Raw genomic sequence first — 57,671 nt, 5'->3', positions numbered from 1 at the left:
GCCTTAGGCGTTCCCGCTAATAACGTCGAACGGGTATGAACCACATCATGTGTTTGCGAAAAAATACGGCGTAAATCGTTACCTAATACCTGCAACGTATCTAAATTCGGCCCATAGATGCGAATTTCAATGGGGGCGTTAAAGGGAGGCCCTTGCTCTAACTTTCGCACCAATATCTGTGCTTCGGGAAACTCATCATCTAATTGTCGCTGTAACTGTGGGATCAAGCGGTTTGCCGCTTTGAAATCCGCAGCGGTTATCATCGCCTGGGCGTAGTTTTGCATCCCATCTTTGGCGGCAATCAAGTTGTAATAAAATGCTGGCGCACTTTTCCCGACAAACCAGCGAATATCATTGATAGCCTGATGTTGTTCTAAAGAAGCGGAAATTTCTTCGGTTAACGCTTGAGTCGCATAAATGCTGTTTTGTGGCGGCAAAAATACTTCGATATGGAACATGTCTCGATCCGATGGAGGAAAGAACTGCTCAGCAAGGCTGCCGGCAGCTATAAAACCGGCAATGGGCAAGGTAAAAACCAGGGCGATAACTGTTTTCGGGTATTTGAGGGTCAGTGTTAAACTTTTGGTAAAACGCTTTTCCAGGGCAGGTAAGCCAAGTCCCTGATTATACCAGTGGTTGGATTGTTTGCCTTTGACAAAGCGGCCAGATAATCCAGAGACTATGGTGTGAGATATCAAATAAGAACCAATTAATGAGAAGATCACACTCAGGGCAATGCCACCGATAAATTCGCCGGCATCACCGGGCATCAAGACAATTGGCATAAAGGCCAGTATTGTGGTTAATGTCGAACCTAACAGCGGCAACCATAAATGCCGTACTGATTGCAGAACCGCCTGCAGACCGTTGATGCCACGTTGTTTACGTTGCTGAATGCTATCGGTCATGACAATGGCGTTATCCACCATAATACCTAACGCTACCACCAGGCCGGTCACTGACATTTGATGAATGGGTAAGCCATAAAAATTCATTACCGTTAAGGTAAACAGTACGGTTAGCGGCAGTGATACAACTACGATAATCGCCGAGCGCCAGCCTAATGTAATAAACAACACCACGGCAATGATAATGAAACCCAGAAGAATGTTATCGACCAGGTCACTTAATCTTGCTTCGGTGTAAGTATTCTGGTCGAACAGAACTTCCAGTGACATGCTGGCAGGGAGTATATTTTTGAATACGCCCATTTGCTCGTCAACCCTTGCACTCCATTGATCGACGCGAATACCGCGGATCATCCGCGTCGCTACAACCAGTGCTGGTTTGCCGTTAACGATAGCAATTTCTGATAAGGGTTGTTTCAGTTGGCGAGAAACCGACGCCACGTCACCGACGCGGAGAATTTGATTATTGTCACTGCGAAGCGGAATGTTTCTCACCCGTTGCAAATTATCCAGGGCGCCAACGACCTCAATCTGTAATTGGTTATGGTCATTGAACAGTTTTCCTGCAGGTATTTTTACGTCGGCGGCCATGATGGCCTGTGCTACCTGCTGTGCGGAAATATTAGCAAGGGCGGCTTTTTGCTGATCCAGTTCCACCAATACTTCTTCATCATTAATACCATGGATATCGACAATGTCCGTTCCGGAAACTAATCGTAACTGGCTTTGCAATTCTTTAGCATAGCGACCCAAGGTGATTAAATCCGGCTTGGCATCTATATCCTCGACCTGCCAATTTAACGCCAATAAGCGGGTATAGGCGAAGCTTCGCTCTTCATCAAAGCGCGGCGGCATGCTTTCTGCGGGCAGTTGCGGTTCAATATCGGCAAGTAAATCGCGTATGCGTGAGAATACTTGAGTAGAATCGTTCACATAACCTTCGAGTTTTACCTGAATGACGGATATTTCAGGGCGGGAAGTCGATGCCAGATATTCAATCTCGGACAACGTCTGTAGCTTTTGTTCAATTTTTTCCGTCACTAACGCTTCGACCCGTTCAGCGCTGGCACCGGGGAATTTGGTGATAACCAGGCCAAAGCGGTTTTCCATGGCGGGATCTTCGGAGCGGGGCAATGCCGATAATGAGGCAAGGCCAGCAACAATTAATAGAATAATAAGTAAGGCCATCAAGCGGCCATTGCGAACAAACATCTCTATCATGGCGCTTGTACCGAATCATCAACGCGAACAACCTGACCACTCACCAGGCGCTGCAGGCCGCTTTTTACTATATTGGTATTTGCAGGAAGACTGGAACGAATAAACGCACCATCGTTATTTACATAGAGAATTTCGACGGTGTGGGTTTGCAGGGTGAATAACAGGGTTTGCTCGGTAGGCTCTAGCGTATAAATATTCCAGACGCCACGCACACCATCGGTGATCGCCGAAAGGGGCACCCAATATCCTGCGGATTCGATATATTGTTGGTAATCGAGATAGCCCAATTGATTGTTATAAACATTGACGTTTTCAGGGAGCTGAAATCGTAGTTGTACGGTGCGGCTAAGCGGACTGATATCACTGTTAACGGAAACCTTGTCAACTTCGACGAACTTGTCATTAATGATTAATTGGTGTTGCGAATTTGACTCGATTTCCCGAGCAAGATGCTGTGGTACGCCCACTTTTAATTCATTTTGCGCCACTTGTTGCAATTCAAATGCCATGACCTGAGAAGAAACCAGCTCGCCTTTATTGATTAACCGTTTATTGATAGTACCGGCAAATGGTGCGGTGATGGCTGTACGCTTTAATTGGTAATGCTTAGCGTCGATGTTCGCCTGAATTTGTTGTTGATTGGCATTAAGTACCTGTTGTTGCGCCAGCAGTTCGTCCTTGCTTTGATCTGACGTGTAACCTTGTTCAATCAGGGCATTGATTCGTCGCAGATTTGCCTCGACCAGTACCTGCTGCGCGTGAATTTGCGCTTGTTGAGCAATCAATTGCTTTAATTCGATATTCAGTAACTCTTGATCGAGAGTCGCCAGAATTTGTCCTTGGGTCACCTTATCGCCCTCAAAAGCGAAAACCTGCTCGACTCTGCCTGACACTTCAAACATGAGTTTGGCCGATTGTCTGGAGCGTACTGTACCGGCGAAGTTTCGTTCGACGTGATAGCCAGCTTGCGGTTGCAATGCCACCGTATCTACCTTGTGATGATAATCCTGCCCAGACGCCTTAGCGCTGACATTTTCCAGCTCATTACAACCAGTCAATGCGAATAAAAAAGGCATCATGGTTAGGGCAAGGAACAGACGGTAGCTGTTTTTCCAGGAAAGATTATGGGTTTGGGTTAATGCATTTAATAACGGCATAAAGCGATTCAAAACTCTGTAAGTTACATATAATATACTGGACGGTTTAGTCTAGTTTAGATATTTTAAACTAGACTGTCTAGTTTGATTTGTTACAATCTATATTAAATTAATTACCAAATGATAATAATTGATCACATTTGCCTTAATACTCAGGTTATTTACAATCTGAACTTTGGCAGTGGCAACGGCGACAATCATTGCCGTTGTTGTATAGACAATTAATAGGCTAAGTATTAGAGTTTGTTGGCAGGTTATGAATACCCCGGAGAGAGTAGTGGCAATTCCCAAAGTCAGAAGCAAAAGTGAAGAAAAGCGTCAGCAGATATACGATGCGGCAACGCAGTTGTTTTGTGATAACGGCTTTGCCGCGACCAGTATGGATTTAGTGGCAAAAAACGCCGGGGTGTCGAAACAAACGGTTTACAGTCACTTTGGTAGTAAGGATGAATTGTTTGTCGCAACGATTACCGCGCGCTGTGAACAGTTTCTGTCAACATCAACAACCAGTCCTAAAGACAGCGACCCATATACGACCTTGTGTCAGTACGCGGAGCATTTTCTGGCGTTATTATTATCAAAAGAAGCGTTAGCTATCCATCGAATTTGTATCAATGAGTCGATGAGTCACCCCTTGGTTTCCCGGCTTTTCTTCAAAGCGGGTCCTGAGCGCGTTATCGCTGAAATGCGTACCATTCTTGATGAATATAAACAGCAGAATATCCTTGCCATTGACGATGTTCACATCGCCGCAATTCAGTTCTTATCGGTCATAAAGGGCGAGATTTGGATGCACAAAGAATACAACATTGAAAAACCGATTAGCGGTGATCAGGTGAAAGTGTATATTCAAAGCACCGTCCAACATTTCCTGGCCGGATATGGTTATCAGGTTAGCTGATTCGCACGCTATTGCTGTGTAATTGCTTTGAATGAACTGCTTAAGCGGCATGAACGTGTGCTGTTTATATGTTAGGTACGCTTGCAGTCTTAGAGCTTTGCTTTCGAGGTTGAATCCCTGACCAGCAACGTCGGTGTAAACTGCCGGCAGATATCCGGTGATTTTTGCTTGCGGATTTCATTAATAAGCAAGGTCGTCGCATTCTGCGCTATGGTCTGGTTCGGCTGATCTGCGGTGGTGATTTTTGGCCAGGTCTGGCGTGAAAACGGACTGTTCTCGAAACCTACAATAGATAACTCCTCTGGAATGGCGACATTTGCCAGGCGAGACGCAAATAATGCACCCGCTGCTATCTCATCGTTACAGGAAAATATTGCCGTAGGCTTTTGTGGATGATTAAGCAACTCACTTGCTCCGTTTACTCCAGAATCGAACGAGTATTCACCGTCGATGATCAGACTGTCATCGACATTAATTCCTCTTTCGGTGAGTGCCAATTTATATCCTTCGATTCGTTCAAACGTTGATTTATGCTCTTTACCACCACTGATAAAGCCAATATTTTTATGGCCTAATTCAATTAAATGCTCGGTAATGGCAAAAGCAGCATCAAAGTCATTCACCATGATGCAGGGGGAGATCCCGTCAGGGCGATCGTGACCAGAGAATATACGGACAAAATTAACGCCTAATTCATTGAGTCGACCAATAACCTCAGGCATTTCTGAAAATGGCGGGGTTAATACGACGCCGGAAATTCGCGAGTGACGGATCATATTAGAGATCTCGTCGAGAATATCATCCGCTTTTGAATTACAGGGGTGAATGACCAACTCAAAATTCTGTTTACGACACTCCTGTAAAATACCGTTTTGCATATCGATGACATAATAAGCATTTGGATTGTCGTAAATAAACGCAATACTGAAGGATTTGCTGCCGGCGAGATTACGCGCTGCGGCATTGGGCTGATAATGTAATTCCTTAACCGCTGCTTCTACTTTCTCTTTGGTTGCGGCTCGAACAGATGATTCTTTGTTGATCACCCGCGATACCGTTTTTATGGAAACTCCGGCATGGCGAGCAACATCGTTAATGGTCACCGACATGGTAAATCTGTCCTTTTATATTTCAATAGATCATTCAATGAATTCAGCCGAAAGTCTTTTTTGTTGTTCGCTGAGCTGTTTCGCGCTTTGTGCTGCTTAGTCGAGTTGTTGTTATGTTGCAGCATCGCTCTTTATCTTACTGTCAGCCATTGAAATTTACGTTTATGTGTTCATCACTAAACCGCTTGATAGCAATTACGCAACGACTTTAAGCCTAATTTTCCAAGATTAACAGAATTTTGTGTGCGATAGGTTATTTTATTTTTAGCCATTATATAGCAAATATTCTCAGATATGAAAACTGCGAACTGGCTGATATGGGCTAAGGGAAATTATTTTGTTGCCGATTTTTCAGGCTTTGCTGACTTGTTGGATTTTCATTATATTTTAGCGAGTTAGTTGGTGTACTAGAAAACTGTTAGTGAATGATCTCAGCCAGTTCTGGAAATGATTTTTTGAGCTTTTAGACCTGTCGACAAAATAAAAGATCCTCTATTTAATTGTTTATCCCAATATAATATTTTCGGTTACTGGTGTGCGTTTTTTTTTGAGTTGCTGCCATGTGTTAAAAAAACTTTTCAAAATCAAAATTTCCGTGTAAGGTTTTATAATGCTTTATGACAGCGTTGTCATCTGTTCGGGCCAAACCGTGAGAATCGGAGTGAACTGTGGCGACTGGATTTAATGCCAGTATCTAAAGGGAAGAAGAGAAAAGACAACAAGATCAAGAAGGTGTCGTCATTTTAATTCCCCAAGCGCTTGGTACTGTTTAACTATCTTAGCGACGGACGCAAAGGTGTGATTGGATAGGTGCTGAAGCTTGGAAGGACGCATCTGGCAACTTGACCTTAGTTGATCTTTATCTGCTAGCGATACGATCAAAAAAGGGAGTAAATTTCCCTTTTTTAATAAAAACATTATTTTTAACTTGAATTGATTTGCACACTAGGTTTAGTCTACGGTTTCGATAAAAAAGGTTCCCATGTTTGGAGAAGTAGAATGAGCCAGCAAAACGTACAGCCGTTAAATAAAAACGTACACGGCAAAACAAAAATTAAAGCACAAAAGAATTTCGAACAGGTTGAATCACAGCATTTAGTTCCATTGGTTGTTCATGAGTTTTCAAGAGCAAGTGCCGAATTCCCGGTCGTGTTTGTGAAAAACGCTGAAAATGGCACTTTTCAGCCCGTTGCCTTATTTGGTCTTAAGCCAGGTGAAAACCTGTATACGAAAGGTGAAAGTTGGGGTGGAACATACGTACCAGCGTGTGTTACCCATTTCCCGATGGCGCTAGTGCCTGAGTCAAAAGACTCAGACAATTATATGGTTATTATCGCAACCGATAATGACGTAGTAAATGAAGAAGAAGGTCAGTCATTATTTGAAGAAAATGGTGACGAAACTGAGTATTTAGCCAAGCGCAAAGAAGCGATGGCGTCATATTTAGAACATTCGCATATGACTCGCATGTTCACCAAGGAATTAGCCGATAAAGACTTGCTTATCCAGCAAAATCTTGAAATCGATTTAAATGGCGAAAAAATCGCGATTAACGGTATCTATCTGGTTAATGAAAAGAAACTGAATGAATTAAGCGATGAAGATTATCTGGAACTTCGCAAGCGTGGATTCTTAGGGCCAATTTTCGCCCACTTAAACTCCATGCATCAGGTACATCGTCTGGTTCAAAAGAAAGCACAGCAAGCTGCTTAATTCAGTTTGGTGAGCTTTTAAGCTAAGCTCACCGCTTGAATGATTATACATAGTCTCAATGCGATTTTTCGCCCATTGGACTTAACTTCAAAGCCACCGCGTAAGGTGGCTTAATATCTTTCCTCGCGCCCGCTTAGTAAACCCATAAACAATGTTTTGACTGTCATACCAAAGTCGAAAATTAAAGTTTTCTAATTTCAATAAATATTACTAGAAGTTGCGCAAGGATAATAAAGATGATCAAAAAAACTTTGCTATTAAGTTTAAGCCTGAGTGCTCTGTTAGGCTGTCAACCTCAGTCTGAAACACATGCAACGAATGAGACCGAGCAATTCGTTCATTCAAACCAACTAACGCAAGCAAAGCTCGACAATTTTGCCCAATCCTTAAAGGTCGAATTTGAATTGGTCACCAATGTTGCCGATGACCAATGCGATAAGGCTAAGCATGACGGTCTTTGCTTTCAAGGGCGATTGAACTTTTCCGCCAAACAAGACTTTCCCTATAAAGACTGGGCGATTTACTTCTCACTCATTAACCCCGTGCAAACCCAGTTGCCTGGAGAATTTACCATTACTCATGTGAATGGTGATCTGCATAAAATCGCCTTGTCTGAGCGCTTTAAAGGTTTTAAAGCCGGGGAGACGAAATCCTTGGATTTTCGTGCGGATTTTTGGAGCTTATCGGAAACCGATCTTATTCCCAATTATATTTTGACCGTTGATGAAACCAGTACCATGGCCGCAAAAGGTGAATGGCAGGCGCGGGTGATTGACAGTACCCGAACGACGATAGATGCCGACACCGGCCTGGAAATTTCGCCATTTGTCAAAGAGTACACCCGTGAGCGTGAGCAATTTAAGCGTACGGATACCGATCAAACGCAATGGGCGACGGCCACCGTGTTATTTGAACGCAATGCCAAGCAACGTCCAAGCAGCAATAATCTTGCGACTTCATTGATCCCAACACCCAAATCAATGACGGTTGATGAAACCGCAATGGCATTGGATCTGAGTGCAGGTATTCAGGTGAACTTTAACCAGGTGCAGCCTGCTTTGGTGACAACCGCGCTTGCACGACTTGAAACATTGGGCGTTAAGCAATCCGATACAGGCGTACCTGTGAGCCTGGAGCTAAACAGCGCGTCTGACAGCCAATCGGTTAAATCTGCAGGTAATCACAGTGGTGCTTACATTCTAAAAATTGAACAAGACCAAATCACTGTACGCGGCGACGATGCCACTGGGGTGTTTTACGGATTGCAATCCCTCGCCGGTTTAATTCGTATTGATGACCTGAAACTACAACCGCTGACCATTAGTGATGAGCCGCATTATGATTTTCGCGGTATGTTTGTCGATGTGTCCCGTAATTTTCACTCACAGCAATTTTTATTCGATTTAATCGATCAGATGGCCGCTTATAAACTGAATAAGCTGCATTTGCATCTGGCCGATGACGAAGGCTGGCGTCTGCAGATACCAGGCCTAGAGGAACTCACTGACATCGGATCTAAACGCTGTTTTGATTTAAGCGAACAAACCTGTTTATTGCCTCAACTTGGCGCTGGTGTGGATAGTAACAGTGAAGTAAATGGCTATTTCACCGTTGCTCAGTATCAGGAGATCCTTAAATATGCTGGTGAACGTCATATTCAGGTTATTCCTTCTTTGGATATGCCCGGGCATTCTCGAGCAGCCATCGTTTCCATGAAGCGTCGCTATGACAAATACATGCAGGCGGGTGAACAAGCCAAAGCCGAGCAATATATGCTGCATGATCCAAACGATACCACCGTCTATTCTTCGGTGCAGTACTACAATGACAACACAATTAACGCCTGCATGGATTCTTCCTATGATTTTATTGCCAAGGTAATGGACGAAGTAAAAGCCATGCATAGAGAAGCTGGCTATCCACTGACTCGTTATCACATTGGTGCCGATGAAACGGCGGGCGCTTGGGTGGAGTCGCCCAAATGTCAGGCATTTATCGCTACTAATGACACACTTGAACAACCGGAAGGTTTGGTTGGATATTTTATCGAGCGAGTGGGGCATATTCTGGCAGAGCGTGATATTGAAGTGGCCGGATGGAGTGACGGAATGAGTCACACTAAGCTTGAGAACATGCCTGAGGTCGTTCAGGCGAACGCTTGGGGCGTATTGTTCTGGCAAGGTCATCAAGCCGCGCACAAACTGGTAAATCAAGGTTGGGAAGTTGTCGTTTCCAATCCCGATGTTATGTATTTTGATTTTCCCTATGAAGCCGATCCTAAAGAACACGGTTATTATTGGGCATCACGTCATATCAATACCGAAAAAATCTTTAGCTTTATGCCGGATAATTTGCCCGCTCACGCGGAATATTGGCTCGACCGTGAAGATCAGCCGTATCAAGCGGATGATTCTCTGAGCAAAGACGAGCAGGGTAATGTTCTGCGCGGACCAATGGAAAAAGGCAAAGGATTCGTCGGTATTCAGGGCCAGTTATGGAGTGAGAACACTCGCAATGATGATTTAACGGAATACAAAATATTTCCGAGATTGTTAGCTTTGGCTGAACGCGCCTGGCATTCACCTCAGTGGGCACTCCCATATAAGCATAATGGTCAGGTTTATGATCGCGACAGCCATCAGATCAGTGAACAACAACACCAGCTTCGACAACAAGCCTGGAGCGATTTTGCCAATACTATGGTAAATAAAGAGTTCGCCAAACTGGATTTGGCTGACATTCACTATCGAATTCCTACGGTTGGTGCAAAAGTTGAAAACGGCATATTATCTATCAATGCGACATACTCAGGCTTATCGCTTCAGTATCGTAACGGTAATGCCTCCTGGGTAGACTATACTGCTCCCGTATCCGTGACCAAAAATGAAATTTGGGTACGCGCGAAAGCGGTAAATTCTGATCGCGCGGGTAGGGCAATTAAGGTCCAGTAAATCGACTTAACTTAATGTTTTTTAACACTTCATAAAAAACATTAAATAATTAATGACAGCGTTGTCATTAATCGGTAGACTTATTTTAACTTTGATAAATTTTAAACTGGCGGCTTGGATTAAGCCGCTCTGGTTGTAAATAGAGGCCAAGATGCATACAAGTCATCAACAACTCTACTTAGGTATCGACGGCGGTGGCAGTAAATGCAAAGCCGTGATCCTTGATGCAGAACTGCAATGCCTGGGAGAAGGTATTGCGGGGGCTGCGAACCCATTTCACAGTGTCGAAAAGGCACAAAAATCGATTGTCGATGCCGCGTTGCTAGCGCTGGCGGATGCCGGTTTTGGCGAACAACAACTGAATCAGTTGATTGCCGGTGTCGGTCTGGCTGGCGTTAACATTCCCAAATATTTTGATTTGATGAACGCTTGGCAGCATCCTTTTAAAGTAATGCATTTAGCCACCGATTTACACATTGCCTGTCTCGGCGCTCATAACGGTGAAAATGGCGCAATTATGATTTGTGGCACCGGCTCGGTGGGTTATGTGAACACCGATGGCGAATCCTTAATCGTTGGTGGTCATGGTTTTCCACAAGGTGATGCTTGCTCCGGTGCCTGGCTTGGTTTGCAAGCGGTACAGAAGGTATTACTGGCTGCCGATGACTTAAGTGCGCAAACCGGCTTAACTGAACGAATTTATCACGCTCTTGCCTGTAATGACTCCAATGATCTGGTGAGTCAATTGTCGGGGCAAGGTGCAACGTTTTACGCGCGTCTGGCAATCCATGTGTTTGATGCTGCGGATGCTGGTGATTTAGTGGCTCAACAAATATTGGCGCAAGCAAGTAATTATTTTACTGCGGTGTTTCATAAATTGATGGCCAAAGACCCGGCACGGATCTCCCTGATCGGTGGCTTGCAAGTCCGTCTAAAGGACTGGCTTGCCGCCGACATCTTTAGTCAATTTAGCGATCCCATGCAGGCTCCGGAAATCGGTGCAGTATTATTCGCTAAGCAAAAGACTCAATAGTTCACGTTTCGCAGGATATAGATTAATTATGTCAACTCTAATGGAAAAAGAAGCTCGTCAAGCACCTCAGGTTGTTGCCGAGCAACTTAAATTAAACGCCGATATCGCCGCCAAAATTGGTGACAAACTGAATCAAATTGATCCGAAAATGGTAATGATTATCGGCCGTGGTTCGTCTGATCATGCTGGAGTATTCGGGAAATACTTATTTGAGATAGAAGTTGGCGTACCGACGTTTGCGGCCGCGCCTTCGGTTGCCAGTGTCTATGGCAAAACCTTAAAACTTGATAAAGCTTTGGCCATTGTCATTTCACAATCCGGTCGTAGTCCGGATATTTTGTCTCAGGCACAAATGGCAAAAGATGCCGGGGCTTACACCATCGCATTGGTAAATGATGAATCATCGCCTTTAGCACAGCTTGTCGACGATGTTTTACCGTTAAAAGCCGGCCCTGAAAACTCGGTGGCGGCAACTAAAAGTTACCTTGCCACATTAAGTGCATTATTGCAGTTAGCGGCAAATTGGGGTAAAAACGAAGAATTAATTAATGCCCTGCAGACATTACCCGCAGGCTTACAAAAAGCAATCGATAGCGATGTGCAATTATCGGCTCAATCGTTAGCCGATACCCGTAACCTGGTTGTGCTTGGTCGCGGCCTGGGGTTTGCGGTAAGTAAAGAAATCGCATTAAAGCTAAAAGAAGTCTGTTCGATTCACGCGGAAGCGTTTTCCAGTGCGGAGTTTCTGCATGGACCCGTTACCCTAGTCGCTCAACAACTTACCATAATTGATTGTCATGTGAATGATGAGTCGGCAAGTGCTCATAAAGAGCAGGTTGTTGAAGTAACGAGTCGCGGTGCGGACATGATTCATCTGGATCAGGTGGTTAATGATATTCATCCAAGACTGGCTCCATTGTTAGTTTTACAGCGTTTTTATCTGGACGTTGAAAAAGTAGCCTTAGCAAAAGGCTTTAATCCAGATGAACCACAAGGACTTAAAAAAGTAACACGGACTTTATAATATGCAGCAATTACTTCAGGTTAGCGCGTTTTTTGATGGTGAAACTCTACACAAAAATTGTGTCGTGGAGTTGCTCGATGGACGAGTTATTCATACTGAAGAAATTCAGGGACACCACCCCAAAGCCGAACAAATTCAGGGGCTGATGGCGCCAGGGTTAATCGATGTTCAGGTAAATGGCGGTGGTGGTGTGCTGTTAAATGTGGCGCCGAGCATTAAAACACTCGAAGTCATGTTTAAAGCTCATGCCCAATACGGCACAACAGCGATGTTGCCAACCTTGATCACCGACGATGTACAAGTGATGGAAAGCACCGCGGATGTGATCAGTGCCGCTATGGCCGACAGAGTTCCGGGGATTATTGGTGTGCATTTTGAAGGGCCGCATTTATCGGTACCGAAAAAAGGTGTCCATAATGCCAGCTTTATTCGACCAATCAGCGAACGGGAAATGGCGGTGTTTTGCCGTCAGGATCTGGGGCAGGTCATTGTTACATTAGCACCGGAAACCGTAGCGCCTGTAGATATCACTCGTTTGGTTGAGGCTGGTGTGCATGTGTGCCTGGGGCATTCGAATGCTGATTTTGCCACTGTCACTAAAGCGCTGGAGGCTGGTGCGAGCGGCTTTACCCATTTGTTTAATGCGATGTCTGCATTTCAATCTCGAGAACCCGGCATGGTCGGAGCGGCATTACTCGATGATAATAGCTGGTGTGGTCTGATTGTTGATGGACATCATGTTCATTATGATTCTGCGAAGCTGGCGATTAAAACCAAACAAACCGGTAAGATAATGCTGGTTACCGATGCAATGTCGCCGGTAGGTAGCGATGAAGACAGCTTTGAGTTACTCGGTGCCACCGTACTTCGAAATGGTGATCGGTTAAATGCCACCACAGGTGAACTGGCAGGCTCTTGTCTGGATATGGCGAGTGCGGTGAAAAACACCGTCGAAAAACTGCAACAACCTTTAGAAGAAGCGTTACGAATGGCTTCTTTGTATCCGGCGCAGTTTTTACATATCGACAAAACGCTGGGGCATTTAAAAGTAGGGGCGACCGCTGATTTTGTCATTTTTGATGACGACCTTAATGTCACTCAAACTTGGGTTTACGGGGCGCGAATTGTTTAATCGCGCCTTTGCTTTATTAAAATAATAAAAACTAAAAAAATAGTTGGGGAATTATGCAACAAACAAAAGGTGCTAATATGGCTTCGCCCATGACAGAACAATCAAAAAGTAGTTTCGTGCCCATGGCGATCGTTGCCGGGTTATTTTTCATTCTTGGGTTTGCAACCTGGCTTAATGGCTCGCTAATGCCGTACCTCAAGCAAATCCTGCAATTAACGCCTTTTCAGGCATCATTAATCCTATTTTCCTTTTATATTGCGGTTACCTTTACCGCTTTGCCATCCGCCTGGTTAATTCGCAAAGTTGGCTATAAAACCGGTATGGCACTTGGTATGGCTGGCATGATGGCCGCAGGTTTACTGTTTATCCCAGCGGCAAAAACCCAGATATTTGCATTGTTTCTCTTTGCTCAGTTAGTGATGGGCGCAGGGCAGACATTGTTGCAAACGGCAGTAAATCCTTATGTTGTGCGCATCGGTCCGGAAGAATCTGCGGCGGCACGTGTGAGTGTGATGGGGATCTTGAATAAGAGTGCTGGTGTTGTTGCGCCTATGGTGTTTACCGCACTAATTTTAGATAGCTTTAAAGATCGCGTCGGTACGGATTTAACCCAGGTTCAAATTGATGAAATGGCCAATGGTCTGGTGCTTCCTTATTTAGGAATGGCACTATTTATTGGTGCATTGGCGTTGCTGGTGAAAAAATCACCGTTGCCTGAGCTTGCCAAAGAAGATGATGAAGACGATGGCAACACCAACCGCCTGCGAGATGCGGCTAAGCATCCGAATTTAGTGTTAGGTGTAGCGGCATTGTTTTTCTATGTTGCGGTTGAAGTGATTGCTGGCGATACCATTGGCACTTATGCCTTATCGCTTGGCATTGAGAATTATGCAGTGATGACGTCTTATACCATGGCATGTATGGTAGCGGGTTATATCATCGGTATTATTACCATTCCTCGCTTTTTATCGCAGCCAACCGCGCTAACAATATCAGCGATATTGGGCATTATTTTAACGGTTTTAGTGGTCGTTGCCGATAATGATTCCTTTATGCTGGCGAATGCGTTGTTGGTTCCATTTGGTGGTGCCATGCTACCGGATAGCTTGTTATTAATTGCATTGCTCGGTTTGGCCAACGCAATTGTCTGGCCGGCAGTGTGGCCATTGGCGCTTTCGGGTTTAGGCAAACTTACCAGCATTGGCTCTGCATTGCTTGTTATGGGGATTGCTGGTGGTGCATTCGGTCCGCTGTTCTGGGGACTGGCAAGTTCCGCCTCAGATGCCGGCCAACAAGGGGCTTATCTGGTCATGTTGCCGTGTTATCTGTTTATTCTGTTTTATGCGGTTAAAGGATATAAAATCAAAAGCTGGAAATAAGTCACCCGACTCAGTCCTTAATAAAACCCCGATGCTTTGGCTCGGGGTTTTTTCTTTTTCGCCATTTCTCGGCAAATCCTATAATTTTTCTATACTTATATCTTCGATAGCCATTTGTATGAGCGACCATTGACGGCTTGCGAGCTGCCTAACCGCGATAGTCAGACACAATCATGGCCGCTACTTGAGCCACGTGTTCGGTGGAAAATAAAAAAAACGACAGGATACAAACCATGTCAAAAACGTATATTTCCTTATTCACTCTATTTTCGTTGGTATGGGTTGGCCTGTTGGGCTGCAAACCCGCCCCGCAGCAAGCGCCCGATGTTGAAGTTGTGGTGCAGAAAGTGAAATCGTTTCCGTATCGGGGGACGGCGAGTTTTGTCGGGCGCCTGAATGCGTCTAGCGACGTCAAAATTCTCGCCCGGGTGAAAGCAAAAATTGAATCCATTAACTTTTCTGAAGGTCGGGAAATTAAATCCGGCAGCGTTTTGTTTAAACTCAATGATGATGAGTTGCAAGCGCAAAAGAAACAGAGTGAAGCGGAAGTATCAAGGTCACAATCGGCGTTAAATGCAGCGGATAAAAACTATAAGCGGGGTCAGGAATTGGCGCCAGATGGTTATATTTCGAGCTCAGAGCTCGATGCGCTGGAAGCAAAACTGCAAGAAGCACAATCGGCGCTGGCATCTGCTAAAGCGAAATTGGATAACGCCAAAGTAGATTTGAGTTATGCCACTATAGAGGCGCCAATTTCGGGAAAAATTGGTCGCAGCATTTATAGCGTCGGTGATGTGGTAAGCCCTGAATCGGGCGAGTTAACGACAATTGTCTCGACAAACAACATGGAAGTGCCGTTTTTTGTCAGTGAAAAAATTTATTGGCGTATGGCAAAAAAATTCACAGAGGCCCGTGCAAAAATGCCGCGCGCCGAACGACGTGATGAAGTTGTGATCAAAATTGCGTTAGAGAAAGATGAATTTTACCCCCATGAAGGCAAGATAACGTTTGTCTCAAACCGGGTGGATCCAAAAACCGGTACGATGGAAGTCAGAGCAACGATACCGAATCCTGAAGGCATGCTAAAGCCCGGCCAATATGTCAATGTCATTGTTGAAGAACCGGTGGAAGTTGCCACAGTGATGATCCCGCAAAGTGCCGTACAATCCGACCAACAGGGCGAGTTTGTGATGGTGGTCGATGATAAGAAAAAGGTGAGTCGACAAAACGTAGGCCTTGGCGAGCGCGTTGATGTCATGGTTATCGTCAACAAAGGCCTGAAAAACGGCGATACTATCGTGATCCAAGGAGTGCAGAGGATCCGCAGTGGTCAAAAGGTGAATCCAATAAAAGCCGAAGATCGCACTGTGCCTGAAATAGAGGGCTGAGCATGTTTAGTAAAACCTTTATCCAGCGCCCTAAACTTGCCCTGGTTATTGCCATTGTTTTAAGTTTGATAGGGGTGATCTCCGCCGCGATTTTACCCATTTCAGAATATCCATCGGTTGCTCCACCTCAGGTGGTTGTCAGTGCTTACTATACCGGTGCATCTGCATCTGTGGTAAAAGAAAAAGTTGCCCAGCCAATCGAGGAAGTCGTCAATGGCGTTGAAGGCATGATTTATATGTCTTCAAAAAGTGCGAATGATGGCAGTTATCGCCTGACGGTGACTTTTGCGATCGGTACCGATGCCGATTTAGCCTTAGTCCGAGTGCAAAATCAGGTTGCCATGGCGGAGCCTAAATTGCCCCAGGACATTCGTCTTACCGGCGTCACGGTTAAAAAGCAATCTCCAGATATGCTGTTCCTGGTCAATGTGTATGCACAGAGTAAAGGCTTTGACCGGGTATTCATTTCCAATTACGTAAAAATCAATCTCCTAAATCGCTTGAAAAGGGTAAATGGCATCTCTGAAGCGATGATTATGGGTGAGGCCGATTATTCAATGCGGATATGGCTTGATCCGCAAAAAATGGCATCATTGCGCGTTACCGCGAATGATGTACGTGCCGCCCTGAATGAGCAGAATATTCAGGTCGCGGCAGGCAAAGTTGGCGCCCCCCCATACGATAGTGATATTCAAACTCAATACACATTGCAGGCCAAAGGAACCCTCACGGAAGTCGAAGAATTTGCCAATATCGTGATTCGTTCTCGATCCGACGGTTCGTTTGTGTATTTGCAGGATGTCGCCGACATCGAACTGGGTCAGGAGGATTACGCGGTTATCACTCAGGTTGATGGTAAAGCGGCGAGTACCATTGCTTTATACCTATTACCCGGTGCAAATGCGATCGAGAGTGGCGAAAATGTAAAAACATTAATGCAGGAACTTAGTCAGGATTTCCCCGACGGGATCAAATATTCAATCGGTTACGATACAACCCGCTATATCAGTACTTCGATAAGTAAAGTACAAATTTCGCTGTACCAGGCGGTTGCGTTGGTGATCATCATTACCTTCATTTTTCTCGGCAATTGGCGGGCTGCGGTGGTTCCTTCGATTGCAATACCTGTTTCTCTTATTGCTTCTTTTGGCATTCTTTTATTGGCGGGTATGTCGATAAATACCATAACCCTGTTCGGATTAATTCTGGCAATTGGAATCGTTGTCGATGATGCAATATTGGTGGTTGAGAATACCCAGCGCCATTTAACGGAATCTGACATGACTTCCGAGCAGGCGGTAACGTTAACGATGGAAGAAGTTACCGGGCCGATTATGGCGACAACCCTAGTCTTACTTGCGGTATTTGTCCCTGTCGCGCTACTGCCGGGATTAACCGGGATCATGTATCGACAATTTGCCGTAACCATTTGTGTCGCGGTATTGTTTAGCTCTCTCAATGCCTTGACCCTGAGTCCCGCCCTATGCCGGTTACTTTTAAAAAAACAAACTCAGGAGCCTGCCTGGTACCAGGGCTTTAACCGCTGGTTTGATAAAATCCGTAATCGATATTCCGCCGTGGTTTCCTATCTGGTCAGTAAAACGGTCAGAGTTGCCATTGCTATGTTGGTCGTTTTTGTTGCGCTAGGTTGGGGATTTATGCGCACACCAACGGGGTTCGTGCCTTCGGAAGATAAGGGGATTTTTATTGTCTCCGTGCAACTCCCTGATGCCAGTTCTTTAGGGCGAACGCAAAAGGTCTTGGATAGGCTCACGCAAGATTTACAAAAAGACACAAGAATTGAGAGCGTGACGTCAGTATCGGGCTATTCGATTTTAAATTCTGCCGCGCAAAGCAATGCCGGCTCCTTGTTTATCGTTTTAAAGCACTGGGATTTACGAGAACAGGAACAAGATGTGGTATTTGCGGTGACGCAAAGTGTGAATGCGATGGCGTTTAAGCATTTTCCGGAAGCTCAGGTGGTAGCAATCGCACCTCCTGCGGTACCAGGGATGGGCGCGGTTGGCGGCTTGGAATTCATTGTTCAAGACTCTTTGGCCAGACCGGCTTCAGATTTTGCTCAGGTGATCACCGATTTTGTGGTAGAGGCCAATCAGGTTCCGGCATTAACAAATGTTTATAGTACTTTTCGTGCCAATGTCCCACAGTATTTGATTGATGTTGATCGGGTTAAGGCAAAAGCATTAGGGATCAATATCGATAGTGTCTTTTCAACCCTGCAGGCGCAGTTAGGTTCGCAGTATATTAATGATTTCACCAAGTTTGGCCAGACCTATAAGGTCATTATGCAGGCCAAGCCAGAGTATCGGGGCACGGTGTCTGACCTGTTTTTGTTGTTTGTGCGCAATAACGATGGCGAAATGATCCCCCTGAATACGTTCGCATCGGTTGAGCCGATTCATGGCCCGGATATCAGTGATCGCTACAATCTTTACAATTCAGTCACGATACGTGCCGAATCCAGTCAGGGGTTTAGCTCGGGCGATGGCATTAAAGCGATGGAAGAAGTCGCCGCAAATATACTTCCTACAGGATATCAATCGGAATGGACAGGGATGACATATCAGGAAATTGAGGCAGGTAATATGGCGGTTTACGCTTATAGTCTGGCGCTGGTTTTCATCTATTTATTCCTGGTCGGGCAGTATGAAAGTTGGTCGATTCCCACGGCGATAATTCTTGTGGTACCAATGGCCATTGCTGGCGCCCTGCTGGCATTGAATATCACGGGGGTCGCGTTAAACCTGTTTGCTCAGGTTGGGTTGATCCTACTCATAGGCATGGCAGCAAAGAATGCCATATTGATTGTTGAATTCGCCCGTCATCAACGGGAAGAGGAAGGGCAGAGTATTGTAAAAGCTGCAAGCATTGCGGCAAGTCTGCGTTTTCGTGCGGTATGTATGACCGGGGTGTCTTTTATCGTTGGTATCCTGCCGTTAGTGGTTGCCACAGGCGCAGGTATGTTCAGTCAGCGCTCCTTGGGTATTACTGTCTTTGGCGGCATGCTTGTCGCGCTGGTGATAGGTACCGTTGTGATCCCTATCTGCTACGTCATTGTTCAGACCTTGCGTGAAAAGATAAAGGGGCAGGCGTTGACCGGTGACTCGTAACGTACTCAATAAAAAAGGCTTAACGAGACAGAGGTCAGGTTAAGCCAAAAGGAAGGAGTAATTAGCAATTGGAAAAGGCTTAATTAATGTGTCGGCCTTTTCAACGACACAACTTCTGTAAACTCGGTTGTCTAGGTGTACTCTTCGATATGAGTGATCTGTACGTCGTTACCGACCATTTTCACAAACCCTTCAACCCAGACATATTTATTGTGTTGTTTAGAGCGATAGCGAACGATAAATTTGGCTTCACGGTTACCTAAAAATTCAGAAGACACATAATTGACATCGGTGCCAATGCGGAATTGACTTTTATGGCCTTCGCGCAAGTAATCAATGTATTCCTCACGATTGTAGTTAAGCACGAAACCGTAGCCGTTGGATCCTTGGGTGACAGTAACATTGAGATCCGGTGAAAAGATTTTTTGCAGTAACTCAACCGCTTCAGTTTTGTGAAAATCCACAAATTGCTGAGCGACAGCAGTAATTTTATCTTCGGTTAGAGAGGTTGCCGCAGAGGCGGTAAATGAAAAGCTTAGAAGAACTAAGGTGGTGAAAAATAATTTTTTCATGGCTGTTTAACCTTTCCAGTGTTAAGTGCAAATATTGATGAGTCGAATTACCTGAGTAATCTCGTTTCTGCACTGATTTAACATGGGGGCTAATCAGTTATAGATTTAACATACCTTAAAAAATACTGATGGCAAACACTTTTTTTGCATTTTCTTAATGTATTTAACGATTTCTTAACAAAATAACCCCTGTTTGGTTTAAATTTGAGCGGTTAAGTGTTACTAATAATTTCAACCAGTTATAAAAGTTCATAACACTCTGATGACATTCAAGGAGCCCTCATGTTAGTCGGTGTACCATGCGAAACGTTACCAGGTGAAAATCGGGTAGCGGTTTCACCCAAATCAATTAACGCCATTATAAAACTTGGCTATGAAGTTTGTATTGAATCCGGGGCGGGCGATAGAGCCAGTTTCAATGACGAGGCGTTTATCGACGCCGGCGCGCGAATCGGTACACGCGAGGAAGTTTTTCAAAGCGACCTTATTCTGAAGGTTAATGCTCCTGAGCAGGATGAAGTGAATATTCTCAAAGAGGGGAGTTACCTGATCAGTTTTATTTCCCCTGCGCAGAATGAACCGCTAGTGACAAGTCTATCGAAAGGTAAGGTCAACACTTTAGCGATGGATATGGTGCCAAGGATGACGCGATCACAATCTTTGGATGCATTGAGTTCCATGGCCAATATTGCCGGATATCGAGCAATTGTTGAGGCAACCAATGAATTTGGTCGTTTTCTCACTGGACAAATTACTGCTGCTGGCAACATCGCACCAGCGAAGGTACTTGTCATTGGCGCAGGCGTTGCCGGTCTTGCGGCGATTGGCACAGCAGGCAGCCTCGGCGCCATTGTGCGAGCCTTTGACACCCGAGAAGAGGTAAAAGAACAAATCGTCAGTATGGGCGCTGAATTTCTCGAGCTCGATTATCAAGAGGAGTCTGACTCATCGGATGGTTATGCGAAAGAGATGAGTCAGGCATTTATCGACGCGGAAATGGCATTGTTTGCGGAGCAGGCCCAAGACGTTGATATCATCATCACGACCGCCATGATCCCTGGGAAAAAAGCGCCGATTTTGATCACTAAAGATATGGTGGAATCGATGCGCCCCGGCAGTGTTATTGTCGACCTGGCCGCCCCAGGTGGTGGTAATTGTGAGCTAACCAAGCCTGGAGAACTCTACCAGCATCAACAGGTGAAAATTATCGGCTATACCGATTTAGTCTCCCGTTTACCGAATCAGTCGAGTCAACTTTATGCCAATAATCTTGCCAATTTATTAGCACTGCTGACTCCCGAAAAAGATGGTCAGGTGTTACTTGATTTTGACGATACGGTGATCCGCAATATGACCGTAGTGAAAGATGGCGAGGTTACTTTCCCGCCACCGGCAATTAAGGTATCCGCGGCACCAAAGCCTGTAGCGACAGAGTCGGTTCAAGACAAAGAGCAAAACGAAGAGGTGGGTGAACAACCGGTAAATCGTGCCAATAAAATACTAATGCTGGGTTTTGCCGCATTGATATTTCTGTGGGTCGCCGATGTCGCCCCCCCTGAATTTTTGTCACATTTAACGGTTTTTGTGCTGTCTTGCGTGGTCGGTTACCACCTGGTTTGGAATGTTACTCACGCATTACATACGCCGTTAATGAGTGTGACCAATGCAATATCCGGGATCATTATTGTCGGCGCATTGTTGCAGATAGGCTCTGGCTCATTGCTGGTCGATGTATTAGCTGGCGTCGCGATATTGATTGCTACGATTAATATTGTTGGTGGGTTTTTCGTGACCCAACGTATGTTAAAAATGTTCCGCAAGTAAGGAGAGCGATATGTCTGAAGGAATGATTACGGCAGCTTATATTCTTGCGGCTTTGTGTTTTATTTTAAGTTTAGCGGGTTTGAGTAAGCAAGAATCGGCACAATCGGGTAACTGGTTTGGTATTGTCGGAATGAGCATCGCCCTGGTTGCGACATTGGCCGCGGCCAATGTTTCGGCATTGTGGATTGTTGTCGCCTGTATGCTGATCGGTGCGATGATAGGTTTGCATCTGGCGAAAAAAGTTGAAATGACAGAAATGCCAGAATTAGTGGCAATCCTCCATAGTTTTGTCGGCTTGGCGGCGGTGCTGGTTGGCTACAATAGCTTTTTCGAACACACCAGCCATTTACACGGTGTTGAACTAAATATCCATCTGGTGGAAGTGTTTCTCGGTGTCTTTATTGGTGCGGTAACATTTACCGGATCCGTTGTGGCCTTTGCCAAACTGCGCGGTTTAATCAACAGTTCTGCACTGATGTTACCCCATCGTCATAAAATGAATCTTATTGCGGGTGTGATTTGTTTTGCACTTATGGTGTATTTTGTTGCCGCAGGCGGTGCATTTGGCCCCCTTTGGTTAATGACAATTATTGCCTTAGTGTTTGGCTGGCATCTGGTCGCATCAATCGGTGGTGCGGATATGCCGGTCGTGGTTTCTATGCTCAATTCTTATTCTGGCTGGGCCGCCGCCGCTGCCGGTTTCATGCTTGGTAACGATTTGTTAATTATCACCGGTGCCCTGGTCGGTTCTTCCGGTGCGATTTTGTCTTATATCATGTGCAAAGCGATGAATCGCTCATTTATAAGTGTCATTGCTGGTGGTTTTGGTACCGAGGTGGTGGTTGATTCGGATAAAGATTATGGCGATTATATCGAAACCACAGCCCAGGCTGTGGCTGACAGCCTCAGTGCGGCTAAATCGGTGATTATTGCCCCTGGTTATGGAATGGCCGTTGCTCAGGCACAATATCCGGTCTATGAATTGACTCAGGCTCTCAAGCAAAAAGGCGTGAACGTCAGATTTGCCATTCACCCTGTTGCCGGACGATTACCTGGCCATATGAATGTACTGCTCGCAGAGGCTAAAGTTCCTTACGATATCGTGTTGGGGATGGATGAAATCAATGAGGATTTTGCCGCCACGGATGTGGTTCTGGTTATCGGTGCCAATGATACTGTTAATCCCGCTGCCAGCGAAGACCCTACCAGCCCGATAGCCGGCATGCCGGTGTTAGAGGTTTGGAATGCCAAACAGGTTGTCGTTTTCAAGCGTTCGATGAATACCGGCTATGCGGGTGTACAAAACCCATTATTCTTTAAAGAGAATACACAAATGTTATTTGGAGATGCAAAAGCTACGGTTGATGCCATAAATCAAGCATTGTAGTTTCTGAATCACATAGCCAGTTAGCCAATATCCTTATGAGGGTATTGGCTTTTTTATTTATTTTTTTTGCTTTAAGGTATAATAACGAGATAATTTTTCGTTATGCAAAATACAGGATTAAGCATGAAAGTCGCAAAAGATACCGTTGTTCAGTTTCACTACCTACTGAAAAACTCCGATGGCACGACCCTTGAGGATTCCAGCGGTGGTGATCCTATGGCACTTCTCGTTGGCCACAACTCAATGATAAAAGGTGTTGAGGATGCATTAGTCGATAAGCAGCAGGGAGATAAATTCAGTGTCACCGTCACCCCGGAAAATGGCTACGGTGAGTATCTTGAAGAAGCGATCCAACGTATTCCCGCCAAACACCTACAAGGCGCAAGTAGCTGGAAACCAGGCATGGTAGGGGTGGTAAATACCGAACAAGGTCAGCGTCAGGTAACGGTGATGAAAGTTGGCAAGTTTATGGTCACGGTCGATACCAATCATCCATTAGCAGGGCAAACGCTGGAATTCGATATCGAAATTGTTTCGGTACGAGAAGCTCAAGCGGAAGAAGTTTCCCACGGTCATGCCCATGGCGTAGGCGGTCATCAACATTAATCTAGATTGCTGGGTAGGCAAGTACTTACCATGAATCGATGTTAATGAATTAATTACAAAATCTAAGGGTATTCGCCCTTAGATTTTTTTTTCGATTGTGATATTAATAGAGAAGTTGTATTCCCTGGCAGAAGTCAGAAATAAGGAAAATCTATGTTTCATAAAAATAATAAAAATAATAAAAAAAATAATACTGTGTCATTGCCTCTGATCGCATTAACCTTGCTATCTCATACTGTGTTTAGCAGTGCCGCATTGGCGGAAAATATCAAAATCATTCATGCCGGTGAGTTGCTGGCCGTCCCGGGAAAAACCGTACAGAAACGTCAATCTGTGGTGATTAAAGACAATAAAATTACCGAAATCGTATCCGGCTATGTATCGGGTAAAGACTATGGCGATAATGTTGAAATTATTGACTTGAAAAATGATTTCGTGATGCCGGGAATGATGGACATGCATGTTCACATCCAGGGGGAGTTAGGACCAGACAATGCCCGTGAAAGATTGCAAATGTCATCTGAGCTAGCGGGCATGCGCAGTGTGCATTTTGCCAACAAGACCTTGCAAGCCGGTTTTACTACGGTGCGGGATTTAGGCGCAGATCCACAGCAGTTGTATGCGCTTCGTGATGCGATTGCCAACGGCTGGGTAGATGGTCCAAGAATTATTGCCTCCGGTGGTGTTTCCGTCACCGGTGGTCATGGCGATGTGGATGGTATGCGTCACGATTTGATGGACAAATACACCTCAAAAACTATCTGTGATGGCCCTTATGATTGTCGCCGAGCGACTCGTCGAGCAATCAAATTCGGTGCCGATGTTATTAAAATCACCTCAACCGGTGGTGTTTTATCTGATACCAATACCGGGACAGGTCAGCAAATGGCAAATGACGAGCTTAAAGAGGTTGTTGATGCAGCCCATGCGCTTGGCCGTAAAGTTGCCAGCCATGCCCATGCGGCCGAAGGCATAAATGCGGCATTACGCGCCGGCGTCGATAGTATCGAACATGGCAGTTATGCCGATGAGGATAGCATTGAGCTGTTCCTCGATAACGATGCCTATTTGGTACCAACGTTGTTGGCGGGTGATACGGTGTTAAAAATGGCGCAAAATAGTGACTTCATGTCGCCAGCAATCAAAGCCAAGGCGCAACGTGTTGGCGCCGATATGCTGAAAAACTTTACCAACGCTTATGAAGAAGGAGTCAAAATCGCATTTGGTACCGATTCTGGCGTGTCTAAGCATGGTACAAATGCTCAGGAAGCGATTTTAATGCACGAGGCAGGCATGAAGCCAATGGACATTATCAAATCCGCTACGGTCAATGCCGCGGACCTGATTGATGCGAGCGCCACCTTAGGTACCTTAGAGAAAGGCAAATATGCCGATATCATCGCCGTGGATGACAACCCATTGCAGGATATTCGTCAGCTGTTATCGGTGAAGTTCGTGATGAAAGGCGGTGAAGTTTACAAACAGTAATTGGTTAGATTACAGGTGAGTTTCAAGTAGCTTGCCGCTTTACGGTTTAAATTTGCCTTTGGACTTGTTGCGACGTTTAAGTTGCAACAAGTCTACAGGCAAAATCATCGCATCAAAGAGCTGATATCCGTAATCGCGAACGCGAAAATTATAGGTTGGGGCTATGCTCTGGATACACCATTAGGCTATGCTGCAAATGAAGGCTCTCAAACTCGGCTCTCAATCCAGGTGCGTATGCAAAGCGCCAAACAAGACGCATGCCTACGCCAAAATTCACAAACCATGAATAATCGATATCCTAACCCATGTTAACCGCTAAATTTTTCTCATCGTTTATCGATATTCCTCGAGAGCATTGGCAATCTCTGTTCAAAGACCTTTCATTATTTTGTCAGTATGACTATTTGCTTTGCCTTGAGCGGAGTTTGTGTGTTGGCGCTGAATCCGGATGGATCCCCAATCATCTGGTGCTGTATCAGCAAGATACGCCCGTTGCAGCGATGCCCTTATATCTAAAAATGCACTCCTATGGCGAATACATGTTTGACTGGAATTGGGCGGCAGCCTATCAGCAACAGCAAGTTCGCTATTATCCGAAGTTACTAAGTGCCATACCGTTCACCCCAGTAACGGGACAACGACTTGCGGTCTTGGACAGTGCGAACCTCGCCGCAGCTGACATTGTTAGTGCGCTGAAATCCGCTCTTACACTGCAACTGAAGAAATTTGATGCAAGCAATTTTCAATGCCTGTTTAACGAGAAACAACAAAGTGATGACTTTGCCAAACAGGGGCTGGCGCAACGTCAGGATATCCAGTTTCACTGGTTTAATCATGAGTATTTAAGCTTTGCTGACTTTGTTGCGAAATTGACGGCAAGAAAGCGCAAAAGTATCCACAAAGAGCGGCGTGCATTGCAGGCCTATGGATTAGAATTTCGCTGGCTAGATGGCGAACAAATTAACAATTCTGACTGGCAGTTATTTTATCGTTGTTATCGTCAGACCTATCGAAAACGCTCAGGGCATGATGGATACCTGAATCTCGATTTCTTCCTGTCATTATCAAAGTTTTTGGCGGAGAATTGTCGGTTGCTGGTGGTTTACGATGGCGAGCGCGCCATTGCTAGTGCGTTGTTTTTTGTCCATCAAAACACCCTGTATGGTCGTTATTGGGGCGCACTAGAGGATATTCCCGGATTACACTTTGAAGCCTGTTATTATCAGGGGATTGAGTATTGTATTGCCAATCAGTTGGCTCGATTTGATGCCGGTGTCCAGGGAGAGCATAAACTGAATCGCGGATTCGAACCTGTCATAAGCTATGGCAATTATTTACTTGCAGACTCACCATTTAAGCAGGCAATACTGGATGTGATTCGCCGTGAAAATGTGCATTATCAAACGCTTCTTGCCTCAAACACTCTCGATAGTGCGTATCGAAAAGATGACTAGTACCAAAGTAGACCGTAAGTAATCAAACAGGACGCTTTTCTTGGTGAGCTCAGTTTTCGGTTGAGTTGGTTTTTATTGTGACTTGTTGGGTTTTGATTTTCGGTGGGTCAGTCCAACGCCGATCAAAATTAAACCCGCGCCTATCGCCATCCATATTGATACCCTTTCATCCAGCAGCAACATCCCCCAACCAATGCCAAATACCGGGATAAGATAAGTCACGGAAATTGCTTTGGCCGGGCCAAGTTGCGCCAATAAGCGAAAGTAAAGGATGTACGCCAAGGCGGTGCAGACCACACCGAGAATAATGATCGCTAACCAAGATTGGAGACTAATTGCCTGCTCTGGCCATAATGGGATCGCTACGGGTATTAGCACTAATGTGGCGAATAGCTGACTACCGGCGGCAATGGCCAAGGATGATACTCCCTGGAGGTTAAGTCGGGTAAAACAGGCGGCAAACCCATACATTAACGTTGCGCCGAGCGCCGCGAACAAAGCCATCGCGGTATTGTCAAACGTTAAGCTGCCTTTGCTGGCAAATAATACCGCAACGCCAACAACGCCTAATAACAAGCCAAAAGATTGATAGGTATTTAAACGCTCATGCAACCAAACGTAAGCGATGAACGCCGTAAAAATCGGTGCGATTGAATTTACGACTGACGTCATTCCGGCACTGAGTGATAGTGTCGCAAATGCAAATAACACAAATGGTAGCGCCGTGTTGGTGATACCCACCACAAAAATAGGCCAGGCATATTGGCGTACCTGGTGTTGTTTTTTCATATGTAATAAAAACGGTAGCAGGGTGATAAAGCCTATTGCGGTGCGCAAGGTGATCAAAGGTATGGGCCCTAATTCGGGAGCAGAGACTCGCATTAATAAAAAGGAACCGCCCCAAATAGCGGCCAATGCGATTAACTCAATCAGATGCCTAAGATTCATAGAAAAATACCAGCGCATTGCAGCGATCATGCCGAAAAGGACAAATTAGTGTCTATTTAGCCCCGAAAGTAGAAAAATTCCAAGTTTTTCTTGCTTTTAAAGCCGGCAATTTTTATAACCCCTCTATCTTTTACTACCAGTTAGCATTTTTCGCCATGTCCGTTACCATTGCCAACTTGCAGCGCACGTTAAAAATTATCGATTCCAGTAAATTATTCCAGGGTGCCGTAATCGCGGTCATTGTAATTTCCGCTCTTTTGATCGGAGCTAAAACCCATGATTTACCGAAACACCTGGTCGATCTCATCGGCATATTGGATGTCAGTATTACCGTATTCTTTGCCGTAGAAATTGTGATTCGATTTCTGGCAGCAGAAAAAAAACCGGAATTTTTCAAAAAAGGCTGGAATATTTTCGATACCATTATCGTGATTGGCTCGCTGATCCCAGACGGTGGTTCAGGTGTCTTACTGGCACGTTTGTTACGAGTATTTAGGGTGTTGCGACTGGTTTCGATGATCCCGGAATTGCGCATGCTAATTAACGCTTTGCTAAAGGCGATCCCACAAATGGGCTATATCGCCCTATTAATGTTTGTTATTTTCTATATTTATGCGGCAATTGGCAGTATTATTTTCCACGACATCAATGAGTTTTTGTGGGGTGATGTATCGGTTTCGCTATTAACACTGTTTCGTGTTGCAACGTTTGAAGACTGGACTGATGTAATGTATGAAACCATGTCCGTTTACCCATTAAGCTGGATTTTCTATTTATCATTTATCTTTCTCACCGCTTTTATTTTCTTAAATATGATGGTCGGTACGGTTCTGGAAGTGATGAGCGCTGAACATGAACTGGAACGGGCGAGCAGTCACGGTGAAAGTGCCGAAGAGGGGGAACCGGCCTCCCGGGCGCAGGTAGATGCCTTGCAGCAACAAATAACGCAGATCCAACAAATGCTGGAGCAGCAACAAAACAAGCCTCAGTGATCCCTTGTCCCCTAACACCGCAACGATGCATTAGGCGGGGAGCAACTGAGCCAACAATAATTATTTCATTAATGAATGCTAAGGAAGTTTTGTGATTCATGACGTCGTCGCGTTTTTAAATAATATCGTCTGGGGTTATGTCCTCATTTACATGCTGGTGCTGGCGGGAATTTGGTTTACCATTCGCCTTAAAGCAATTCAGTTCCGTCACTTCTTCCACATGTTTTCAGTCATGCGTCATAGCCGCACCGGCGATTCTGCCAGCATATCTTCTTTTCAGGCGCTGTGTACTACACTTGCTGCCCGGGTAGGTACCGGAAACCTGATGGGGGTTGCCGTAGCGATTTCCCTTGGCGGCCCTGGCGCTGTTTTCTGGATGTGGGTCATTGCCTTGGTAGGTATGGCAACCGCGTTTGCAGAAAGCACATTGGCACAGCTTTACAAAGAAAAAGATCATCTTGGCCGCTTTCGCGGTGGTCCCGCTTTTTATATGCGCAAAGGCTTAAAAAGTCCGGCAATGGCATTGGTCTTCTCAATATGCCTGTTTTTCGGTTATGGCTTTGTTTTTGGAGCAGTACAGGCAAACTCGATTAGCGATGCTTTCAATGGTTCTTACGGAATCGACCCGGTCTATACCGGAGCAGTCATTACCGTGTTAACCGCAATTATCGTGGTCGGCGGTTTGAAAAATATTGCGCGGTTCGCCGAGCTTGTCGTGCCCTTTATGGGGGTGGCGTACGTGCTCGTTGCGCTATTCGTCATTAGCATGAATGTCAGTGCTGTCCCGGATATTTTTGCGGATATCGTTGGTTCTGCGTTTGGATTACGAGAAGCCGGCTCAGGCCTGGTCGGTGCCGCGATTATGCAAGGGATCAAACGAGGCTTATATTCCAATGAAGCTGGCATGGGTAGCGCCCCGAATGCCGCTGCAGCAGCTACACCGTATCCGCCACATCCGGTATCTCAAGGCTATGTGCAAATGCTAGGAGTCTTTTTGGATACCATCGTACTTTGTACCTGTACTGCGTTAATCATTTTGATGTCAGGCATCCCTCTGGGACAAGAATTTGGCATTCAGCTAACTCAGCAGGCACTGGCGAATCAAGTGGGAGACTGGGGCAGTGATTTTATCTCCATTGCGATTTTATTTTTTGGTTTTACGTCCATCGTTGCCAATTACGCCTACGCGGAAAACAGTTTAAGTTTTATAGGCCTTGATAATAAATTGGGCAAGCTCTTCTTCAACTTAGTGTTTCTGGTGATGATTTTTTATGGTTCCGTAGCAACGCTAGGGGAGGTCATTGCGATGGCTGATCTCGGAGTTGGTTTAATGACCATTGTTAATGTTACCGCCATCGTATTGTTGACCAAGTCGTTGGTTTTTGTTGCCAAAGACTATAATCAACATCTCGATGCAGGTAAGTTGCCGGAATTTAAAATCGATGAGCAACAAGAGCAGGACATGCGCTTGACGAAAAATATCTGGCGTCACTAGGTCTAGGTGTCAGGGGGGAATTTTGCTATTATCCCGGCATATTTTATTACTAAGGTTAATTCATGAGTTTTGATGCGATAGGTCTTCCTCAGCCGCTGCTGCAAGCCGTAAAGTCTATGGGGTATAAAAACCTTACGCCAATTCAGCAAAAAGGGATTTCCGCAATCCGCTCTGGTCAGGATGTATTAGCGAGTGCCCAAACCGGTACCGGTAAAACTGCGGCTTTCTCTTTGCCAATTATCGAAGCATTGTTAAAGACAGGCGCAGGTCAGGGCGGGCAGGGTACTGGCGTGCAAGCACTGGTATTAACGCCTACGCGCGAGTTGGCCAAGCAGGTTAAAGAAAACATTGAGCAGTATTGCCAAAATACGCAATTAACCACGACCTTAGTTTATGGTGGTGTCGGTAACAGCGAACAGCAAAAGCGTATCCAACAAGGCAGTGATATTGTCGTTGCGACTCCTGGCCGCGTGTTGGAACTGATCCAAAATCGTACTCTGCGATTAAACCAGCTCAAATTTGTCGTCCTGGATGAAGCGGATCGAATGCTGGATATGGGCTTTTTAAAGGCGATTGAAGAAATACTGTCACCCATTAAACAGCCGCATCAAACCCTGCTGTTTTCGGCAACGTTTTCCAATAAAGTCAAAAATCTGGCGAAACAGTTCCTACAACACCCGCGGCTCATTGAAACCGCCAAGCAAAACGCCACCGCGAAAAAAGTTCGTCAGTACGTTTATCCGGTTCAGGAAAATCGTAAACGCGAAATGTTGTCAGAGCTAATTGGCAAGAATAACTGGCATCAGGTTATGGTATTTGCTGGTACTCGAGAAAGTGCCAATGAATTAGCCAAAGAGCTCAAACTTGATGGCATCAAAGCGGTGCTTTGTCATGGCGAAAAATCCCAGGGCGCTCGTAACAAAGCGCTGCAGGATTTTACCGAAGGTAAAGCCCGGGTGATTGTGGCAACCGATGTTGCTGCTCGCGGTATTGATATTGCCGACTTGCATTACGTTGTAAATTATCACTTGCCGTTTTTAGCGGAAGACTACGTACACCGAATTGGTCGTACCGGACGAGCCGGTAAATCGGGTACTGCGATTTCCTTAGTTTCCCCGAAAGATCATAGGTTTTTAGGCGATATCGAAGCGTTAATTGAACAGAAGATTGAACGCATTGTTTTACCGGGTTACGAATTTGATTTAATGACTGAAATTGCCAAAAAAGATGCGGCGAAAAAAGGCGTGGCTAAAAAAGATGTCAGCAAAGTCGCCCCTGAAAGTAAGAATCGTTACCAGAAAACCCGTGATAAAAACCGCTCATTGGACAAAAAACGTAGTGCTGCGGGGAAAAGCAAAGTACAACGCAAAAGCCGGCATTCGAGTCGCTGATCCACGACACGATATTCACGGTTAAAACTAAAATCTAATAACAGCTACGGCACCAAAGAAAATTATGGGCAATCACAATAACGACCACACTCGCCGTCGCGCAAAAACAACCTTGCTATCTGATATCGATAGCGATGAGTATTATCATGGTAAATCCCCGCAGTCAGAGGATGCAGATGCATCGGCAGCTCAACGGACTGGTCAGGATTTTTTGCCACTGGAAGTTCCGTTTGAATATCGCCATTGCTGTTGGTTTTGCAAAGAGCCAGCGGCTCGTATGTTTAACTATCCAACCGATCAAATACCAAACACCAATGACACCGCAAAAGGCATGGCCATTCCAGCATGTCATGAGTGTGCCGCTATTGCCAATAAGCACAAAAAGCTGGAGGTTTCGCAGCTGCGTGAAAAAGTAAACGCCGGATTACGTAAACTTTATCGCAAGGATCTGGCCATTGGCGTTAACTGGACCAAAGAAGAGCTGGAAAACAGTGGCTTTGAAGGGGGCAATTTTGAAGGGTTTGCCCGCAGCGCGTGGTTTATGTATGAAATAGCCCGGGATCGAGTAAATTTTAGAGGTTGGCCACTTCAGCTTCATGGTTTGAAGCTGCATGAAGAGCAACAATCATCGTTTCATTTCGATGGCACCGATTTTAATGACGTGGAACAGGCAATAGCGTTTTACGCACAAACCTATCGCCTTGATCCCGGGTTTTTGAACGAGGCCGTTTATCGCCTGTCACCAGATCGTTTTGCCGATGCCCTGCGCCTGGCAAGGATCTGTCAGGATTTTAGCGCCTCAGAACGAGAGGAGGCGCTTAATCGTTTAACGCAAAGTCTTGGTCTGCGCTAGATTTAGTGGTTGATCACAATTCTTGGGTCAAAACCTTCAGCGCAACCTTCCACGTTAACGTCATAGTCCCAGACCCCTTTATTCTTAACTTTGCAGTCAATTTCACCATCAGTTGATGACACTATGGTGGCCGAGCAACCCTTGTCTTTGTCTTTTTCCTTAAACGGCGTGAGATCTGTTTCAAAATCGTCGTTGGGATTGACTGGCATGTCTGACGCTGAGGTTACCGGGTGAAAATTCAAGGTGTATTTGTATTTGCTATCCGCCACCCATTTAAGTTTTTTGTCTTTGGCAGAACAAACACAGTCTTTGATGTTTTTACAAGGGTTGGTTTCGAGTTTTTTACAGTTGTTTTTTTCTGGATCCGCGAGGGTGACGGAAATGGCACAACTGGTCACAGGATCAATATCGATAACCATGGTTTGGTCAATCTCTTTGGCGCTGGCCATGCCTAATGGTAGCAGTAACAGGGCAAGTAGCGTCATTAGGCTATTGCGGGTGACAAGTAACAGGTTGCTCATAATTGTTTCCTGGGGTTGTAGTTGAATTATCCAGACAATGTCTGCCTGGTTACGGTCATTCCCGATCACTACCTGCTTGATAGTTTATCCCTGAAGCGGGGTACTTTCATTGTTAAATAACCTGATAAGCTCTTCTTTATAGTCTAAAAATTGCGGATCCGCTAATATCATCTTGGTATCAAACCCTAATGAAACCGCTTTGTTGAGCATGCTTTTCATTTGTACATTAGACAGGCAATTTTTAGCCACAATCGCCATATCATAAAATACCTGTGGATCCTGGTGTTGCGACTGCAGTACTGAAACTTGGTAGTTGGCGGCATCGTCACATTGATTTAGCTCCGAATAATACCTTGATATCTGTGCTTTGAGATTAATATCGTGCGGGTTAATGTGTTCATTTTGCTTGGCCAACGTCAGTGCTTTTTGATAAGACTGTTGCGCCTTGTGATTGTTTTTTCCTGAATAATGAATCGCATCTGCGAGATTGCCCCAATAGGTAAAATTATCCGGTGCATGCTCAAGGGCTTTTTGATAGTTGCTGGCTGCAATGTCAAACTGTCCGAGAAAAAAGTGATTCGTTGCCAAATTAGAGTACGCTGCCGCACTTGGCGCAATTTCAATGGCCTTTTTAAGGGCGTCTGCCGCCTCATCCAGCTGCCAAAGCATCATATGCGAGGCGCCTAAGGCATTATAGGAATCTAAGATCCCATCTTTTAGAAGATTTACCTTCTTAAATTGCGGGATGGCCGCGGTAAAATTACCGGTGGCAAACAAAAATGAACCATATTCATAGTAGTTTTGCCAATACCCGGGCTCTGATTGGATCGCTTTTTGATAGTATTGCCGGGCTTTATTCGGTTTTTCCAATAATCGATAAGTTTTAGCAAGCTCGCACATGGCCTCAGAATTATTGTCATCAATGTCCAGTGCTTCTTCAAACTGTTCCTGAGCCTGATAGTATTCGCCGTTGGTGAGATAAAGCTTACCAAGGGCAAGATGTGACTCACTGCCAACTTGTTGGTAATTGGCCGTTAATTCGCACGATTCCTTGGCTTTTTGATATTCACTAATGGTTAGATTAATCGTGTAAATATTCAGATTGGTTTTGCACAGTGCGGCAGCGGCTAAAACGAAGCTGTTATCCAGTGTTAATGCCTGAGTAAAGTAACCCTCCGCGATTTGTAAATTAGCGATGCTACTATCATCTTGATAAGCGGATTTCCCCTGTAAATAGGCATCATATGCGGCGAAATTATGGGTGGGTTTTATCTCCGCATCCGAGGTTTCGGCATGACCGATGATCATCAGCAACACGGCGTTTTTGACTTTTCTGAAAAGTTCCTCATTCAAAGAAAGCAGCTCATTTTTCTGACCGGAAATAATGTCTTGCCATAGCTGATATCCGGTTTCAGTATCGATCAATTGCGTGGTGATTTTAAGGGTGTCCTGATTGTATGACAGGGATCCTTCAACCAGATATTTTGCCTTTAATTGTTGCCTGATAACATTCAAATCACTGCCTTCGTCAATGGTATTGGTTGAGCGCAGAGACGTTGCCTTGATATCAGCGGATTTTGAAAGGTAGCTAATGAGTTCCTCTTGAATCGTTTTCGGATAATATGATGGATTGTCGTCGTTCTGAGAAACGGTGAAGGGAAAAACAGCGACAGCGTTGCTTTGTACGCCGGTTGAACGGTTTATTGGAGCGGATTTAGGGTTTGAGACCTGCTCGTCAATCTTTTTCACCAGATGACTGGAGATCAGGAAGATGATGCCAAGGGCCCCGAGTACGAATATCGAATCGAAGATGAATTGCTTTATCAAGGCAACTTTTGACGCTTTCGCTTTTGCCAGTCGTTTTCTGGCGTCCAGTTCGCTGAGCCAGTAATAAACTATCACCAGAATAAATCCAACGATCAGAGCCAACGTTGCCAGTTTCAAGCCCCAGTCAGGTAGCTCAAATATCGGAAAAATAATGGCGAATGCCTGCAACATAATCCAGGAAAAGACGATATAGGCAGCACTGACTTTAAACAATCGACTACTTTTAAGCATCGCCAGAGACAACTTCCATGGACCGGAACTTGTCGCCCCTAATTCATTGATATCATCGGAATTTAATGGGGTAGGTGTGACTCGCAAACGATAGCCTTTGCGGGGGATGGTCTGAATAAGCACCGGACACTCTTTTGGATCGCCCAGTACTTGCCGGATCTCGCTAATGCAATGTGATACCGTACTTTTCGAGGCGTTAGTGCTTCCCCAGGCAAAGTCGAGTATTTGTTGATACTCAACGATCTGGTTAGGGTTAGATGCCAGCAGTAATAGCACTTCCATCGCTTTCGGCGCCAGATGAAATCGTTCTGACTCGCGAATGACAATGCCGAGATCTGGTTTTATCAATACGTCATTGAGCAAGAAACCCTGATGTAACTGCTTGTCTAATTTTGTTTCAATCTCTAATATGGGGTTCTTTGTCTTTGAAATATCGTTATTTTTTTCGTGTTTGTCCATAGGTATAGGGGACGAACTCCAGACAATATCGTCGCTTAAATTAACATTGTTTTGATTTGCATTGATACTTAGTATGGAATGGGATCGCCACATGCGCTAGCGAACTAATTACATTGTTGCGGTCTTGTCTCAATCAATAAAAGGGTTTTAAGTGGGCAATTTTTATCAGGTTCTGGCTATTTTAGTGGCTGCAGTCGTTGTGGTCTGGCTATTCAGACGCTGGCGACTGCCGGCGATCCTGGCGTATTTGGTCGCCGGTACCCTGATTGGTGAACATGGTTTAAATATTACTGGCGATGATTCCGACTACGAACATATTGCCGAGCTAGGCATCGTGTTCTTATTGTTTACCCTCGGGCTGGAATTTTCCTTGCCAAAACTGGTGGCCATGCGCCATTTGGTCACGGACGTTGGCTGCAAGCAAGTCGGCCTGACGTTACTTATCGTTATCCTATTGGCATTAATGTTTGGTTTATCAGGACCTACAGCTTTTGTTATCGGGGGGGTAGTCGCTCTCTCTTCCACTGCGATTGTCATTCGGCAACTATCGGAGTCAGGCTCGATAAAAAGACGTTCCGGACAAATTTCCGTTGCAGTATTACTGTGCCAGGATATTGCCGTCGTGCCATTTCTGATTGTCATCCCACTGCTGGGTGAAGGTGCCGATTGGGGAGTGTTAAGCGCATTAGCCATCGCCTTAATTAAAGGCTGTTTTGTGGTAGGAGTGTTACTATTTGCCGGTCGCTGGCTGTTACCCCGTATATTTAATGTGGTCGCGCAGGTGCGCACCGATGAACTGTTCGTATTGACCACTTTACTGGTGACATTACTCGCTGCTGCGCTAACCCAGTTTTTTGGCTTATCGATGGCCTTAGGGGCTTTTTTAGCTGGCATGATGCTCGGCGAAAGTCAGTATAAATATCAGCTTGAAGCCGATATCAGGCCGTTTCGGGATATTTTATTAGGCCTGTTTTTTGTCACCGTTGGGATGAAACTTGATTGGCAGGCGTTATTTCAATCCCCGGGCAGTATTGCTCTGGTGCTGGTTTTGTCTTTGTTGATCAAAATATCGGTGATCCGAATTCTTGCGGTTCGGGCTGGCGAGTCCGCTAAAGATGCCTGGGCGTCAGGTTTTATGCTGGCGCAAATGGGAGAATTCAGTTTTGTATTAATCGCCCTGGCCGCAAACAATGGTGTGTTTAGCACAGAGTTGACCTCGATTTTACTTGGCGCGGGAATTCTTTCGATGGCCGTAACGCCGTTTATGATCTCTCATGCCCGCGATTGGGCAGTGAAACTGACCTTGGAAAACAATCAAAAACTCAGTGAACAACAACAGGAATTGTCCAAGCCCCAACGACCGTTAAGTAATCATGTGGTTATCTGTGGTTTTGGCCGCGTTGGACAAACGGTTAGCCGTTTTTTAAAGCAGGAAAATATCGATTTTGTCGCCATCGACATTGATCCGGTGCGCGTCAACGAAGCCAGAGAAGCAGGGGAAAATGTATTGTTCGGCTCGGCTCGTCAGGCGGAAGTCTTACATGCGGCAAATATTGAAGAGGCAAAATTGGTGGTCGTCTCCTATGGGGCTCCAGAGCAATCCTTTGATGTCGTGCAAAAAGTTCGTTCCTTGTCTGAGCACGTACAAATTCTGGTCCGTACGCGTAATGATGATGCGCTTACCAAACTTCAGGAAGCGGGGGCCAATGAAGTGGTTCCAGAGTCCCTGGAAGGCAGTTTAATGTTAGTATCGCAAGTGTTGAATTTAAGTGGCGTGCCATTTTCTCGTATCGTTCGACAAATTCAGGCTGAGCGTAAGAATCACTACAACCGCCTTCATGGATTTTATCCCGGAGTGGATACCGATATGAGTGCCGGCGCAATTGAGCGTCTGGAGTTTGTTCATGCTACTTTGCTCAATGATGATGCGTTTGCAACAGGATTGACTATTGAAGAGTTAGGTTTAACAGAAAAACGTGTGGAAATACTGTCCATTCGCCGACATGGACGGGAAATTCCGCACCCATCCCCAAAGGAACGATTAATGGCCCAAGATACCCTGGTGCTGCAAGGGAAACCGCGGCGAGTAGAGCGAGTTGAGCGGTTTTTGCAAGAAGGGGAATAATCGCGATATTCGTTTTCAAGGTCGTGCGCTTTGCACTCTCTGTTCCCCTTGTATTGCTCATGCGTCCCTCATTACTTAGTGTGAGGCCGGCATTGACAGACGAGATATTAGCTGAGTTTCAACGCCTGCGCTGAGTCATCTGCAAATGAATACCCTGGCTAACTACAATCTAGGGTTTTAAATTGAGAGGAATTTGCGGATATCTGCTTCTTTTTCCATGGCATCTTCGAAGCCAACCTGGATGAGCTTTTTACAAAAGTTTTGTTCGAACAGAATATAAGACGTTAAACTCGATTCAGAATCCTGAGTCGCCCCCATAAATCTTAATAGCAGTCGCAGCGGCCAATTTAATTCCCCGTAATGTTGCTGCGCGATTTGATTGAAATTCTGACTTGGGTTGATCAATAGGGTATCGATGTTGCGCAATTCCGATTGCAGATCCCGTTTGTTTTTATCAATCAACTGCACTGTACGGTTGACGCGTTGCAATCGTTCCAAGTCACTATTTAGCGTTTCCGCAAATACCGTATCCATCAAATGCCCGGCGACGGTCGCAATCGCCGGTGGATGGTTTTTCTCGAGATTGACAATATGATGATTGAGGCTTTCATCTTCTTCGGGTTGTTCGACACCGACCATAAAAATCCGCTCGGCGCCAAGGTGAATTGGTGGGCTTAGCGGTGATAACTGATTCACGGAGCCGTCACCATAATGCTCTTGTTCGATTCTTACCGGAGGAAAAATCAAGGGTATTGACGACGAAGCCATTAGGTGTGAGGTGTTGAGCTGGCATTGAATACCACGGCGTTTTGACCGATGCCATGGCGCTATGGATTTATCTGCCTGGTAGAAACTGATGGAATCACCACTGGAATAACTCGACGCTGTAATGGCAATGGATGATAAGTAATCGTTTAAAATGTTGATGTCGATGCGTTTAAAGTCGACGACTTCATTAAGCAAATCCCGCAACGGCGCATTGTTGAGCAGGCTGTAGGATTTAGCATTGGCATAACCGGCATCAAAGTTACTGAAAAAACCGGCAATAAGATTACCAAACACTTTACCCGCCGTACTGTGGTATATGTTGGAAGTATGTAGGTTTTTCCAGACCCATTCGAGCTTGCGAACGCCAAGGTGGAAACATGATGCATAACAAGCGATGGTGGTGGCATTAATGGCACCGGCAGAGGTTCCGCAAATAATCGGGAAGGGAATGCCGTGATTACGAGGCATATAGCTGGCGATGGCTTTTAATACACCAACCTGGTACGCCGCTCTGGCGCCACCACCGGTCAGCATTAATGCCGTTTTACATCCTTTGTAACTCTTTTTATCAACCATCTATCGCTGTATCTGAGATTCCTGAATCGACCTTCTTATAGTATTGCGCCTTTGTTCCCAATGTGTAAAGCCCAATACCCCATCTAATACTTCCACTTGTCCTGTTTCGTGCTATTGCCGCGGTTGCCTGTGCCGTCGTACTTGTCAGTGTTGTTGTACTCGTTATTTACCAATCAATGACATGAGTTGTGAAATATTTTTGTTTGGGATTAGTAAATCTTATTACCCCAGCTTAATTTACTGCGCAGAACATTAAAATAGTCATGATCTAGTGGGTGGACCAAGCGCAAAGTTTGCTCACACTTGCGAATAATGATTTCATCCCCTGGCATCACGGCGAGAATTACGTGGCCATCACAACTGACCTGTAAATCTTCGGAATTGTTTGTCGCAACCACTAACTTCAATACTGAGTCACCATCGACGACGATAGGCCTGGAGGTTAATGTATGTGGGAACATAGGCACGAGTGTTAACGCATTAAGGTTTGGTGTTAATATCGAACCACCTGCCGACATGCTGTAGGCAGTGGAACCGGTTGGCGTTGATACAATCAATCCATCGGAGCGCTGTGAAAACATAAATACGTCGTCCAGATACACCTCAAACTCCATCATCGAGGCAACTTTTCCCGGATGGAGTACGGCTTCGTTAACGGCGCTGTTGGCGCTTTTTAACTGGCCATGTCGATACACTTCAGTCTGAATTAAAAATCTGTGCTCGGTTTTCGAACGGCCCTGTAAAATTTCTTCAAGAGGATCGAACAGGTTATCCGGTGAAATATCCGTAAGAAAGCCAAGATTACCGCGGTTAACGCCAACAACGGCAATGTTGTAACAAGCCAAAACCCGTGCTGCACCGAGCATATAACCATCACCACCAACGACAATGGCAAGATCGGCCAGCTCGCCAATTTCGGTGATCTCCCGAGTTTGACTGGGCTTAACCTCGATTTTTCGAGCTACTTTAGTTTCCACTAATACCTGATAGCCTTTATCGGTAAGATAAGACAGCAAGGATTGTATTGTGGCCAGGGCACCACTGTGGTCCGGTTTGCCAATAAGGCCTATGGTTTTGTATTGTTGTGTCATGGTTTTGTTTCGGTACTTTTTATGTTCTTGTTATCGATTTAAAGCGCTTTTTTGCGCTTAACTCGCGCTCTTATATCAAGATTTCTTTTAATAGTGGCAGTTTCGCACAAAATTTTCCCATGTAAAGGAAGATTTTTCTTTAATTCAAGGCTTGATTCAAAAATTTCAATCCCCATAATTACCAGCAATATAGGTTTAATTGGAGTTTTCAATGACGACTGAGTCAAATAATCACAGCGAAGAGTCTGTGAAGCAACAATCTGAAATGGAAGAAAACACAGAACAAAATGCCACTGCTGAGGCCGATGTTGCTGTAGAGTCAAATGAATCGACAGAAAATGCGCAAGCTGACGTTGTCGAGGAATTGAGTGAAGAGCAGCAAAAAATTGCCGAGCTTGAACAGAAGCTGGCCGCCGCTCAAGCAACAATTGACGGTCAAAAAGATTCGGTGATCCGCGCCAAAGCGGAAGTCGATAATATTCGTCGTCGCTCTGCGCAAGATGTCGATAAAGCCAAAAAATTCGCATTGGAAAAATTTGCCGGTGAATTATTGGTCGTTGTTGATAACCTTGAGCGTGGCCTGGAAAATATTGATAAAGACGACGAAGCAAATAAAGCGACGGTCGAAGGGATTGAGCTCACGTTACAAAGTTTATTGTCGGCGTTGAATAAGTTTGATGTGAAAGTGGTCGATCCAAAAGATCAACCATTTAACCCAGAATTGCATCAGGCCATGTCAATGCAGCAAATCGAAGGCGTAGAACCGAATACTGTAATTGCGGTGATGCAAAAAGGTTATGAATTAAATGGTCGTCTATTGCGCCCAGCTATGGTTATGGTTTCAAAAGCATAATCATGTTTGGCACCGGGTGATTTAATCAGGCGTCCAAATAGCGTTATAAAACAAAAAGCAGGTCGTGAACCTGCTTTTTTTATGCGTGCAAGATAAAACCACTTTGAATGAACTATTATTGTTTAATTCAATAAGTTAAATTCGGCGGGGGGATAATGGAGCCTAGGGCGACTATCTTAATTGTTGACGATAGCCCAGAAAATATCGATGTGCTAAATGGTATTTTGAAACCCTATTATCGGGTGAAAGCAGCGTTGTCCGGTCAACTGGCATTGAAAATTGTCGCAGGTGCCAACAAGCCAGATTTAATACTGCTCGATATTATGATGCCAGGAATGGATGGCCATGAAGTGTGTCGACTATTAAAGGCAAATCCTCTCACGGTCGACATCCCGATAATCTTTATTACTGCAAAAACTGCAGTAGAAGATGAACAAATCGGTCTTGAATTGGGCGCTGTGGATTACATCAGTAAACCGGTGAGTATTCCTATTGTATTAGCCCGGGTCAATACCCATCTGGCGCTATACAATCAGCAGCGCGAACTGGAACTCAAAGTCAAAGAGCGCACCCATGAAATTCAACAAACCCGCAGGGAAATCATTGACCGTCTCGGCCGTGCCGCAGAGTACAAAGACAATGAAACCGGTATGCACGTCATTCGGATGAGTCGTTATTCCAAAATGCTGGCGGAAAAAATCAAGGCACCGGACAACTGGGTCGACCTTTTGTATAACGCCGCTCCGATGCATGATGTTGGGAAAATCGGTATTCCTGACAAAATTCTGTTAAAGCCGGGCAAATTGACGCCCGAGGAATGGCAGGAAATGCAAAAACATGTGCAATATGGTGCGGACATTATCGGTAATCATGAGTCTGAGTTGTTAAAGATGGCCAGGGAAATCGCTCTGTATCATCACGAGAAATACGATGGTAGTGGGTACCCCCATGGAACGGTGGGTGATGAAATTCCGTTAAGTGCACGAATTGTTGCCATTGCCGATGTATTTGATGCATTAACATCAGAGCGTCCTTACAAAACGGCCTGGTCGTTGCAAACAACCTTTGAATATATACAAAATGAAGCAGGTAAACATTTCGATCCTGAGCTCGTGCCACATTTTATCGCTTGTGAAGAACAAATTATCGCAATAAAGGAGCGTTTCGCCGACTCGCAAAGTGACGCAGAGTGTTGAATATCTCGATAGAATTACCCTCAATTAAATCGCAAATTTAAGCAAAACTCTAAAATCCGCATTTTTTTTAAGGAATTTGCCACTTTTTTTCATTTTTTTTCATGTTTCCCGTTGAAAAATAAAACCCCATCCCCCACTAAGAGAAGTATCAAAATTTTTATCATATTTATGTTTTTCGGAGATCCTCAAGATGGGCAAAATAATAGGTATTGACCTAGGGACTACTAACTCATGTGTTGCTGTTTTAGACGGCGACAGTGTTCGTGTAATTGAGAACGCGGAAGGTGATCGTACGACTCCTTCTATCATTGCTTACACCGCAGAAGGTGAAACCTTAGTTGGTCAGCCAGCGAAACGTCAGGCGGTTACCAACCCAGAGAATACATTATTTGCGATCAAGCGTTTGATCGGTCGTCGTTTTGAAGACAAAGAAGTTCAACGCGATATCAGCATTATGCCATTTGGTATTGTAAAAGCTGATAATGGTGATGCCTGGGTAACCGCGAAAGGCGAGAACATGGCACCACCACAAGTTTCTGCTGAAGTACTTAAGAAAATGAAGAAAACTGCGGAAGACTTCTTAGGTGAAGAAGTAACGGAAGCGGTTATCACAGTACCAGCTTACTTTAATGACTCGCAACGTCAGGCAACAAAAGATGCCGGCCGTATCGCTGGTCTTGATGTGAAGCGTATTATCAATGAGCCAACGGCTGCAGCATTAGCTTACGGCATGGACAAGCAACAAGGTGAGCGCGTTGTCGCAGTATATGACCTTGGTGGCGGTACATTTGATATCTCTATCATCGAAATTGATGAAGTTGAAGGCGAGCACACGTTTGAAGTACTAGCAACCAATGGTGATACGCACTTAGGTGGTGAAGATTTCGATAACCGTCTAATCAATTATCTTGTTGCGGAATTTAAGAAAGAGCAGGGCATGGACCTGACTACAGATCCTCTGGCGATGCAGCGTCTAAAAGAAGCCGCAGAAAAAGCCAAGTGTGAACTGTCTTCCGCGCAACAAACGGACGTAAACCTACCGTACATCACTGCTGATGCTTCCGGTCCTAAGCACATGAACATCAAAGTGACTCGTGCCAAGTTAGAGTCGTTGGTTGAAGATATGGTTAAAGCGACGCTTGAACCGTTAAAAACAGCGCTTAATGACGCGGATTTGTCTACCTCTGACGTAACCGATGTTATCTTGGTTGGTGGTCAAACACGTATGCCACTTGTTCAAAAAGCGGTTACCGATTTCTTTGGTAAAGAACCACGCAAAGACGTAAACCCTGATGAAGCTGTTGCTTCTGGCGCGGCCGTTCAAGCGGGTGTCTTGTCTGGCGATGTGACCGATGTTCTACTTCTTGACGTAACGCCTCTGTCTCTGGGTATTGAGACTATGGGTGGCGTGATGACTAAGGTTATCGAAAAGAATACGACTATTCCGACGAAACAGTCACAAGTTTTCTCTACTGCAGAAGATAACCAGTCGGCGGTAACGGTACATGTTGTTCAAGGTGAGCGTAAGCAAGCGTCTTTGAACAAGTCTCTTGGTCAATTTAACCTTGAAGGCATTGATGCTGCACCTCGCGGTATGCCGCAAATCGAAGTGACTTTCGATATCGATGCGGATGGCATCTTGCACGTGACAGCGAAAGACAAGAATACGGGTAAAGAGCAGAAAATCACAATCAAAGCTTCTTCAGGTTTGTCGGATGATGAAGTTGAACAAATGGTACGTGACGCGGAAGCGAATGCCGATGCCGATGCTAAGTTCGAAGAGCTAGTAACTGCGCGTAACCAGGCGGATGGTCTTGTGCATGCAACTCGCAAGCAAGTCGAAGAAGCGGGTGATGATTTGCCGGCCGAAGACAAAGAAAAAATCGAAGCCGCAGTTACTGAACTTGAAGGTGTTATCAAAGGCGAAGATAAAGACGCCATTGATGCAAAATCACAAGCCGTTATTGAAGCGTCTGCAAAATTAATGGAAATTGCTCAAGCGAAAGCTCAAGCCCAGGGCGGTGAAGCCCCTCAAGGTGAAGCAGAGCAGGCACAACCAGCAGAAGATGTAGTTGATGCTGAGTTTGAAGAAGTTAAAGACGACAAAAAGTAATTAACTGACAAAGTGCCTGATAGTCATATCCGGCACCATTTGTAGCCAATAAATAAAGCGCTTTTTATGATAGCGCTTTATTTGTTTTAACCAATAAGCAGTAACAAGACTATGGCAAAAACTGATTATTATGAAGTGCTAGGTATCGGCAAAGATGCATCTGAGCGCGATATTAAAAAGGCATATAAGCGCCTGGCAATGAAATTCCACCCGGATCGTACCAAAGGCGATAAGGGTAAGGAAGAGCAGTTCAAAGAGGTGAAAGAAGCCTATGAAGTGCTAAATGACAGCCAAAAACGTGCGGCGTACGATCAATATGGTCACGCGGCATTTGAACAAGGTCAAGGTCCGGGTGGTTTTGGCGGCGGTGCAGATTTTGGTGACATTTTTGGTGATGTATTTGGCGATATCTTTGGCGGTGGCCGAGGACGTGGTGGCCAGTCACGAGCTCGTCGCGGTGCAGACTTACGCTATAACCTGGATATGTCATTAGAAGAAGCGGTGAAAGGTAAAACTGTTGAGCTCAAAGTTCCAACTTACGTGAGTTGTGAGCCTTGCGATGGCAGTGGCGCAAAAGCGGGTTCTTCAGCAAGCACTTGCTCAACCTGTCATGGCCATGGTCAAGTGCAGATGCGTCAAGGTATGTTTGCGGTTCAGCAAGCCTGTCCGACATGTTCTGGCACAGGTAAAGTTATCAAAGATCCATGTAATTCCTGTCATGGTGAAGGTCGAGTTAAAAAGACCAAAACGTTATCTGCAAAAATTCCTGCGGGCGTCGATACCGGTGATCGCATCCGATTGAGCGGTGAAGGTGAAGCCGGTGAACATGGTGCACCTGCGGGTGATTTATATGTTCAGGTAAACGTTCGTGACCACAATATCTTCGTGCGTGATGACAATCATTTATATTGTGAAGTGCCAATCGGTTTTACGACGGCATCGCTAGGCGGGGAAATCGAAGTTCCTACCTTAGCTGGCAAAGTTAAATTGAAGATCCCTAAAGAAACCCAAACCGGAAAAATGTTCCGTTTGCGTGGTAAAGGGGTGAAATCGGTGCGCAGCTCCATGGTTGGCGATTTAATGTGTAAAGTGGTGGTGGAAACGCCTGTCAACTTAACCGCAGAGCAACGAGAATTATTGGAACAACTGGAAGAAAGTATGGGGACCGGCAAAGATGCTGGTAGATACCGTCCCAAAGAGCAAGGCTTCTTTGATGGTGTGAAGAATTTCTTCGATAGTTTAAAATAGTATAGAAAAGCAGGCTCCGGCCTGCTTTGTATTATAAGGATGTATGTGTGCCCAGTTAGCAGGACGCTGCAAGGGTGTATTACCAGGATGTATGTATGCCCGGTTAGCAGGACGCGGTAAGGATACACTTTAATAAGGGACAAGCAATTGCCTTACGAGAATTCATGGCTCGATTAAAACAAACTTACCCCCAGGATGGCTTCTTCGGAATTGGCATCGTCAATCAAAAAGATCCGGAAAATATCGGCACGCTTTGGCGAAGTGCGTATATTCTTGGCGCAGCGTTTATCTTTACCGTGGGTAATAAAGCAAAGAAACAAAGCTCCGATGTCGTCAATGCCTGGCAAAAAATCCCATTGTTTCATTATCCGGATATTGACGATTTAATTGCTCACTTACCCTATGACACGCAATTGGTGGGCGTGGAGTTAGACGAGTCTTCGCGAGACATTAAACATTTCCAGCACCCACATCGTTGTGTCTATTTATTAGGTAATGAGCAATCGGGATTGACCCGCGAGGTAATGGATAAATGCCATCGCTTAGTAAAACTTCCGGGCGATTATAGTCTCAATGTATCCGTTGCCGGTTCGATCATACTTTATGATCGATGCAATAAAAGTTAACCTTCATCATTATCAATATTTGCCCGAGACCATTTTTTTCTGGTATAACCTATTAAAACCTTCGTACCATATAGCGATAAGGGAGTAAAAATGACTGTAACTAAAAAACGATTTGCTATGTTAGTGGCAGGCACACTGTTGTCTATGTCCGTTGTCTTACCAGCGTCAGCGGGTTACGAAGAGGCCGTGGATTATATGAATCGCGGCCAGTTTGATATGGCGATAGAGGAATTAAAACCTTTGGTCATGCTCGGATACCCGCCTGCGCTCTATCAGCAAGGCGTGCTTTATGAGCATGGTTTTGGTGTCCAGAAAAATCAACAAAAAGCATTCAAGTTATATGAGCGTGCAGCAGGGCGCAGCGTACCGGAAGCACAATTTGCGGTTGCGCAAATGTATGCCGAAGGTCGTGGAACCAAAAAAGACCAGAAAAAAGCCTTTATTTATACCAAGCGCGCTGCAGAGAAAGATCTGGCCGCGGCTCAATTTAACCTTGGCGTAATGTACCAAAATGGCTCGGGGACATCGCAAAGCTTTCACAACGCCGCGATATGGTATGAGCAAGCGGCAAAACGCAATTATGCTCTGGCACAATTCAACCTGGCTTTATTGTATTTTGATGGTTTAGGGGTTCCCAAAGACATTGAAATGTCTTATGTGTGGAACCGCGTAGCGGGCTACAATGGCTACAAGCCGGCAGAAAAAAGTATGAATCTGGATGCTCAACAGCTATCTCGAGAACAAATCAAGCGAGCCAAAGCAAGAGCTGAAGAGTTATATCTGGAGCTGGCTCCTAAGAAGGACGATTTGTTCAATCCATATCAGTAAAATTGCGCGATACAGTCAATAAAAGGCTCAATTGTGAACGCCGCCGAGACCATTTTCTTGCACCTTGCGACTAAGTGAACTAGAAACTAAGTAAGATTGCTCATTGTCCCTGATTATGAAAACCTTACACCTGCTCCGTCATGCGAAATCCAGTTGGGATGATCCTGAACTGACAGATCTGCGACGACCTTTAAATCAACGAGGTGTTAATGACTGTCAGTTAATGGCGCCAGTTTTGATGGATGTCGGTTGCTGCTTTGACTCGATCTACTGCTCAAACGCTACTCGTGCGAAACAAACGTTAAAACGGATAAGCGAGCATCAATTTGAACCGGGCATGAGCCGAATGATCAGTGCAGAAAAATTAGCGGATACCTTGATAACTGAAGAGCTATATTGCTTTGACTGGACTAAAATCCTGGCGTTTTGTCAGGCATTACCTCAAAACCTTGCCCAGGTTACTCTCGTAGGACACAATCCAGCGTTTACCGAGTTGCAAAACTACTTATCTGTTGATCCCATAGACCACCTACCGACCTGCAGTTACGTGCGCTTGGAATGTTCGATTCACCAATGGCTGGATTTATCATCTGGATGTGCCCGCACCCAGTACGTTATTACTCCGAAAATGTTGAAAAAAGGCGAGGGTATTCAAGGGTATTTGCAATAATCCTAACCAATATCCGGCTTAGTCGAAATTTTCAAGGATATGCAGAGTCAAGCAATCAAAACTAGAGACGCTTGTATCTGATCAGTCGTCAAAGTTTGGGATCACCGGACTGCGGCTATGTTCGAATACCAGGGATGTTTCGACATTCGTCACTTCTTCCCGGGATGTAATCGCTTTAAATACGAAACTGCGCAAATGCTCGGTATCTTTCACCGACATATGGATATAGAAGTCGAATGCCCCGCCCATATGAAACATACTGACAATTTCGGGTAGGCATAATAGTTCATCCCTAAGGGCATTGACGATTTGCTCTGAGTAAGGTTGCAGTTGGATCGCCGCGATGGCTTGAATGTTTCCGCCAAGCATCTGATAATTCACATCAATCACTGAATTACGAATGACGTCGGTATTTTTCATTCGTTTGACCCGCTCCAGGCACGTCGACGGTGCAATCCCTATTTTCGCCGCAAGCTCTTTATTGGTGATATCCGCGTCCTTGTATAACAGAGTAAGGATCTGTTGATCGATGTCATCAAGTTTCTTCATCGGGGTTCCATGTTCGTTTTCAACGCCACTAAATATAACTGATAAGGGGTTGGCCTTTAAAGGGTTTATTTGTTCTATTTAGTTAACCGAGATTGAGATAGTGTCATGCTAAGGCTAAAATAGCCGCACTTAAGAATGCTTCGAAAGATAATTGATCAAATTTAATGAATCATCATATAAACGATTTAATCGCCTTGTTTGATAGTGAGTTTTCAATATCGGAAAATACTCGCTTGATTCGCGGTGGTGATGAGCCCATATATTTGCCCGCGGATGCTAGCAGACCTTATCATCAAATCATTTTTGCCCATGGCTTTTATGCCAGTGCCTTGCATGAGATATCCCATTGGTGTATTGCCGGTAAAGAGCGACGGTTACTGGAAGATTTTGGTTATTGGTATGCGCCGGATGGGCGTGATGCCAATCAACAGGCCGCGTTTGAAAAAGTCGAGGTTAAGCCTCAAGCCATTGAGTGGGCGTTTTGTATTGCTGCCGGTTTTCAATTCAATGTATCGGTCGATAATTTAAGTGGTGTTGACGTTGATAGAGATGCGTTTAAACAACGGGTTTTTGAGCAGGTAAGGCATTATTTAGCCGTTGGGTATCCGTCCCGAGCTCAGAAATTCATTGCTGCGCTGGCAAAATTCTATGACCGGGATGAAAAATTAAAAATCGAACAATTTGCTTTAAATAGCAACAAATCCACTGTGGTTGTGGATGATTATCAACCGCTTTCTGCGACAGCTGCAGATTCAGATGCGTTAGGATTGGAGAGTCCCTGTAATGTTTAAATTAGGCTTTTTGGTGAATCCGATTGCAGGCATTGGTGGCAGCGTTGCCTTCAAAGGCAGCGATGGTAAAGACATTGCCGCTCAGGCAAAATCTTTGGGGGCAGAGCCTAAATCGAATTTGCGGGCGACGCTGGCACTGCAGGTATTAACGCCGTATCGGGATAAAATCACCGTCTATACCGGCAAAGCGGATATGGGAGAAGATACCGCCCGGGCGCTGGGTTTTAAGGTTGAAGTTGTTCACCAGTATCATGGAGAAGTGTCAACTGCACAGGATACCGAAGCGTTGGTTGAAGCTCTGCAATCGCAACAGGTCGATTTATTGTTGTTTGCCGGAGGTGATGGTACCGCGCGTAATGTGTGTGCCAAGGTGCAGGGTTTCTTTCCTGTGTTGGGTATTCCCGCAGGCGTGAAAATTCATTCCGGTGTTTATGCGTTAACTCCAACGGCGGCAGGTCGTGTTGTTGAAGAAATGGTCAATAATGAGATTGTCAGTTTTTTAGATGCTGACGTTATGGATATCGATGAAACGGCGTTTCGTCAAGGGGTGGTGAAAGCACGTCGTTTTGGGGAACTGCAAATACCGAGTCATCTGACCTATATTCAAGCGGTGAAATCCGGCGGTAAGGAGACCGACGAATTGGTATTGATGGATATTGCCGCTCATGTTATCGAGCAAATGGAAGAAGCGTTATTTGTGATGGGCTCTGGCTCTACAGTCGCCGCGATAATGGAGGAAATGGCGCTGGATAATACGTTGCTTGGCGTCGATATTATCGAAGAGCAAGCTTTATTGGCCAACGATGTCACCGAGCAGCATTTATATACGATGATCAGCGAAGCTCAACACAATAACCAACAGGTAAAACTGGTGATCACTGTCATTGGTGGGCAAGGTCATATTCTTGGTCGTGGCAATCAACAATTAAGCCCTCGAGTCATTCGCGCAATAGGCAAAGACAACATTTTTATCGTCGCTACTAAGCGTAAATTACAGGCACTGGATCATCGTCCGCTTATTGTCGACAGCGGCGATCCAAGCTTAGATGCCGAGCTGAGCGGCTTCATGCCGGTTATTACCGGTTTTCATGATCAAGTGCTTTATCCGGTTGCAAGTCCCGGGCTAATGGAAGCCTGAATGGCACCCGAATTAATGATTAACAACAGCATAGATAGAAATAATAGTAGTGGAATTAAGATGCTAGAAAATATTAACAACCTGGAACAACTTTGCGATTATTTTGACGGACTCATCGACCAGGACGATGGCGATGTGTTATTTGCCAGTAGTTATGTGCGTGGCTTTATTTTAATTGCAGCCAATGGTTTTGGCGATGACGCGCAGGAATTGACAGCAGAGCTAGCGGCGCAAGTGAGTACTGAGCTACATCAGGCGAGAAGTGAGCTAAGCCCGCAAGATAAGGTTATCGTCGATAATTTTTGGCAGCAAATTCAACCTTGCTTTCGCTAATTCTTGCTAGATAAAAGGCAAGATAATCGGCAAGATAGTTTAACCAACCTCAACGATATCAATAAAAAAAGAGAGTATGTGATGGTAAGTTTGAAAACTGCAAGTATCGTGTTTTTGTGTGTATTGTTAAGTGCCTGTGCATCGATGGGTGATGGCAGTACACAGGACAAGCAAGATAAAATTTTGAGCATGAAAAACGATGTGCTGACACAACTCTTTCAACAAAAACCTGATAGTCGCAAAGTTGTGGAAGGCAGCAAAGGCTATGGTGTGTTTAGTAATGCTAACGTCAATCTTTTGGTTGTATCAGCCGGCACGGGTTATGGCGTGGTGAAAAACATGGCGACCCAGCAGCATACATACATGAATATGGCAGAAGGTGGTGTTGGACTGGGGATGGGGGTTAAAGACTATCGAATTGTGATGGTCTTTCACACTAAGCAGGCAATGGATCATTTTGTAAACAATGGTTGGACCTTTGGCGGCAATGCCGATGCGGCGGCTGTCGCATCGAAAAAGGGTGGTTCCATTGAAGGGGAAGCCTATTTTGGCGATGTCACCGTGTATACCTTCACTGAGGCGGGTCTCGCCCTGCAAGCAACGGTGAAAGGAACCAAGTTTTGGGTTGATTCCGAGTTAAACCCGTAACCAAAGCGATTTAAGTTGCGCCGGGTTGTCCGGATAAAATGATTGTCAGTCATTGCCCTGACGACGGATCATGTCGCGAATAATAAAGCGGTTGGGCGCTAACTGAAAAAGTTGTTCGGCACTGAGCGGATATACTTCATTGGTTAATTCGCAGGCGAGAATTTCCGCAAGTAGTGGCGCGGAACACAGCCCTCTGGCGCCCATTCCGGTAAGTACATATAAGCCTTGAGTTACCGGCGGATGTTGCTCAAAACGCCAGTTTTTATCCTTGCTAATATGTTGATACACTCGTTTGTGTTGTTCAATGTCAGGCATGGCGCCTACCACAGGTAAGTGATCTGGGGTACAGCAGCGCAGCCTTGCTTTTGCCCCTTGAATATCCTCACTCGTCCATTGACCAATATTACCCAATAACCCGGTTAAGGTGTTGAGATTATACGCATCGTCCTTGGCTCTGGTTGCCGTATCATCGTCATTTTTATCAAACGTAGCGCCGATACAGTGTTTATTGTCTAACGCTGGCGTCAGATACCCCTTGTGGCAAATCACCGCTTTTAGGTTTTCGCTTAAAGCCGTTGTTTGCAATTGGCTGACTTGACCACGGACCACCGATAGCGGCAGGGCATCGGCAATTTCCAACTGTAAGGTATCCGCCCCGGTGCAAAGGATCAGGGTTTGAATTTGCTTCTGACCCTTATTGGTCGCCAATAAAAATCGACCATTGTCCATTTTATTAATGGCTTGTACCTGAGTATTGTATTTGATTTTGCACTGACCTAGATTCTGGGCTGCGGCAAAAATTGCCCGTACTAATTCCGGTGGTGAAACCCATCCGGCTTTGGGGATCCAAAGCCCAGGGAAATCGAGTTTAATGCCGGATAGTTGACTCGATTGCGTTGAGTCTACGACCGAAATCAGCGTCTCAGGCCAAACCGGCTGGTTTTTGAATACTTCGAGGCGCTTTTGTAATGCTTCTTTATAGGCAACTTCGATAAGACCATCGAAGCCATGGGAATAATCAAACCCCTGGTTTAACAATTCCTGATAAAAATCCACCGCATAGGCAAACCCTGCCTGGTAAAATTCACTGATCTCATCTTTTTGCTGGTGTAATAAAGGGTAAATTGCTCCTACAGCATTCGCTGAAGCACCTTGTGCCAGCGCTTCATCCTGACAAAATACGTTCACTTTAATGCCTCGCTTGACCAGCGAGTAGGCCGCGCAAGCACTGGCTAGGCCGCCACCGACTATAGTGACGTGCTGGGGTTTGTCTGGTGATATCCGGCGTTTATAGCCATTCACTTGCGGCGCTTTGGCGTGCCCTGTGTATGTCGCCACCAGAGTCTGAGATTTATGTTGTTGATGCTTTTTTCGGGTAACCGCAAACCCCTGTTTTTCAAGCCCTCTGCGAACAATACCCGCAACGGTAAAGGTCGCCAACGTCGTCCCCGGCATTGATAAACGACCGAGCTGCATAAATAAGCCTTGATGCCACATTTCGGGGTTTTTCTTAGGTGCAAACCCATCTAAAAACCAAGCATCAACGTAGGCAAATGATTCCGGGTTAAGTTTCGCCAGTGCTGCCGTTGCGTCCTGCAGGTGAATTTGCACATTAACCTTGCCATCCAGTAAGCGCACTTCGAGGATCTGTTGTTGCTCATCGATGTGATATTTCGATAAAAACTCCTGGCTTAACGGTTGAAGTTCAGGCCACAGCGCTAATGCTCTGGAAAAATCCTCCAATGTCATCGGATATTTTTCGGTGCTGATAAATAACAAATCCCAGTCAGGGGCGTGATGTTCGCAAAACGTTTGAAATCGTTGCAACGTCAGGAAAAAATTTAAGCCGCTGCCAAAGCCAGTTTCGCCGATCACAAACGGAGCCGGTGTGTTTGCGCTGTTATTCTCAACACTTTTTATTGGCTCATAGTTAAGCCACTGCTTTTCCAGTTCATTGCCTTCAATAAATACCTGCACGCTTTGTGAGCAACCGTCTTGGTAATCAAAATAAATATCGTCAAATTGACTTGAATAGGGCAGGCCATTGGTGTCAAATTCGATTTGTGCGGTTTTAATTTTGCTCAAGGGTGTTTTGTCTCTGATAAATTTGTGAGGTTCGATGCATTAACAGTGCTAGCTGTCTATTCTGGCGACAAATTTTACTGTGTCGCTAGGTGAGTATCCAGCGAATTCAAACAGACTTCACTTGACACAACTCTTATTGAGCGTACAGTCGTACACTGGATAGACCAGATTTCTAGATATTCATAGTATCATAGCCGACAATTAACAGACTAAAATGGTTAAACAAGAATGAAACGAGTAGTGATTACAGGTATGGGCATCGTGTCCAGTATCGGCAATAACGCAGAACAGGTTTTAGACTCTTTAAAAAATGGTCGTAGTGGCATTAGCCACTCGGAAAGTTTTGAAGAAGTAGGGTTACGTAGTCATGTTTGGGGTAAGCCAAATATTGATGTGACTGAACATATTGACCGTAAAGTGATGCGCTTTATGGGTGATGCTGCGGGTTACGCATACATTGCCATGGAAGAAGCCATTAAAGATGCCAAGCTTACAGATGATCAGGTATCAAACTATCGCACCGGCTTAGTTGCAGGTTCTGGTGGTGCATCTTCTGCAAATGTTATCAAGTCAACGGATACCATTCGTGCCAAAGGCGTGAAACGTGTAGGTCCTTATGCGGTACCAAAAACCATGTCGAGCACATGTTCTGCATGTTTGGCAACGCCGTTTAAAATTCTTGGCGTAAACTACTCGATCAGTTCCGCTTGTGCCACATCCGCGCATTGTATTGGTCACGCCGCTGAACTTATCCAACTTGGTAAACAAGATATTGTTTTTGCCGGTGGTGGTGAAGAAGTCGATTGGTCTTTGGCGATGATGTTTGATGCCATGGGCGCACTTTCAACCAAGTACAATGACACGCCAGAAAACGCCTCTCGCACCTACGATGCAAACCGCGATGGTTTTGTTATCTCTGGCGGCGGCGGTATGGTCGTTGTTGAAGAATTAGAACACGCCCTTGCCCGTGGTGCGCATATTTATGCTGAGATTGTCGGTTACGGTGCCACATCTGACGGTTACGACATGGTCGCACCAAGTGGTGAAGGTGCAGTACGTTGTATGCAACAAGCCATGCACGGCGTCGAAGGCAAAGTGGATTATTTGAATACTCACGGTACATCAACCCCAGTAGGCGATGTTAAAGAGCTTGGTGCTATTCAGGAAGTATTCGGCAACGATTCTCCAATGATCAGTGCCACGAAAGCGATGACAGGTCACGCATTAGGTGCTGCAGGTGTTCATGAAGCAATTTATACCATGTTAATGATGGAGCACGGTTTTGTGGCACCATCGATTAATATCGAAACCTTAGATGAACAGGCTGAAGGCCTGGACATTGTAAAAGAAGCAAAACCTGCTGAAATCAATTTAGCAATGTCTAACAGCTTCGGTTTTGGTGGTACCAACTCGACGTTGGTGATGAAAAAATATCAGTAAACTGTTCGATTAAATAATATAAAGCCAGGCTTCGCCTGGCTTTTTTTATACCTGCGATTTAGTTAAGTTTTGATGTTATTGGTATTAACCTATTGATTAGGTATTAGTTGTCACGGCTTTTTTTGAATGTTTGAGCTGTTGAAATCGTATATAAGATAGTTTGCTTCGAGCACGAGTATCCGGTAATTTATCAACTCGGCCAACAGGCGAGTTGAGCGAGCAGCGGCCGTTCAATTGCGTCTAAGTTATCGCTGGCGATTCGGTTTGAATAGGAAATACAAATAATTTGAACGGCTTTAAATTTTCAATTCTTTGGTTTGTTTTATATCTGACAAGTGCTAGCGTTTTTGCGTGCAAATGTAAATTTTTCAATGAGGTTGAAAAATACAATAGGGCTGAACAAATAGTCCTAGCTGAAGTCACGCATGTAAAAATAGTACCTTCACAAAATGAGCTTCAGCCATGGGATATTGCGGAAACTCGTTTTGAAATTATCGAGTCATTTAAAAATGGGCCATTAAATTCGAATATTTTGTACGCAGGCATTTATGAATGCGTTCCGGAAATAGTCGTTGGCGAAGTTTATGTTTTCTATATTTCTAAAGAAAGAGGTATATCAAGGTGCACGGGGACAGAGGTAAAGGACGATGTTCATCCAATAAAATTTGAGCAAATGATTGCTACGCTAAGAGAGTTATCTCTTCAAGATAAGAAAGAATAAAATCTTATCGCGCTCCAAGTTCAATAAATAGGCAAACTAATACTTCATTGAATAAAGTTTGTGAGCGAGTTATTCGTATGAAGCAGGCACATGACTCGAACCAGATAAGTATGGTCTGATCCAGGTTGGGATGACTATATAGAGCGATATACGGTCATTCGTCAGTGTTTCATAAACAGTTTGTAACATAGCCTTTTAGCACCGAGGACTCCTTAACGCCGCTTTGTGGCATAAAATGGAATTAATACGTGAACGTTAAGAGTTTTTTAAAAGATAGGTTTTTTGTTTTATTAGTATTAATAATTGTCGCAACTTCCTTAGGAATAGTCAGGACTATGAATTCTAAGGTGGAGAGCTATAGTGGCAAAATATCTTATCTTTCATGTAAACAAACTAGAAAAAGCGAAACTAAATTTAATTTTTCAATCCAGCTTGAAGACTCAAAAACCTTTACTAATACATTAGAAACCTCTTGCAATGTCATTGATAGCCTAAGTGTAGGTGAGCAAGTAAGTATTGACGTTTACGGCAGTTGGCTACAGCAGATTAACTACAATGGACAACGGATTTTTAGCTTCAATAAAACGGAACGTGCTAGAAAGGACATTTTCGCATTTATGGTAATCGCATTGTTATTATCGATAGGCGGATTGATTTTTAAAGTTTATTCACGAGTGAAGAATTTGAAAAAGATCGAGCTTTGTTGAAAGTAAAATATCAGTAAGACCTCGTTTGCGTCTGCCGACCCAATCCGGTACTTTGGATCAACAACCAGGGGCTGAAGTGAGCGAACTACAGTCATTCAAAATTCCCCAAAACGAGAATTACTGAGCCGTCTAAATAGTACAACTGTTAGCACTACAAGGATATAGCGTGCATAAATTCATACCTTTTTTACTTCTAATTGTTTCATTAGTTCCTTTTTCATTACAAGCTGAAAACCACGAATATGAGGTAAGTAAAGTCGAATATAAGAACTTAGTTGCAAACTTGTATTTACCTAAAACTGAAGAAAAACTTCCTGTAGTTATTGCTTTTGGAGGTTTTGAGGGGGGATTAGATACAGGTAATGCTAACGGTGAAATGATCGCACCTCACGGTGTTGCTGTTCTGGGTTTAGCTTATTTTAAAGAAAAAGGTATTTCACAAACACTAGATCAAATACCAATGGAGTATTTCATTGAAGCAATAAATTATTTAGAAAATCACCCTTTAATAGACTCCTCTAAAATTGGTGTGGTTGGTGGTTCTAGAGGTTCAGAGGCTGCATTTTTATTGGCAAGTATGGATTCTCGTATTAAGTCTGTAGTGGTTACTACTCCAAGCAAGGTTGCTTGGTACGGTCTAACTATGCCAAAGTCAGCTTGGACAATTGATGGTCAAGATATTCCTGCTTTAGGTTTAGAGTTAGATTCAAATGCTAAGTTAATCGACAGATTTACAGTCGCATTAGAAAATAAAACTAACGTTAATAAATCTTTATTCAAATTTGAAAATATTAATGGTCCAATATTAATGATTTCAGCAGAAAATGATCAAGTTTGGCCATCTTTTCAAATGTCTAAAGACATCGAAGTTTATTTAAAAAGTAAGCAGTTTAAACATAAAATAGTGCATAACTCTTACAAAACAGGCCATGGTTTCAGTAAAGAAACGGCTCCTGAAATTAAAAAATCAATAATTAATCATTTTGTGAGTACATTGTAGTGCTAACAAGAGACTATGGCGTTAACACCTCAATATCTTCGTATAGTAGCAATTGCTAACGGACTATTGTTGGCACAAATTTGACGTTAACAGATTGAAAAGGTTAACGCCTCAGAAGAGCGAATTACAGCCGTTTAAAGATATTACTGAGCCTACTAAATAATTAACTGTTATGTGTATTGGGAAAGTTGTGAGTATGACTCGATTTTGGGATATTCAATTAGTTTTAGATAGTACGTACACCGAAGAAGAACAAAAAACTGTAATTGTAAATTCTAGATATATGGTTCATTTCATTGAAAGGCTCTTATACCCACTTAACTTTCGTAGTGAATTTTCAAGACTCGTTATAAATTGCTCTAAGTCTCCAATAGAAACTGAGTTTAGGCAGGCAAAAGATCCTGCAATTGCCTATGTTAATATCACACAAGACTTAGGGTGTTTCATTCATTCAGATGGTGAAAAATATTTAGCTTTCGAAAGTATTCTAAAACATGGATTTGAGGTTGCTGAAAAATATGTTGAGTTACCTAAAGCAGAAGTGTTTTCTGCCATAGAAAAGTTTAAATCCGTTGGTTTTAAAAACGAATGGGTTCATATTGAAAAAACTTGGAAGCGAAAAGAAGTCACTTGCATAATTGAGTGTCATCATCATTTGAATACATTTCAACTAACTCAAAAAATTTATAAATGTGGCACATTGATTCAAGACTCAATTATTGCTGAATCTATGCCTAGGGAGTGGCTGTTTAATCAGCTACTGGGTAAAGTGGTGCTTAAAGATGGGGTTAAACTTATTTATTCAGTTAAATCTAAGGTTTTATCTACTTTCGATCTTGATACCAAAAAATTGGAAATATTTGGTTCAGTGTAAAATACACATAACAAAAGACTATGGCGTTAATACTCCCAAACCAGCGTATATTAGCAATTGCTAACGGGCAGCTAATGGCACATAGCCGCCGTTCAATCGGTTACGATAGATTCCCTGTAGTGTCACGATGTATGGACTCCCTCCCCTCGGGGATGTAACGTAAAAATGACCAAACCTTTACGACGGAGTCCATACA

The 57,671-nt window shown here is 44.6% G+C and carries 46 protein-coding genes (1 of these 46 running past the window's edge); 35 read left to right on the top strand and 11 right to left on the bottom strand.

What is annotated here, in order from left to right; genetic code table 11:
- Both FE810_RS14055 and FE810_RS14050 read right to left on the bottom strand, forming a co-directional pair.
- Positions 1 to 2,129, bottom strand: the 5' portion of a protein-coding gene (locus tag FE810_RS14055) for an efflux RND transporter permease subunit (protein WP_138320767.1). The gene continues 955 nt to the left of window position 1, outside the view; only the first 2,129 of its 3,084 coding nucleotides appear in the window; its start codon is at positions 2,127 to 2,129; its stop codon lies off the left edge, out of view.
- Positions 2,126 to 3,286, bottom strand: coding sequence for an efflux RND transporter periplasmic adaptor subunit (locus tag FE810_RS14050; protein ID WP_138320765.1), 1,161 nt, complete (start codon positions 3,284 to 3,286; stop codon positions 2,126 to 2,128). Before FE810_RS14050 ends, FE810_RS14055 begins: the two co-directional genes overlap by 4 nt.
- A gap of 277 nt (positions 3,287 to 3,563) precedes the next feature.
- Between FE810_RS14050 and FE810_RS14045 the strand changes: the two genes are divergently transcribed.
- Positions 3,564 to 4,187 carry a TetR/AcrR family transcriptional regulator gene (locus tag FE810_RS14045; RefSeq protein WP_246037064.1) on the top strand — a complete coding sequence of 208 codons (624 nt, stop codon included), beginning with the start codon at positions 3,564 to 3,566 and terminating at the stop codon, positions 4,185 to 4,187.
- A gap of 89 nt (positions 4,188 to 4,276) precedes the next feature.
- On the opposite strand, the gene FE810_RS14040 is transcribed toward FE810_RS14045, so the two are convergent.
- Entirely contained in the window at positions 4,277 to 5,296 is a 1,020-nt protein-coding gene (locus tag FE810_RS14040; protein WP_138320763.1) for a LacI family DNA-binding transcriptional regulator, read from the bottom strand.
- 999 nt (positions 5,297 to 6,295) lie between these two features.
- Between FE810_RS14040 and FE810_RS14035 the strand changes: the two genes are divergently transcribed.
- The 8 genes from FE810_RS14035 to FE810_RS14000 all read left to right on the top strand — a co-directional run bounded on the left by FE810_RS14035 (position 6,296) and on the right by FE810_RS14000 (position 19,047).
- A complete protein-coding gene (locus tag FE810_RS14035) occupies positions 6,296 to 7,009 on the top strand; it encodes a SapC family protein (RefSeq protein WP_138320761.1) in 714 nt (237 codons plus the stop codon).
- 236 nt (positions 7,010 to 7,245) lie between these two features.
- On the top strand, positions 7,246 to 9,960 hold the full coding sequence (locus FE810_RS14030) for a beta-N-acetylhexosaminidase (protein WP_138320759.1): 2,715 nt from the start codon (positions 7,246 to 7,248) through the stop codon (positions 9,958 to 9,960).
- A gap of 151 nt (positions 9,961 to 10,111) precedes the next feature.
- A complete protein-coding gene (gene nagK, locus FE810_RS14025; protein WP_138320757.1) occupies positions 10,112 to 10,993 on the top strand; it encodes an N-acetylglucosamine kinase in 882 nt (293 codons plus the stop codon).
- Between the two features lie 25 nt (positions 10,994 to 11,018).
- Positions 11,019 to 12,017 carry a glucosamine-6-phosphate deaminase NagB-II gene (gene nagB-II, locus FE810_RS14020; protein ID WP_138320897.1) on the top strand — a complete coding sequence of 333 codons (999 nt, stop codon included), beginning with the start codon at positions 11,019 to 11,021 and terminating at the stop codon, positions 12,015 to 12,017.
- Position 12,018: 1 nt separating this feature from the next.
- Positions 12,019 to 13,149 carry an N-acetylglucosamine-6-phosphate deacetylase gene (gene nagA, locus FE810_RS14015; protein ID WP_138320755.1) on the top strand — a complete coding sequence of 377 codons (1,131 nt, stop codon included), beginning with the start codon at positions 12,019 to 12,021 and terminating at the stop codon, positions 13,147 to 13,149.
- A gap of 89 nt (positions 13,150 to 13,238) precedes the next feature.
- A complete protein-coding gene (gene nagP, locus FE810_RS14010) occupies positions 13,239 to 14,528 on the top strand; it encodes an N-acetylglucosamine MFS transporter NagP (protein ID WP_138320895.1) in 1,290 nt (429 codons plus the stop codon).
- Positions 14,529 to 14,761: 233 nt separating this feature from the next.
- Positions 14,762 to 15,916 carry an efflux RND transporter periplasmic adaptor subunit gene (locus FE810_RS14005; protein ID WP_138320753.1) on the top strand — a complete coding sequence of 385 codons (1,155 nt, stop codon included), beginning with the start codon at positions 14,762 to 14,764 and terminating at the stop codon, positions 15,914 to 15,916.
- Between the two features lie 2 nt (positions 15,917 to 15,918).
- Positions 15,919 to 19,047, top strand: a complete 3,129-nt coding sequence (locus FE810_RS14000) for an efflux RND transporter permease subunit (RefSeq protein WP_138320751.1) — start codon at positions 15,919 to 15,921, stop codon at positions 19,045 to 19,047.
- A gap of 131 nt (positions 19,048 to 19,178) precedes the next feature.
- Here the strand turns inward: FE810_RS14000 and FE810_RS13995 are convergent, their stop codons facing one another.
- Positions 19,179 to 19,619 (bottom strand): hypothetical protein, encoded by a 441-nt coding sequence (locus FE810_RS13995; protein WP_138320749.1) that lies wholly within the window; start codon positions 19,617 to 19,619, stop codon positions 19,179 to 19,181.
- A 282-nt stretch (positions 19,620 to 19,901) separates the two neighbouring features.
- Between FE810_RS13995 and FE810_RS13990 the strand changes: the two genes are divergently transcribed.
- The 5 genes from FE810_RS13990 (at position 19,902) to FE810_RS13970 (ending at position 26,378) form a co-directional block, all read left to right on the top strand.
- Entirely contained in the window at positions 19,902 to 21,443 is a 1,542-nt protein-coding gene (locus tag FE810_RS13990; RefSeq protein ID WP_138320747.1) for a Re/Si-specific NAD(P)(+) transhydrogenase subunit alpha, read from the top strand.
- 10 nt (positions 21,444 to 21,453) lie between these two features.
- Positions 21,454 to 22,830: a Re/Si-specific NAD(P)(+) transhydrogenase subunit beta gene (pntB, locus tag FE810_RS13985; RefSeq protein WP_138320745.1), complete on the top strand. Its 1,377-nt coding sequence runs from the start codon at positions 21,454 to 21,456 to the stop codon at positions 22,828 to 22,830.
- 123 nt (positions 22,831 to 22,953) lie between these two features.
- Entirely contained in the window at positions 22,954 to 23,436 is a 483-nt protein-coding gene (locus tag FE810_RS13980) for an FKBP-type peptidyl-prolyl cis-trans isomerase (RefSeq protein WP_138320741.1), read from the top strand.
- Positions 23,437 to 23,589: 153 nt separating this feature from the next.
- Positions 23,590 to 24,924: a metal-dependent hydrolase family protein gene (locus FE810_RS13975; protein ID WP_138320740.1), complete on the top strand. Its 1,335-nt coding sequence runs from the start codon at positions 23,590 to 23,592 to the stop codon at positions 24,922 to 24,924.
- A 305-nt stretch (positions 24,925 to 25,229) separates the two neighbouring features.
- Positions 25,230 to 26,378 (top strand): GNAT family N-acetyltransferase, encoded by a 1,149-nt coding sequence (locus FE810_RS13970; RefSeq protein WP_138320738.1) that lies wholly within the window; start codon positions 25,230 to 25,232, stop codon positions 26,376 to 26,378.
- Positions 26,379 to 26,450: 72 nt separating this feature from the next.
- Here FE810_RS13970 and FE810_RS13965 read toward each other — a convergent pair whose 3' ends face one another.
- Positions 26,451 to 27,326: a DMT family transporter gene (locus tag FE810_RS13965; protein WP_138320736.1), complete on the bottom strand. Its 876-nt coding sequence runs from the start codon at positions 27,324 to 27,326 to the stop codon at positions 26,451 to 26,453.
- Positions 27,327 to 27,481: 155 nt separating this feature from the next.
- Between FE810_RS13965 and FE810_RS13960 the strand changes: the two genes are divergently transcribed.
- The 4 genes from FE810_RS13960 to FE810_RS13945 all read left to right on the top strand — a co-directional run bounded on the left by FE810_RS13960 (position 27,482) and on the right by FE810_RS13945 (position 32,057).
- Positions 27,482 to 28,318 (top strand): ion transporter, encoded by an 837-nt coding sequence (locus tag FE810_RS13960; RefSeq protein ID WP_138320734.1) that lies wholly within the window; start codon positions 27,482 to 27,484, stop codon positions 28,316 to 28,318.
- A 91-nt stretch (positions 28,319 to 28,409) separates the two neighbouring features.
- Positions 28,410 to 29,813: an alanine/glycine:cation symporter family protein gene (locus FE810_RS13955; RefSeq protein ID WP_212744520.1), complete on the top strand. Its 1,404-nt coding sequence runs from the start codon at positions 28,410 to 28,412 to the stop codon at positions 29,811 to 29,813.
- 62 nt (positions 29,814 to 29,875) lie between these two features.
- A complete protein-coding gene (locus FE810_RS13950) occupies positions 29,876 to 31,204 on the top strand; it encodes a DEAD/DEAH box helicase (protein WP_138320732.1) in 1,329 nt (442 codons plus the stop codon).
- 64 nt (positions 31,205 to 31,268) lie between these two features.
- A complete protein-coding gene (locus tag FE810_RS13945) occupies positions 31,269 to 32,057 on the top strand; it encodes a hypothetical protein (RefSeq protein ID WP_138320730.1) in 789 nt (262 codons plus the stop codon).
- Between the two features lie 2 nt (positions 32,058 to 32,059).
- Here FE810_RS13945 and FE810_RS13940 read toward each other — a convergent pair whose 3' ends face one another.
- On the bottom strand, positions 32,060 to 32,578 hold the full coding sequence (locus FE810_RS13940) for a hypothetical protein (protein WP_138320729.1): 519 nt from the start codon (positions 32,576 to 32,578) through the stop codon (positions 32,060 to 32,062).
- An 84-nt stretch (positions 32,579 to 32,662) separates the two neighbouring features.
- On the bottom strand, positions 32,663 to 35,095 hold the full coding sequence (locus tag FE810_RS13935; protein ID WP_171022378.1) for a tetratricopeptide repeat protein: 2,433 nt from the start codon (positions 35,093 to 35,095) through the stop codon (positions 32,663 to 32,665).
- A gap of 151 nt (positions 35,096 to 35,246) precedes the next feature.
- Between FE810_RS13935 and FE810_RS13930 the strand changes: the two genes are divergently transcribed.
- Positions 35,247 to 37,220 (top strand): monovalent cation:proton antiporter family protein, encoded by a 1,974-nt coding sequence (locus FE810_RS13930; RefSeq protein ID WP_138320725.1) that lies wholly within the window; start codon positions 35,247 to 35,249, stop codon positions 37,218 to 37,220.
- Between the two features lie 177 nt (positions 37,221 to 37,397).
- Here the strand turns inward: FE810_RS13930 and FE810_RS13925 are convergent, their stop codons facing one another.
- Both FE810_RS13925 and nadK read right to left on the bottom strand, forming a co-directional pair.
- On the bottom strand, positions 37,398 to 38,564 hold the full coding sequence (locus FE810_RS13925) for a patatin-like phospholipase family protein (protein ID WP_138320723.1): 1,167 nt from the start codon (positions 38,562 to 38,564) through the stop codon (positions 37,398 to 37,400).
- Between the two features lie 209 nt (positions 38,565 to 38,773).
- Positions 38,774 to 39,655, bottom strand: a complete 882-nt coding sequence (gene nadK, locus FE810_RS13920; RefSeq protein ID WP_138320721.1) for an NAD(+) kinase — start codon at positions 39,653 to 39,655, stop codon at positions 38,774 to 38,776.
- 211 nt (positions 39,656 to 39,866) lie between these two features.
- Here nadK and grpE point away from each other — a divergent pair, with 211 nt between their 5' ends.
- The 7 genes from grpE (at position 39,867) to FE810_RS13885 (ending at position 47,189) form a co-directional block, all read left to right on the top strand.
- Positions 39,867 to 40,508 carry a nucleotide exchange factor GrpE gene (grpE, locus tag FE810_RS13915; protein WP_138320719.1) on the top strand — a complete coding sequence of 214 codons (642 nt, stop codon included), beginning with the start codon at positions 39,867 to 39,869 and terminating at the stop codon, positions 40,506 to 40,508.
- A gap of 155 nt (positions 40,509 to 40,663) precedes the next feature.
- Entirely contained in the window at positions 40,664 to 41,704 is a 1,041-nt protein-coding gene (locus tag FE810_RS13910; RefSeq protein ID WP_138320717.1) for an HD-GYP domain-containing protein, read from the top strand.
- Between the two features lie 190 nt (positions 41,705 to 41,894).
- Positions 41,895 to 43,817: a molecular chaperone DnaK gene (dnaK, locus tag FE810_RS13905; protein ID WP_138320715.1), complete on the top strand. Its 1,923-nt coding sequence runs from the start codon at positions 41,895 to 41,897 to the stop codon at positions 43,815 to 43,817.
- Between the two features lie 111 nt (positions 43,818 to 43,928).
- Entirely contained in the window at positions 43,929 to 45,065 is a 1,137-nt protein-coding gene (gene dnaJ, locus FE810_RS13900) for a molecular chaperone DnaJ (RefSeq protein ID WP_138320713.1), read from the top strand.
- Positions 45,066 to 45,229: 164 nt separating this feature from the next.
- A complete protein-coding gene (locus tag FE810_RS13895; RefSeq protein WP_138320711.1) occupies positions 45,230 to 45,691 on the top strand; it encodes an RNA methyltransferase in 462 nt (153 codons plus the stop codon).
- A 90-nt stretch (positions 45,692 to 45,781) separates the two neighbouring features.
- Positions 45,782 to 46,519: a tetratricopeptide repeat protein gene (locus FE810_RS13890; RefSeq protein ID WP_138320709.1), complete on the top strand. Its 738-nt coding sequence runs from the start codon at positions 45,782 to 45,784 to the stop codon at positions 46,517 to 46,519.
- A gap of 115 nt (positions 46,520 to 46,634) precedes the next feature.
- Positions 46,635 to 47,189, top strand: a complete 555-nt coding sequence (locus tag FE810_RS13885) for a SixA phosphatase family protein (RefSeq protein ID WP_138320707.1) — start codon at positions 46,635 to 46,637, stop codon at positions 47,187 to 47,189.
- An 81-nt stretch (positions 47,190 to 47,270) separates the two neighbouring features.
- Here the strand turns inward: FE810_RS13885 and FE810_RS13880 are convergent, their stop codons facing one another.
- Positions 47,271 to 47,738, bottom strand: coding sequence for an Lrp/AsnC family transcriptional regulator (locus FE810_RS13880; protein WP_138320705.1), 468 nt, complete (start codon positions 47,736 to 47,738; stop codon positions 47,271 to 47,273).
- A 164-nt stretch (positions 47,739 to 47,902) separates the two neighbouring features.
- Here FE810_RS13880 and FE810_RS13875 point away from each other — a divergent pair, with 164 nt between their 5' ends.
- The 4 genes from FE810_RS13875 to FE810_RS13860 all read left to right on the top strand — a co-directional run bounded on the left by FE810_RS13875 (position 47,903) and on the right by FE810_RS13860 (position 50,648).
- A complete protein-coding gene (locus tag FE810_RS13875; protein ID WP_138320703.1) occupies positions 47,903 to 48,529 on the top strand; it encodes an elongation factor P hydroxylase in 627 nt (208 codons plus the stop codon).
- A complete protein-coding gene (locus FE810_RS13870; protein ID WP_138320701.1) occupies positions 48,522 to 49,667 on the top strand; it encodes an ATP-NAD kinase family protein in 1,146 nt (381 codons plus the stop codon). The genes FE810_RS13875 and FE810_RS13870 overlap by 8 nt, the downstream gene beginning before the upstream one ends.
- A 60-nt stretch (positions 49,668 to 49,727) precedes the next feature.
- Positions 49,728 to 50,000 (top strand): YfcL family protein, encoded by a 273-nt coding sequence (locus tag FE810_RS13865; protein WP_171022377.1) that lies wholly within the window; start codon positions 49,728 to 49,730, stop codon positions 49,998 to 50,000.
- 81 nt (positions 50,001 to 50,081) lie between these two features.
- The gene (locus tag FE810_RS13860) at positions 50,082 to 50,648 is read left to right on the top strand and encodes a lipid-binding SYLF domain-containing protein (RefSeq protein ID WP_138320697.1); all 567 of its coding nucleotides are present in this window, start codon (positions 50,082 to 50,084) and stop codon (positions 50,646 to 50,648) included.
- Positions 50,649 to 50,693: 45 nt separating this feature from the next.
- Here FE810_RS13860 and mnmC read toward each other — a convergent pair whose 3' ends face one another.
- Complete coding sequence (mnmC, locus tag FE810_RS13855) at positions 50,694 to 52,733, bottom strand: bifunctional tRNA (5-methylaminomethyl-2-thiouridine)(34)-methyltransferase MnmC2/FAD-dependent 5-carboxymethylaminomethyl-2-thiouridine(34) oxidoreductase MnmC1 (RefSeq protein WP_171022376.1); 2,040 nt, start codon at positions 52,731 to 52,733, stop codon at positions 50,694 to 50,696.
- A 228-nt stretch (positions 52,734 to 52,961) separates the two neighbouring features.
- Here mnmC and fabB point away from each other — a divergent pair, with 228 nt between their 5' ends.
- From fabB to FE810_RS13830, 5 genes are all read left to right on the top strand, one after another.
- Entirely contained in the window at positions 52,962 to 54,173 is a 1,212-nt protein-coding gene (fabB, locus tag FE810_RS13850; protein ID WP_138320693.1) for a beta-ketoacyl-ACP synthase I, read from the top strand.
- Between the two features lie 286 nt (positions 54,174 to 54,459).
- Positions 54,460 to 54,894 (top strand): hypothetical protein, encoded by a 435-nt coding sequence (locus FE810_RS13845; RefSeq protein WP_138320691.1) that lies wholly within the window; start codon positions 54,460 to 54,462, stop codon positions 54,892 to 54,894.
- A 248-nt stretch (positions 54,895 to 55,142) separates the two neighbouring features.
- Positions 55,143 to 55,601 (top strand): hypothetical protein, encoded by a 459-nt coding sequence (locus FE810_RS13840; protein WP_138320689.1) that lies wholly within the window; start codon positions 55,143 to 55,145, stop codon positions 55,599 to 55,601.
- Positions 55,602 to 55,767: 166 nt separating this feature from the next.
- A complete protein-coding gene (locus tag FE810_RS13835; RefSeq protein WP_171022375.1) occupies positions 55,768 to 56,601 on the top strand; it encodes an acyl-CoA thioester hydrolase/BAAT C-terminal domain-containing protein in 834 nt (277 codons plus the stop codon).
- A gap of 196 nt (positions 56,602 to 56,797) precedes the next feature.
- Complete coding sequence (locus FE810_RS13830; RefSeq protein WP_138320685.1) at positions 56,798 to 57,475, top strand: hypothetical protein; 678 nt, start codon at positions 56,798 to 56,800, stop codon at positions 57,473 to 57,475.
- Positions 57,476 to 57,671: the final 196 nt, after the last annotated feature.

The organism is Thalassotalea litorea, from assembly GCF_005843925.1.
Classification (GTDB): Bacteria; Pseudomonadota; Gammaproteobacteria; order Enterobacterales; family Alteromonadaceae; genus Thalassotalea_A; species Thalassotalea_A litorea_A.
The sequence above is the reverse complement of the archived record's forward strand: the minus strand, read 5'-3'. Positions and strand labels throughout refer to the sequence as shown.

What these genes read in the sequence shown, in the direction of transcription:
- FE810_RS13880 (WP_138320705.1), bottom strand. Translation starts at nt 47,738, where the DNA reads ATGAAGAAACTTGATGACATCGATCAACAGATCCTTACTCTGTTATAC.
- FE810_RS14000 (WP_138320751.1), top strand. Translation starts at nt 15,919, where the DNA reads ATGTTTAGTAAAACCTTTATCCAGCGCCCTAAACTTGCCCTGGTTATT.
- FE810_RS13970 (WP_138320738.1), top strand. Translation starts at nt 25,230, where the DNA reads ATGTTAACCGCTAAATTTTTCTCATCGTTTATCGATATTCCTCGAGAG.
- nagP (WP_138320895.1), top strand. Translation starts at nt 13,239, where the DNA reads ATGACAGAACAATCAAAAAGTAGTTTCGTGCCCATGGCGATCGTTGCC.
- FE810_RS13890 (WP_138320709.1), top strand. Translation starts at nt 45,782, where the DNA reads ATGACTGTAACTAAAAAACGATTTGCTATGTTAGTGGCAGGCACACTG.
- FE810_RS13870 (WP_138320701.1), top strand. Translation starts at nt 48,522, where the DNA reads ATGTTTAAATTAGGCTTTTTGGTGAATCCGATTGCAGGCATTGGTGGC.
- dnaK (WP_138320715.1), top strand. Translation starts at nt 41,895, where the DNA reads ATGGGCAAAATAATAGGTATTGACCTAGGGACTACTAACTCATGTGTT.
- FE810_RS13975 (WP_138320740.1), top strand. Translation starts at nt 23,590, where the DNA reads ATGTTTCATAAAAATAATAAAAATAATAAAAAAAATAATACTGTGTCA.
- FE810_RS14035 (WP_138320761.1), top strand. Translation starts at nt 6,296, where the DNA reads ATGAGCCAGCAAAACGTACAGCCGTTAAATAAAAACGTACACGGCAAA.
- FE810_RS13940 (WP_138320729.1), bottom strand. Translation starts at nt 32,578, where the DNA reads ATGAGCAACCTGTTACTTGTCACCCGCAATAGCCTAATGACGCTACTT.
- FE810_RS13860 (WP_138320697.1), top strand. Translation starts at nt 50,082, where the DNA reads ATGGTAAGTTTGAAAACTGCAAGTATCGTGTTTTTGTGTGTATTGTTA.
- pntB (WP_138320745.1), top strand. Translation starts at nt 21,454, where the DNA reads ATGTCTGAAGGAATGATTACGGCAGCTTATATTCTTGCGGCTTTGTGT.
- FE810_RS13925 (WP_138320723.1), bottom strand. Translation starts at nt 38,564, where the DNA reads ATGGTTGATAAAAAGAGTTACAAAGGATGTAAAACGGCATTAATGCTG.
- FE810_RS13960 (WP_138320734.1), top strand. Translation starts at nt 27,482, where the DNA reads ATGTCCGTTACCATTGCCAACTTGCAGCGCACGTTAAAAATTATCGAT.
- FE810_RS13950 (WP_138320732.1), top strand. Translation starts at nt 29,876, where the DNA reads ATGAGTTTTGATGCGATAGGTCTTCCTCAGCCGCTGCTGCAAGCCGTA.
- FE810_RS13965 (WP_138320736.1), bottom strand. Translation starts at nt 27,326, where the DNA reads ATGAATCTTAGGCATCTGATTGAGTTAATCGCATTGGCCGCTATTTGG.
- grpE (WP_138320719.1), top strand. Translation starts at nt 39,867, where the DNA reads ATGACGACTGAGTCAAATAATCACAGCGAAGAGTCTGTGAAGCAACAA.
- FE810_RS13990 (WP_138320747.1), top strand. Translation starts at nt 19,902, where the DNA reads ATGTTAGTCGGTGTACCATGCGAAACGTTACCAGGTGAAAATCGGGTA.
- FE810_RS13995 (WP_138320749.1), bottom strand. Translation starts at nt 19,619, where the DNA reads ATGAAAAAATTATTTTTCACCACCTTAGTTCTTCTAAGCTTTTCATTT.
- dnaJ (WP_138320713.1), top strand. Translation starts at nt 43,929, where the DNA reads ATGGCAAAAACTGATTATTATGAAGTGCTAGGTATCGGCAAAGATGCA.
- fabB (WP_138320693.1), top strand. Translation starts at nt 52,962, where the DNA reads ATGAAACGAGTAGTGATTACAGGTATGGGCATCGTGTCCAGTATCGGC.
- FE810_RS13830 (WP_138320685.1), top strand. Translation starts at nt 56,798, where the DNA reads ATGACTCGATTTTGGGATATTCAATTAGTTTTAGATAGTACGTACACC.
- FE810_RS14040 (WP_138320763.1), bottom strand. Translation starts at nt 5,296, where the DNA reads ATGTCGGTGACCATTAACGATGTTGCTCGCCATGCCGGAGTTTCCATA.
- FE810_RS13885 (WP_138320707.1), top strand. Translation starts at nt 46,635, where the DNA reads ATGAAAACCTTACACCTGCTCCGTCATGCGAAATCCAGTTGGGATGAT.
- FE810_RS13910 (WP_138320717.1), top strand. Translation starts at nt 40,664, where the DNA reads ATGGAGCCTAGGGCGACTATCTTAATTGTTGACGATAGCCCAGAAAAT.
- FE810_RS13895 (WP_138320711.1), top strand. Translation starts at nt 45,230, where the DNA reads ATGGCTCGATTAAAACAAACTTACCCCCAGGATGGCTTCTTCGGAATT.
- nagA (WP_138320755.1), top strand. Translation starts at nt 12,019, where the DNA reads ATGCAGCAATTACTTCAGGTTAGCGCGTTTTTTGATGGTGAAACTCTA.
- FE810_RS13980 (WP_138320741.1), top strand. Translation starts at nt 22,954, where the DNA reads ATGAAAGTCGCAAAAGATACCGTTGTTCAGTTTCACTACCTACTGAAA.
- nagK (WP_138320757.1), top strand. Translation starts at nt 10,112, where the DNA reads ATGCATACAAGTCATCAACAACTCTACTTAGGTATCGACGGCGGTGGC.
- FE810_RS13875 (WP_138320703.1), top strand. Translation starts at nt 47,903, where the DNA reads ATGAATCATCATATAAACGATTTAATCGCCTTGTTTGATAGTGAGTTT.
- FE810_RS13935 (WP_171022378.1), bottom strand. Translation starts at nt 35,095, where the DNA reads ATGGACAAACACGAAAAAAATAACGATATTTCAAAGACAAAGAACCCC.
- FE810_RS13945 (WP_138320730.1), top strand. Translation starts at nt 31,269, where the DNA reads ATGGGCAATCACAATAACGACCACACTCGCCGTCGCGCAAAAACAACC.
- FE810_RS14050 (WP_138320765.1), bottom strand. Translation starts at nt 3,286, where the DNA reads ATGCCGTTATTAAATGCATTAACCCAAACCCATAATCTTTCCTGGAAA.
- FE810_RS14005 (WP_138320753.1), top strand. Translation starts at nt 14,762, where the DNA reads ATGTCAAAAACGTATATTTCCTTATTCACTCTATTTTCGTTGGTATGG.
- nadK (WP_138320721.1), bottom strand. Translation starts at nt 39,655, where the DNA reads ATGACACAACAATACAAAACCATAGGCCTTATTGGCAAACCGGACCAC.
- FE810_RS14030 (WP_138320759.1), top strand. Translation starts at nt 7,246, where the DNA reads ATGATCAAAAAAACTTTGCTATTAAGTTTAAGCCTGAGTGCTCTGTTA.
- FE810_RS13865 (WP_171022377.1), top strand. Translation starts at nt 49,728, where the DNA reads ATGCTAGAAAATATTAACAACCTGGAACAACTTTGCGATTATTTTGAC.